Below are 57,671 nucleotides of genomic sequence, written 5' to 3'. Positions count from 1 at the left end.
TTTTATAACGCATGTTATTTTTTAATTATCTCATCATGGTAATATAATTTTTCACTGTGTTATCTGGGCATTGATTTACAAAGTTCTGATAGAATATTGGGCGTTATAAAATGAGTATTAGTGTTCAATGCTGGAAAATAAAACCGCTGATTTTTATATCTGAAGTCTGGTTTCCAACATAGGAACAATAAAGTTTCATGCCATTTGGGAGATTAATTCTGCTTACTCCAAAGTTATCTTTTACTTCCTGATAAAATGTGGTTTCATTGCTCATTACCCAGATGATCTTGGTAGTAGATGAGTTTAATTTTATATCTTCGACACTAGATTTGGAGATATTGTAGCTGTGATCTTTACCATGCCATACAGAAACATTACCATCGATTCCCGAGTTTTCATGGTCAAATAGATAATAAACTTCGTAGCCTGGAAGATAATACATTGCTTTTCTCCAGTTGAAACCTTCGTCTTCCCTGGTGATATCTCTAATAACAATTACAGTGCTCTCTGGATCTGAATTTGAGATGTTCAATATATTTTCAATGTGTAACTGGGTGTTTTCATCGTTTGCATTAATTTTAGCGTTGTTATAAATTAAACCTATGTCTATACCAAACCAGATTTCCTGATTTGTTTCCATTTTATCGGTAGGTGTTTCCCAGATTTGGTCATTGTGAAGATTATATGGATATACAAAGTAGATGGTATTTGATATAACATAAATTAGTAATATAAAACCTAAAGCATGCTTTTTGGATATTTTGGGGAAATTAAAGTGTATATCTGATGAAATACGAATAATGATGTAGCTTAATAGGATCATGACTGCAGGCAGGACTGTCAGTAAGTATCCGGGTTTTACTATGTAGATAAATAAGTAAAATAGGAAAGACGGAATGATCCATAGTAGAAAGAAGGTATTTAAAGGCTTTTTAAGATAATAAATGACTTTAGATTTTAAATTTCCTCTGTGATAAATTAAAAAGAGTGCGCTAATTAAAATTCCTATGAGTGTAAGTCCAACTAATGACCATATGATGCAGACTCCTGTATTTAGGATTTGCTGGCTGATACTGGCACCGAATATTAGAGAAGTATAGCTTGCAGCTTCAGAAGTGTATCTTAAAATATGGATATAACTTTCCAGGCCTCCAGTTAAAATAACTGAGGGTAATAGCCATAATAATAGAGCAATAACAAATATCAGCAGACCTTTAACAATTTTGGTATAATAAATTCTGGCACTCCATATGCAGAATATCCATAAAGGAAGCATAAATTCAAGTATGTCTGTTCTAAAACCTCCAGATAAGCCGAGTACAAATGCAGAAATGTATATAAATTTTTCATTACCTTTAAAAAGCTTATATGATGAATAAGCTATTAAAATACTGAAAAATGCCTCGAAAATGTATATACTTGCAATTTCTCCGTAAAACCATATAAATGGATTGAATATTAGTAATAATGAGCTTATGATGCCTGCTTTTCTGGAAAATATATCTTTAGCCATAAAATAGACTAAGATAACACTTAAAATACTGAAAAGTATTGATAAAAATATCATACTAATATTTGGATCATTGAATAGGTAGTTAACAGCTTTTCCTAGAGCTACATACAGCAAGTAACCTGGTGGATGCGGCTGCTGCTGCAGAATGTTGTAGTTTTCAAATGCCAGGGAGTAATTAACTGAATCCCATTCATAGAGAAATTTGCTTGTAAATGGGAGTCTGGTAATGATTACTAAAAGACCTAGAATCAACGGGATTAAAAAATCTAATCTGAATTTTTGCGCACGTGTAAATAAATTTGGCATTTAAAAACTCCTAAATTATTTCCTGCTGCAAGTATCCAGATAAAACAAATTTAAATGGCTAAAGAAAGTGAACAAACAAGTTACAAGAACTTGTTTAAACGCAGTCATTGTTAATTCCATTTAAAGACAGTATATGTTATTTTTGAGATTTGTAATAAGTATTTTCCCAAATTGTTACCAATTTTTACCTTATTTTAACCATATTTCATTAAAAGAGCCTTTTTGTAGTTTTTAGTAGAGATTCAAATTTTTTTAACATAAAAGGACAAGTAATGATTAAATAAATGAAAACTGAATTTTTAAAATGATTTTATTTATGTTAAATGGGAAAACGAATAAATGCTACAATATAATATTAAACTTATTAAAAATAGTCTTTTGGCATAATAATAATGTAATATAATTGAATAAAATATATAGTCAAATTAAGCTCGTATAAATCTTTTAGGAGCTATTTAAGAAGAGTTTATATTTTAGATATGTGCTGGCTGATGTACATTGTTTCTAATTTTTATAAAATTGTTGACTTAGGAAAACAAGTTTAGATTTTACTTAATAGAACTGCTTTAAACACATTCTATTTTTTGGTACATAATATCTCAATTTTGAGAGATTTTAGAACAAATAAAAAAATAATTTGGGCAATCATATCTTTATACAGCTAATGCCCTATATATGATGATTTTTAAACACGTTCATAGGTAGTGGTACGTTCTACTGGTATCCGCCCTATATCTTCTATAATTTCAATCATCCGTTCTCGAGGTAAATAATCTCCGTCTGATGCACCTGCAGCTATAGATATTTTATCTTCCATCATGGTGCCTCCTAAATCATTTGCCCCGCAGTGTAGAGCTATTTGTGATGCCCTAATACCCATTTTTATCCATGAAACTTGAATATTGGGCATGTCTCTACCAAAGAGAATCCTTGCAATTGCATGCACTTTCAGATCCTCCATTCCGCTGGCACCTTCTGATATTTGGCCCAGTTCATTGTTTTGATTTAAGAATGTCATTGGGACGAGTTCTGTAAAGCCCCCTGTTTCACGCTGTATATCTCTGAGTATCATCATGTGGTCAATACGGTCTTCCCATGTTTCTACGCTGCCGTACATGATGGTGGATGTGGTTGGAATGCCTAAACTATGGGCTTCTTTAATTATGTTCACCCATTCGTCTGTTGTGACCTTTTTAGGACATATTTGTTCTCTTACAGAATCTACAAGGATTTCTGCAGATGCACCTGTCATGGTGTCCATCCCTGCTTTTTTAAGGGCCTTTAAAGCATCATATGTGCTTATTTCCGATGATTTTGCGGTCTGATAAATTTCTACAGGGGACAATGCGTGAAGACAGATATCATATTCTGACTTGATCGTACTGATAAGATCACAGTAATAGTCCACTGTCATGTGGGGCATAATGCCGCCGAATAAGCAGATTTCAGTGGCCTTTATGTCTTTTGCTTCTTTAATACTTTCCAGTACTTCTTCGGTTGTCATTTCATATCCAATATGGTCTCTAAAAGAGCAAAAAGCACATCCAATCATGCAGTGATCTGTAATATCTATGGCTTTGTTGGCGACGAAGGTAACCTCATCACCTACAAGTTCCTGGCGCAACCTGTCAGCAGTATCAAATAACTGGAATGGATTTGAATCTACAAGCTTTAAAGCGTCTTCTTTTGTAATTTCTCCAGCAAGTGAGCGTTCATATATGTCTTCCATCATTAAATCCACCTATTTTCGCATTTTTCACTATCTTATTCCTGAAATTAATCTTTTTTAAACGGGTTTATATCATGTGATTATTGTTTATAAATATTGTCTGTCAAAAAAAATTATGCGAGTGTTATTCTTTATAAAATATATTTATTTTAAATAAGTAAAAAATTAGGTACATGGTTAAAATTTTAGGATTTAACCATGATTTTATCAGTTTTAAACTTAACCAAGGCCTACAGCAGTTTCTTCGTAAGGCTGAATAATTACAAAACCATTGCCTCTAAAGGCCATCTGGAATGTTTCGCCGCTGCTTCTACCTAGTAATGTACCTAAATTCACATCTGTTTTGTAGTCAATGGATAATCCGTCAGACCATGCTACTGTCGCATTTGGATCAGTATAAACTGGCCTGTCGGGGGTTACTGCAAGTGTTATGGGAGTATAATGAGTTGTTATGGCTATCATTCCATATCCCTGGAGTCTTATATTGAACATTCCTCCGGACATTGAACCAGCACCCGACATCATTTTAATATCCCAGTCGATGTTTTCTTCAAATGCAAGGATATCGTTTCCATTTACATATAACCTGCTGCCTTCAAGGTTTAGAATGGTTACTCTTTTACCGTCATCGGCGAGAAATACGTTTCCATATCCTGATGCGGACATAAGCTTACTGCTTTCACCGCTAACTTTTTTCATTATAAATTTATCAATTCCCCCTTCAAGGGAACTCTGCTTTTTAAATTTCACTTCACCAGTGTAGGCTACCATAGATCCCAGTTTTGCCCAAACTTTACCATTAAGATTAACATCAAGCAGGTAATCGTTTTCAAGTTCGAATATTTCATTACCTTCGAATTTTTCAGCAGTTCTGTCTAAAAACGCTTGAACTGAGTATTTACTTGCGTAATTGGTGTTTTTTTCAACTTTTGTTTCTAATTCTTCTTTTGGAGCGGGTTCTGTTTTTCCACCGCAATCTGGGCAAAAATTAGCTTCTTCAACTATTACATTGCATTCAGGACAGTATTTTTCAGATGAAACTTCTACAGGTGTTTCTTCAGCAACCAGGATTTCTTCTACCTTGCTACCGCACTGCGGGCAAAATTTAGCTTCCCCAATATCTTCTCCACAATTTGAACAATTCATATGACCACCTTTCCTTTTCAGTTAGTGCTAACTGGTGATTAATTGATTAAAGTACTATATAAATACGTCACTCAGAAAAATTATAGATTTTTTACTATTTTAATAAATTAAAAATAAATACTTCATTAATTAGATTATATTATTAATTCATTAATGGAATAAATGGCAATATCCACTTCTTTTGATAGAATATTTTCGATAGCTGTATTAAATGGTTTAAAGGCCCTGTTTGCATGTTTAAATTTAACATATCTTGGGTTTTCCATTTTTTAAGCATTAGCAGAGTATTATTGTCTTCAGTTCTATCATATAAATTATAACTAATACAATCTGGCTCTAAATGAGTAGATCGAATTAGATTTTTTTTGTGTTTGATACAATTTTTTCACAAAGTTTAGCTGTTTTGGCAGTTACCATAATCATACATTTCATCTCCTTTAAAATATTTCTTTAGATAATGATTGTTATATTCATATTTAGAACAGTCTCCAATGTACTTTTTTAACTAGATCGCCTGTATAAATGCCGTTGAAATTTTATATTTTTGAAAAAAAACCCAAACTTTATATACTATAATATATAAGATCTCGATATATCTAAAATTGATATATCAAAAAACAATATATCTGAAAATGATATAAGAGGAGACCATGAAAATAGTTGAAGGTTTAAAAAATTATTTCTCTGACAAGAAACAGAATAGTCCATGCCACAGTTGGAATTTCGGCAATCATTGGTATGTTGTTTAATGTCATAGGCCTCTGTGATCGCTTAGCTTTATTTGCGGCAGCCATAGGGTTCAATGTACTTAGAATGAGATATTTGCCTTAATTTTAATATTTTAACGCTCATACCCAGAATGTTATGTAAATAATATTGCTTCATTTTCATTTGATTACTGGTTAAGTAAATTGCATTTTTTTTAAGATAAATCCCATATAATCAATTAAAACTACAATTTAACATAAAGTATAACTCACGCACAGGATCATGGACATGTAAAAATCGCAGATTTTTACGGTCACAAAAACCGAAGTTTTTGTGAACATGAGCGTATTTTAAAATAGTATGCAGTATTATTAGTTAGAAGGATTCAAGTTGAATAATTTTTTCTAATTAAAAGAGTAAATGAATTCAAAAATAGTTAATTACATTTTTTGTGACATAAATTTAGTATTTAGTTTGTTTTTTGTGGAAATCTAATGCATTTAAAGCAAATCGCGAATAAGCAGCAGCAGGACCACCGCCCATTTCTATAGCTACATCTATAGTTTCAAATATTTCTTCATCGGATGCACCCGCCAAATAGGCTTGCTGTACATGCCATTCAATACATGGTTCGCATTTAATAACAATGGAAATGGATAATGCCATGAGTTCCTTATGTTTTTTTGAGATATTACCCTCTTCAAAAGCTTTTTTTTCTAATTCAGTAAAGGAGTCATAAACATTTGAATTTTTTGAAAATCTAATTTTTAACTGTTTTCTGTTGATTGTACTTTGAATAATTTTATCTTCATCAAATTTCATAGTTTTTCCTCTTATAAATCGTAAAAAAGAAGTGGAAAGTTTTATATTTTAAATCAAACCACTGAAAAACCGCCATCTACAAAAATTGTCTGTCCTGTTATATACGAAGACGCTTCTGATGACAGGAATATGATGGGTCCGTTTAATTCTCCTTTTTTAGCCGGACGATTGAGAGGCACGACATTGCTGTATCTTTCCAGGAATTCTTCGGATTTGAAAAGTGTGTTTGATGTCATTTCGGATTCAAAAAGAGCGGGAGCGACAGCATTTACAGTAATTCCATATTTTCCATATGAACATGCCATACCCATGGTTAAACCACGAACAGCTGCTTTTGATGCATTGTAAACGTGGCGTATGAACATTTCGCTTTTATCACCGGCAATAGAATTGATGGAACTTGTGTTTATGATTTTTCCATAGTTATTTTCCATCATGTGTGGAAGGACATATTTTGAAACCAGGAATATGCCCTTTACATTTACATCCATCCCTTTATCCCAGTCTTCAACACTTAAACTATGGACGCCACCGCGAACTGCAATACCTGCATTGTTTAAGAGGATGTCTATTTTTCCAAAATATTTAATTACTTCATCAATTGCATTTTTAACGCTTTCTTCATCGGCAACGTCACATTGAACCGCGAGAGCTTTCACTCCTGTTGATCCGATTTCTTCTGCTAAGGACTCTAATTTTTCTTTTCTCCTTGCTAAAAGGGCTACATCAGCACCTTCTTGTGCGTATGCCCTTGCTGCGTCTGCTCCAAGACCACCTGAAGCACCTGTAACAACTGCCACTTTTCCTTTTAAGTCGAAATAGTTTTTCATTTCATTTCCTCCGAATAGGTATGCTAAATTCATACACAGAAGTAATTATTTATTTGTTATAGTTATAATTAACTAATAGATTAGAAAAGAAATTAAAATTGCATTAATATATTAAAATTACATTATAGTATGGTGTAATTTTAAATAAAATTGAATATTTTATGTAATATTTTCATTATTTAATCATAAAAAGTTTAAAATTGTAAAATAAATTTTTCAAATAAGTAAACAGATGTGGATTGCTATAGTTATCCTGTTAATATTTTATCGCTGCTGAATAAACGCTGATATCCATTTCCTCTGCTAAAATATCTTCTGTGGCTGTACCAAATACTTTGAAATGTTCTGTTTGCATATGTGACTGTAAAAGTTCAAAATTTTCCCATTGTTCAAGCATTAATAAAACATTCTTATTTTCAGTGCTTGCATATAAATTGTAACTGATACATCCAGGGTCTAAACGACTTGATGTGATTAGATCTTGCGCTTTTGCAATAACATTGTCTCTTTCACCTGATTTGGCTGTTATTTTAGCAGTTACCATAATCATGTTCTCATCTCCTTTAAAGAATTTCTCTATTTGATGTTTCAAATATCTTTGTTAATTGTAATAGCACTATCACAATATATAAACATAGCGAATGCTCTCTTTGTAATTAAAGAAATATTTTTTAGATACTGTTCTCTTTGAAATTGAGTATTCCACTAAAAAGTCTTATAAATGAAATATACAAAAATTGACATTAAAAATAGAGTATGGGAGATGTTACTTACTGGTTATATATTTAAATTAATTCTATGTTTTATAGTAATTACGCAAATCATTTTTTATAGACATGAGCCATGTAAAAAGACAAAAATGAATAGAATCTAAACCTCTGAAAATATCAAAAATAGATGAGAGATTAGAATCACTTTGAAAAGTTCCTTTGAATGGATCCATGTGATTTTAGGGTGTTATAAAATTTTGTCATTGTTTTTTGGAATTTTTCACCCTCGGATGCAGAGATCCATTCAAATCTGAATCTATCTCCATCTATTCCGAATTCAGGGATCAATTCTTCCAGGAATTTGGCTCTTCTTCTCCATTTGTAGTTTCCAGCATCGTAATGACAGTCTCCAATGTGGCATCCGCCCACGAACACACCATCGGCTCCTTCTTTGAATGCTTTGAGTATCATGGATGGGGTAATTCTCCCTGAACACATGACACGGATAATCCTAACTCCTGGAGGGTACTGCATCCTGGCAGTTCCTGCAGTATCTGCTCCGCCGTAACAACACCAGTTACAACAAAATCCGATTATTTTAGGTTCATTTTCAGACATTTTATCACCTTAATTTTAGTAAAACAGTTGCTCCTTATCTATTCTTTTTCAGGGCTGTAAAGAGGCGGTAGTTCTTCACTCATACCTGCTATAAATCCCGTGTTATCCCTGTATTTTTTCTGCATTCTATGGAAAATACGGGCCACTGGGATTTCCATGGGGCACACATCTTCGCACTGACCACAGTTAATACAGCTGTAACATACATGTGACAGTCTAACTCCCTGGAAAGTAAGAGGGTCCGGCGGGGTGTTTTCTGAATCTTTATAGAACTCTTTTTCCAGTTCACATTCGCGGCAGTAACAAAGGGGGCATGCATCTCTACAGGCGTAACATTTGATGCACCTGTTCCAGTATTCATCCCATTTCTCAATGGATGGATAATTTTCTTCCAGATATTTATCCTGAAATTTCCTGGCCATTTTTATCATTACACTTTCTACTTTCTCCCGTATAGCTACAGCTTTTTCTGATGGAGATTTAACTTCTATGTATCCATTTTGTTTTGCATTTTCCACAAGTTCCTTTCCTTTGGGGGTTATTATTTCTACAAAGGTCCATCCAGGTTCGGTTCCCCAGTTTCCACAGGCAATATCTGCATTGCGGGGAATCATTTGTTCGCATCTTTGACAGTTCACCCGTCTTCCGTAGCCTTCGTCTTCAAGGTCATCAATTTTTAGGTCTTTATGACTACCATCCTTGAGTTCAATGATGAATTTACCCTTGTCAATCTCCTCCTTCACCACATCGGCAGGGTCGGTTTCGTAAAATAGTTCTATCATTTTACGTGCGGTAACTGGCAGCACAGTGCCCCCACAATTGAGACCTATCTTATAAATTTTGTCACCATCAATTTGGTGCCTATTCTCCAGTTCTTTGATAGCCATGGCATCACATGGTTTCACAGCCGCCGCTAGCCGTATATCCTGTAAATATTTACTTATTAAATCTCCAAACATGGTCGGTGCACAGTGTAAAGATCCACCTGTCTGTGCTAAATCATTTGAATCTTCAATTAAGTTGGGAATGCCATCGTAAATATCTTCTCCATGGCTCAAGTTTAAAACTCCATCAACTAGATTGCTATCAAGAACATATTTGAAAATTGAACTTACCGCACCTCCACATTCCCCTTTTTCCAGTAAATTTTCATCTTTTGCTCTGACCAGTAAGTATTTAGGGTCCATATTATCACCTTATAAATCTATACCCAATTTTTCTGCAATTTTTTGAATAATAGTTACATCATCTAGGGCTTTTCCTGCTACAGGAACTACCTGTGGGATTTTTTGAATATTGCCTGTGCAGTTGGTAAATGATCCGCTCTTTTCTGCCCAGAAAGCGCCGGGGAGAACTATATCCGATATTAGAGCTGTATCATTGAGGGTGGTAGTTTGTGTGATTAAAAAATCTAGGTTTTTGAAGGATTTTTCTGTGTAAGAGGCAGGATCATCCCCAACAACATATAATAATTTCACCCCTTCAATAAGGGTTTTCAAATCATCCTTATCTAAAACAGGCAGGGTATTCATAGCCCCTCGGGAGTTACAATCATCCATTACTAAAACTATTTTAGAATTTGAATTTGAGGCAATTTGATAAAACTCATCTAATTCTTGTTTATGGTCTAATTTGCCTACAATAATTATAGAATCCTCATTCAGTTTACTCTGAACTTCAAAGCTTAGATTATCCAGAAATTCTTTGATGGATTTAATCTGGATGTATTCATCTGCATTTATACCTGTGGTGGTTTTATCAGGATAATCTGCAGCGATTATTTCGGCGCCATTCTCTTTGGCCCGTATTATTCTCCGCCCCATCAGTGGATTCTCTTTTAATATATCGCCTATTATTAGGATAAACTGGGAATTCTCCACGTCATCAAAACTCCCAGTTTCAAAATCAAAATTGGAAAAATTATGGTTGTTGTAGCCAATGTTTTCCACGCCCAGAGCATCAGCAAATTTCTTTAAAATTTCACATTCTTCATTGGTGCAGTTTCCAGAGGCAATAATTCCAATTTCTTCTCCTTTAAGGGATTTTATTTCTTTAACAGCCATATTTAAAGCTTCTTCCCAATCAGAGTCTATTAAACTTCCCTTTTTTATGAGGGGGAATGTTAATCTGGTCTTTTCACTTAAAACTTCAAAACATTTTCGCCCTCGCGAGCAGTTTTTCCCTTCATTTATATGGTGTCTTTTGTAGGGGTAGGTTCCCACCACTTCCTGATTTTTGGTTATGAGGTTTATTCCACAACCTACACTGCAGGATGGACAGATAGTGTGTGTCATTTTCATCATTTTTTTCACCTTTACTCAATTTCAAGTATTACAGCTTAATTTGTCTTATACTGTCTTCTTTGAATCAAATTTTATTTAAAAGCATTTTAATCCAAATTCTCAAATAATAGCTATTGTTATTTAACACCATCCTTTGAGGACAATTTCCGAAATTTCAGTTGTATGCGCGTTATTTGTGGTGTTAATTAGTATTTTGATGTCTTTAGTTTCATTTAACATGTTATTCATTGTGTTTATACTCTTATCTATAATCAAAGCCGATAATTCCTCAGATATGCTCTCTAAATTTGTATTTTTGTCTTCAAATTTGATTAATCCATGAATTTCGAAATTAAGGGGCATTTTACCAACTGCAGACACTGTACAAACATATTTCAATGTTTTTTCATCTGTTTTTACATAATCAATATTCCAATCTAAGTTCAGATCAAAATTAGAATTCTTGGGATTTTTTTTCGGTCGGACCATTTTGATCTTACTCACGTAAACATTTATATTTGTACTACATGTCGTCATTTTTATATTACCTCCAAAAGGATTTAGTCCTTTTATGCTACCTCCGATGATCAAATCATCATTAATCCCTGATTAGAATTTCTGATAGCTGTTCATTTGCACAGTTTTGTAGGTATTGGTAAATCTTCGTGCTTGTATCAATGCTTCTTTAAACTCATTGGAATATGCTTGTATGTAATTATAAAAGGTGAATATCTGGTTTTTAAGTTATTCCGGTGGTTTTTATTTTTTTTTATACTACTATGTTGCCTTTGTGTAAAATCAGGGAGTATTTTTATCCCGATTTCATCTTCTTTCTAATTTAAGGCCATCTGAGGCCTTGCTATAAATATTTTTTTGAACTTTTATCATATATAAACATACCGAATGTTCTGTTTGCAATTATTAATAATTATAGATCAGAAAAGCATGTTAAATTTGATGTATTTAAATAATGAAAAGTATCAAACAGACTTTAATAAAATAGATGGGCAGTACCTTGAATGTAATTTTATATCCTATCTTCAAGTTACAGCTTAAATAAAAAATAGTTTACGTATTAAAAGAAGTGAATAATTTTTTTTAATGAGTAAATCTTATTTTGAAATATAATCCCATAAATGATCTATATTAGAATTCATTCTTACTTCTAGCGGCATTTCAGGTATTCCTATCCACATTAAAACTGTTCCTACCATGGTAGTTTGGATAACTGTTGCAATTTCTGTAGAGTCAACATCCTTTCTTATACAGCCTTTAGCTTTACCTTCATCTAGTACATCTGTAATGAGGTTTAACAGGTTATAGTAAAATTCTGTGTAGTGTTGACTTATTATTTCATATTTCTGAACACCTTCAAATAATAACAGGTGTAAAGTCCTGTAATCTATTCTTTCAGAGCCTTGGCATAATTGTGTACATGCGTTAATGGTTGCATCGTCCCCTACGATGGATAATATCATAGTTTTTAATTTTTCTTTAGGGGTGCCTGTACAATTTCTAATTTGATTTATGACTGAACTAAAATAATCAAATATGTATTTTTCAATTACTTTCACAAGTAGAGTATCTTTACTGTCGAAATGATAGTAAAATCCTCCAGTGGTAATATCTGCTGCTTTCATAATTTCGCTCAATGAAACATCAGCAAATCCTTTTTTTAGAAATAATTTAAAAGCTTCTTCCATAATCCTAGATTTCGTGTCCATGTATGCATCTCATATTAATTTGACTTATAAACTAATGTATATTTCATATGGGCATATAAACATACCGACTATTACCTTTGTGATTGTTAATAACTGAAAATGATGGAAATTTAAAAGAAGAATACTATTTTTAATGGGTTAAGCTTATTTTGAAATATAATCCCACAACTGTTCTATACTGGAATTTATCCTTTCTTCTAGGGGTATTTCAGGCATTGCTATTCCCATTAAAACTGTTCCTACCATGGTAGTTTGGATAACTGTTGCAATTTCTGTAGAGTCAACATCCTTTCTTATACAGCCTTTAGCTTTACCTTCATCTACTACATCTGTAATGAGGTTTAACAGGTTATAGTAAAATTCTGTGTAGTGTTGACTTATTATTTCATATTTCTGAACACCTTCCATCAATAACAAGTGTAAAGCCCTGTAGTCTATTTTTTCAGAGTTTTTAGATAAATGGGTTTCTCCTATAAGGGATAATATCATAGTTTTTAATTTTTCTTTAGGGGTGCCTGTACAATTTCTAATTTGATTTATGACTGAACTAAAATAATCAAATATGTATTTTTCAATTACTTTCACAAGTAGAGTATCTTTACTGTCGAAATGATAGTAAAATCCTCCAGTGGTAATATCTGCTGCTTTCATAATTTCGCTCAATGAAACATCAGCAAATCCTTTTTTTAGAAATAATTTAAAAGCTTCTTCCATAATCCTAGATTTCGTGTCCATATTTTCTCCCTTTTATAGTTTAATAATAAAAGTTATATATGTGTTACTGATCATCTAATGACAATCAAATTAAAATATTGATTAAATAATAATAGAACAATTTAATAAGTTTATTCTGCGGCATTTAAAACTCTAAATACATTTGGAATGTTTATGGAATGGATATGGTTTAAAATATGTAGATTTAGTATATAAAATAATCATTACATTTTACTTTAAAGCATATTTTATAATGATTTAATTGGATTAAAATATATTAATATAATCTGAAAAAATCTTAATTTAATTTCATAAGCTTAGTAGATGCATGATTCTTGAATAAAGAATGTGTTGATTGATAATTGTCGTTTATCCTGATTAATTTTGACAAAAAAAAATTTGAAACTTTTTCTTCACCCCAATTACCTAGAGAACGGTCTCTATGAATATTTATTATTAATCATTGCAAACAGAACATTCGGTATGTTTATATATCATAACTCACAATCCTTACTCAAGAGTTAAACGAGGTGAATTAAAATGAAAGGATTTGCTATGTTAAAAATAGGAGAGACTGGATGGATAGAAAAAGACAGACCAAAATGTGGTCCAAGGGATGCTATTGTTAGGCCAACATGTCTAGCACCATGTACTTCTGATGTTCACACTGTCTGGGAAGGAGCAATAGGTGACAGACACAACATGATTTTAGGACACGAAGCTGTAGGGATAGTAGACGAAGTGGGAACTGAAGTCAAAGACTTCAAACCTGGTGATAGAGTAATTGTACCAGCTATAACTCCTGACTGGGATTCGGAAGCCGTGCAGCGTGGTTTCCCTTCACAAACAGGGGGAGCATGTGGAGGTTGGAAATATTCTAACTTTAAAGATGGGGTATTCGGTGAATTTTTCCATGTTAATCTCGCAGATAACAACCTGGCACATTTACCAGAAGGAATGTCCCAGGAAGCAGCTGTCATGATCACAGATATGATGAGCACTGGTTTTATGGGGGCTGAAAATGCAGGAATTGAACTTGGAAGTACGGTAGCCGTTCTTGGTATCGGTGCAGTTGGGCTTTGCGGTATAGCTGGTGCAAAACTCAGGGGTGCTGGAAGAATATTTGCAGTCGGTACCAGACCTGTATCCGTTGAAGTAGCCAAAAAATACGGCGCTACAGATATAATCAGCTACAGAGATGGAGATACTGCAGAACAGATCCTTGATGCAACCGATGGAGAAGGTGTTGATGCAGTAATCATATCTGGTGGTGGTCCTGATATCCTAATAGATGCATGTAAAATGGCTAAAGCAGGATCGAAAATTTCCAACAACAACTACTTTGGTAAAGGGGAAGGAGAAAAAGATACTCTGCCACTATGCCGTGTAGGATGGGGATTTGGTATGGCAGACAAAGATATAATTACTGGTCTTTGCCCGGGTGGAAGAGTCAGGATGGAAAGACTGGCAGATCTTATAACATACGGACGTATGGACCCTGAGTTACTGGTAACCCATAAATTTAAAGGTTTTGATAAAATAGAAGAAGCTCTTTTGCTGATGAAAGAGAAACCTAGGGACTTAATTAAACCAGTCGTCCTTCTAGAATAGGTGCCAATTCAATTTTTTATTTTTAATTTTAAAATTAAAGGGTGATAATATGAAAATAGCAATAATTGGTGGAACAGGTGGGCAAGGATTGGGAATCGCCATACGTTTTGTGCAAGCTGGAGAAGATGTTATAATAGGTTCAAGAACAGCTGAAAAAGCTGAAGCTGCTGTAGGTAAGGTAAAAGACCTTTTGGGCGGTGTAGATAATATTAAAGCTGCTGAGAATGCTGATGCTGCAGTAGAAGCTGAATTATTGGTTTTAACCGTACCATTAGCTGCTCAAAAATCAACTTTACGTTCTATTAAAGAAGGAGCAAGCGGTAAAATATTATTAGATGCTACAGGACCTCTAGAATCAGCCATAGGTGGATCTCCTATTGAATATGTTGACCTATGGGACGGTGCAGCAGCAGAAAGATCTGCTAAAATCTTAAAAGATAGCAATGTGATATGTGCTTTTAATAATATCAGTTCTGCGGCTTTAATGGACTTTAAAGAACCAATTGACTGCGACTGCCTTATTTCTGGTGATGATGCAAATTCTAAGGCAGTTGCTTCTGAATTAATTGAGAAAATTCCAGGTGTCAATGTAATTGACTGTGGACCCTTAGAAAGAGCTAAAATAATAGAAAAGATTACTCCTCTCTTGATTGGTTTAAATATACGAAATAAAACTCAATTTGGGGGAATCAGGATCACTGGTTTAGCTAAATAAAGTACAAATTACCACTTCACTAAAAGGGGATAAAAATAATGAAATTGGAGAATAAGGTAGTACTTGTTAATGGTGCGAGCTCAGGAATACGAAATGAAGTTGCCAGACTTTTTGCAAAGGAAGGTGCATCAGTTGTTGTAGTTTTAGGAGCAGATGAAAAACTGGGAGATGATATCAATCAGATTAGCGACAGCAAAAAAATTATATTTGTTTCTGCAGGCGATGATAATGAAAATATCCAAAGTGCAATCAATGCTGCTGTAAATGAATTTGGAAAATTGGATATAATACTTAATTGTGCAGGGATAGCAGACATCATAACTCCAGTTTTGGATATCGGGGAGGGAATTTGGGAGATAGATTTTAGTGTTGATGTGACAGGTGCTATTTAAATGGATTTGGCCATAATTAACCTTTAAACAGTGCATAGGGCATCTAAATTAATTTCGCTCAATACCGCCTCCGATGCCCTATTTTTTTTTAATCGAATGAAAAATTAAGATCTGGAATAGGGGATATAAACTTAAAGAAATAAGAGGTTACATGCTTTAATTAGCATAATTACTGGGAAAACTAATTTTATTGATATAATTTAAAGTGATTTTATGTTAAGTGATCTGCAGGAAATCGAGCGGCTTAAAAAGGAAAAAAATGCAATAATATTAGCTCACAATTATCAAACTGGTGATATACAGGAAATTGCAGATTTTGTAGGAGATTCACTTGAACTCTGTATAAAAGCATCAGAAATAGATGAATCCGATATTGTAGTTTTCTGCGGGGTCGATTTCATGGCAGAGACAGCAGCAATATTAAACCCCAACAAAAAAATATTGATTCCAGATACTCAAGCAAAATGTCCAATGGCATGCATGCTTAATGCAAAAGATGTTAAAAAGTTTAAAAAAATGTATCCGGATACAGCTGCAGTTCTTTATGTTAATACGCTGGCTGAAGCTAAGGCGGAAGCTGAAATTTTATGTACTTCTTCAAATGCAGTTAAAGTAGTGGAAAGCATTCCTCAAGAAAAAATACTCTTTGGTCCAGATAGAAACCTGGCATGGTACGTCTCTAAAAAGGTGAATAAAGAGATTATACCTATGCCTTCACAGGGATACTGTTACGTCCATAAATTGTTCGATTTAGGAGATTTACATTTTTTAAGAAGTAAATATCATGATGCAGAGATACTGGTCCATCCAGAATGCGATCCTGAGGTGCAAAATTTTGCAGATAATGTTTTAAGCACAGGAGGTATGATTCACCACGTAGCTAGATCACCTAAAAAAACATTTATTATATGCACTGAAGTGGATATGGTCACGCGCTTAAAACGGGAAAATCCTGATAAAACATTCATTCCGGCTCTAAATGATGCAATTTGTGAGAATATGAAGTTGTATACAATTGGGAATGTTAAAAATTGTCTTTTAACTGGAGAATATGTGGTTGAAGTTGATAAAAACATAGCAGAAAAGGCAAAAGTGGCAATTAAGAGGATGATTGAAGTTTCTAAAAATTAATGATTAAATTAGAAGGTGTATAAAATGAATGAAACCACGCTCCATGAATTCTTAGAAATGGAAGAAAGTGAAGATTTGTATTTGGAGTCTAATTCTGAAAATTTAACTAAGGAATACCCGCGCAGTGTTATGGTTGCAGGGATCCTGGGATGTGGTGCCATAGCAAGTATAATAACTAATTCTGCTGCAAAAGGGGAGCTGAATGCGGATCTAAAATTTTTTCATGACATGGATATGGAAAGGGCTGAAAACTTAGCATCTCAAGTGGATGGAATCGCAGTTGAAGATGTAAATGATATGGTAAACAATGTGGATCTTGTAATTGAAGCTGCATCTCAGGATGCAGTTGTAAAAGTTGTCCCCCAAATCCTTAAAATGGGAAAAGATGTCATTATAATGAGCATGGGAGCTTTAATAGATCTAGATTTTAGAAATTATTTGGGGAAGATAGCTGAGGAAAACAATTCCCGAATATATGCACCTTCTGGGGCTGTTGTTGGGTTAGATGGTATTAAAGCAGCTTCTATTGGGGAGATAAATGAAGTGAGTTTAGTTACCCGCAAATCTCCGGAATCACTTGGGATCTCAGTAGATACTGAAACAGTGTTATATGAAGGTAAAGCGGGGGATGCAGTACGTAAATTTCCTGCAAACATTAATGTGGCCGCTGCATTGAGCATTGCGTATGGTAAAGAAGTGGATGTGAAAATCATAGCTGACCCTAATGTGAGCCGGAACTGCCATGAAGTCTGTGTGGCAGGTGATTTTGGCAAGTTCCGGACCATTACTGAAAATGAGACCTGTGCTACAAACCCAAAAACAAGTCTTTTAGCCGCATATTCTGTGGTTAAACTAATTAAAAGTCTAAATAAAAACCTGAATGTTGGGATATAAATTAATTCATAGTTTTAAATACTTATTTTGGGATATTAACTCTTATTATTTGAATATTAGGTTTTTAAGCCGGCATATATTGGATATAAGACTTTTTTTAATTTTTTTATTTTTATTAGATTGAATCCTATTTCATGTATCATTTAAAGAATCTCATGGGATTCCATAAGTTTAAATAATTGATTGGATGATTTTCATGTAATATTATAATAAATTAAAAAAAAATAGTTGATTTGGAGCATCAATTGACAATATTATTACATTATAAGTAATTTGATGTGAAAAAATGTTGTTATATTACATGGATGTATCAGAACTTGACTTTAACAGAATAAAGAGTTCTGTATCAAAGACAAGAATAAAAAAATCCAGCAGATATTTTCACAAAAAAGATAGAAATTTGTCTGTTGGGGTGGAAGTCCTGTTAAACCATGTTTTAGATAAAATTGGCATCAGTAACCCCATATTTGATATAGATAAATATGGTAAGCCCTATTTGAAAAACTATTCTGATATACATTTTAATCTTTCACATTCTGAAAAATATGTGGCATGTGCAGTTTCTGATTCTCCAGTTGGTGTTGACATTGAATACGTTCAGGATATTGATTTGAGTTTAGCGAAGTATTTTTTTTACGGCACTGAGTATGAGTATATTTTAAATAATAACAACCAAAAGAAAGCTTTTTTTGAATTATGGGTATTAAAAGAGAGTTATATGAAAATGACAGGCTTAGGATTTAGGCTTGCTCTTGACGAATTTTGCATACAAATTAATGATCAAATAGAACTGATACACAGAGAAAATACTGGCAGTTTTGGGCTTTGGAACATTTGTGGAGGTGATTATATGCTTGGTGTATGCTCACAAAGTAGAATCACTGAACCTGCTCTAATAAATCTGCAGGATATTGAAAATGTAATAGGAGATTAAAAGACTGATGGAGTGGATATTTATGGACTGCTTTGATTTGTCAAATGCACAAAAAAGGACTATTATAACGGAAATTAGTAAACCCGGTAATGAAGCGTATATTCTTTCATTTAAATCTAGATTTTCACTGGAAGATGAAGACCATGTTAAAAAAGCTTTAAGCATTTTAATAAGTGGAAATCTTCATTTACGTATGAAAAAGGATGAAAATATGAATTTCAGGCAGTACTATGCTCCTGAAGAAGATGGTTTATTTTCATATGAGGATATGTCAGATAAAAGTGAAGATGAAATTAATGCGTTTATCGATGAATTTGCGCAAGAACCATTTAAAGGAATCTTTGACACACCACTCTATCAGTTTACACTCCTGAAAACGAAAAAAGAATCTGTTGTACTGGGCCGTACTCACCATATCATCATGGATGGAAGTTCTGTAGGTATTTTTACCAAAAACCTGGAAAATTGTGTCCTGGCTTTGAAAAAAGGAGAAGAATATCAACCATCTAATGTTTCATACGAGGAGTACGTCAAAAAGGAAAATGAGTATCTCTCAAGCAAACAGGCGAAAGAAGATGAAGAATTCTGGCTCTCTAACCTGGAAGGATATTCAAAAGATTGGTATTCCTCAGATGATCTCGGCATCCGCAGGAATTATTTTTACTTAGATCCACAATTGACAGAAAAATTAAAAGAGTTATCTGTAGTTGACGGTGTAAGGATATCTCCATTTGTACTTGCATTATCTGCTGTATCATTATACTTTGCAAAAAGCACATGCAGCAGCGAAATGGTCTGGAACAGCGTATATCATGGCCGGGATTTTGGAGAAGAAATACATGATATGATGGGCATGTTTGTAAACATGATGCCCCTTAAACTCGATTATAACAAAAAAAGGACGTTTAAAGAGGTTTTACTGTACACAAAATCTGTCCTTAAAAACGGATTGGCCCATGGAAAGTTATCTTTCAATATGTACGGTCCAAAACTGCAGCAAAAGGGCATAGACCCTGCAATGTTATCCATGTATTCTATGGTGTCAAATTCAACGGATTCAAATGTAGAATATTTATTTAATAATTCTAAAAGTGAATTTCCGTTCCATATCCGTGTGAACCCCTCATTAAATGATAAAGACGGTTTGCAGCTTTTTGAAATCGAATATAATAAAGACTGCTTTTTGGATGCACAAATTGAGCATATGGTAGAAAATATAAAAGCTCTGCTTTATGATATCTCAGATAATCCAGATAAGACTTGTGATGAATTTGAAATAGAAACAAGTGAATTTTATGAAGCTGAAAGATATTTCAAAGATATGGTGCAAACCAGCGAGGGTGCAACTGCTATATCGCCGGATATTAATGGTAAAGAAGAAGATGGATCTTTAAAAGAAAGCTTCATTTTACTAAATAAGTCAGATATTGAAGAATTTTGTATAGTTAATGGAATTAGTTCTAACGGCCTGTTTTTAGCAGCTACCCTATTTGCTTTGGGTAAATTTGTATTCAGTAAAGACATTCTAATTTCTATTGTTTCTAATTACATTAATATAGGTCAGGAACTGCCTCTTGCTGTAAATATTGATACAGACAAAACTGTAAATGATTATTTAAAAGATGTACAAAATTCCCTTCTTGAAGTTGTAAATTATGATTATTATCCCTTTACAAGGATTTCCAGCAATAATTATGTTCTCCCTGAATTTTTATATGTATTTGGGTTGGCAGGCAGTATAAATGAAGGAAATTTAGAACTTCCTAAGTTGACAGTTTCTATTGAAGACAGTTCTGATGAATTTAAAATAATTTCTCACTACAATGACGCTCTCTACAGTGAAAATGTAATTAAAACGTTCATAGAAAGTGTTAAAATCCTTATAACTAAGCTAACACAAAATCCACACACGCTGCTTAGAGATATTTCTATTTTGCCTGAAGATGAAAAAGAAGCAGACTTCAGAATAAACATGGTGGAAGAACCATTACTAAATAAACTCTTTGAAAAACAGGTAGAGCAAAGTAGGGATGAAATTGCTTTAATTGCTGAAGACGGTGAATTTACTTATGATGAATTAAACAGAAAAGCCAATCGTATAGCAAACGCATTGATTAAGCGAGGGGTAGAAGTTGAAGATAGAATAATGTTCATGCTAAAACGTGACAGTCGCCTCATTGCTACTATGCTTGGTATTATGAAAGCAGGCTGTGCCTTTATTCCTGTTGACCCTGAATATCCCGAAGAAAGAATAAATCAGGTTCTTGAGGATAGTGATGCAAAATACATTATAACTAAAGCAGATTTACCTAATGCATTAGATGTGGATGAATTACTTTTAGAAGAAAATGAAAAAAACCCCAATCCCGAATTAACCCCTGAAAATCTATGTTACCTGATTTATACTTCTGGTTCGACAGGAAAACCTAAAGGGGTAATGTTAACTCATGGAGGTATCACTAATTACGTTTCTCCAGACCCTCAGAATATTCCTATCCATGCTCTTGTGACCAAAGCAAGTAAAATGATATCTATATCAACTGTATCATTTATTGTGTTCCTGCGTGAGACTTTCGCAACTATTATGAATGGTATGCCTGTTATACTTGCAAATGAAGAGCAGGCAATAAACCCTATAGCGCTTTCAAAATTATTTGAAGAAACAGGGGCGGACGCGTTCGGTGGAACACCTACCAGGCTCTTACAATACTTAGAAATTGAAGAAATTCAGAAAACATTGCCTAAATGTAATGTGATAATTGTAGGGGGTGAAACATTCCCTCCACAGCTTTACAACGTACTTTCAAAATACACCTGCGCTGAAATTTATAATTCCTACGGCCCGACTGAGATTACAATTGCATCGCACGGAAAACTCATAACAAGCGACGATATATCTGCTGGTGAAACTCTTTTGAATGTCACGGATAAGATTATGGACATGGATGCGAATCCTTTGCCTTATAATGTTGTGGGTGAACTATATGTGGCCGGTGCAGGAGTTGCCAGAGGTTACTGGAATAATGAGGAACTCACTAAAGAGAGATTTATCATGCACAACGGCCTCCGCTATTACAACACGGGGGATCTGGCAAAAAGGGACAGTACTGGGGAATTATACGTTTTAGGCAGAATGGATAACCAGATTAAGCTTAGAGGTTTAAGGATTGAGCTTGGTGAGATTGAAAATGCAATTAGGGAATGTAATGGAATTAAAACTGCATTTGCGCTGGTCAAGACAGTGCATGACAATGAACATTTATGTGCATACTTTACCGAGGATCATGAAGTTAATGTCAGTAATTTAAGAAATACACTTGTGAACAAACTGCCAGCTTACATGGTTCCATCTTATTTTGTTCGAATGGACAGCTTCCCTATGACTCCGAATGGGAAAACTGATTTAAAGAACTTCCCTGATCCTGAAGAAGATCATTCGGGGCTTGATGAGGTCATAGCCCCTGGCACTGATTTAGAAAAAGATATTTTTGATATGTGTTCAGAAATTCTAGATACAACGGATTTTGGTGTGATAACTGATTTATTCAGGTTAGGTCTTACTTCATTATCTGTTCTTAAGCTGGTAGCTAAAATTTCACAGAAATTTGGAGTTACAGTTAACGTAACCAATATAATGAGGGCTAAAACCATACGCGAGATAGCAAAGGAAGTTTCATCTTCATCTGCTGTGGAAGAGAAACACTACCAGAAACAGGAATTTTATCCGCTAACCCACAATCAGTTAGGTGTATACTTCGACTGCGCTAAAAATCCTGAGAAATTAACCTACAACCTGCCTAAATGCATAGGTTTTGGGAATGATATTGACCCTGAAAAACTTAAAGTTGCTTTATTAGACATTATTGAGAAACACCCCTACCTCAAAACAAGGTTTGTTATGAGGGACGGTGAAATTTATCAGGAGCGGCGTGATGACATTGATGTGGATATAAAAATTCATGAAGGAACAGTTGATGATAAAATTAAAAATGAATTTATAAAACCGTTCTCTTTATATGATGGGCCTTTATTCAGGTTTGAAATTTATAAGAATCCCGATGAAATTTGCCTGCTGGCCGATTTCCACCATATCATTGTGGATGGTACTGCTTTAAATATTCTATTTAATGAGATTGGAACAATATACGGCGGCGGTATCGTGGACACGGAGAAATATGATGGGTTTGACCTGTGTTTGGAGGAACTTGAAGTAGAAAAAAGCCAGTTATACTTTGATGCAGAATCTTATTTTGAAAATAAGATAGTTGAGTTTGACAGTGCAACAGTTATTTCTCCAGACTGCAGTGGAAAAGAGGAAGAAGGCCAGATGGGAGAAATCAGTGTTCCTGTGAATAAATCTGAGATTGAAAAATTCTGTAAAGACAATGCAATTACTCCTAACAACCTATTTTTAGCAGCAACTGTGTTTACGCTCAGTAAATTTGTTTATAACAAAGATATTTTAATTTCTACCATTTCAAACGGCAGGAGCAACCCTCAGTTCCAAAATTGTATTGCAATGATGGTAAAAACATTACCTATTGCATTAAATATAAACAGTGATCTATCCGTGATAGATTATTTTGATTACGTGGAAAATGTATGGCTGGACGTACTGAAATACGACTGCTATCCATTTACAAAGATTTCTGATAAATATGATATGTTTCCTGAGTTCTTTTACGCATATCACGGAAAAATTATCGAAGATATAAATATAAACAACCGCACCATAGGACGTGAAAGTCTGGAATACGAAGCACTGAAATTTAAGTTAAGTGTCAATGTTATAGACACTGATGATAACTTTAACATGCTTTCACAGTACAATGACGCGCTTTACAGTGAAGATCTTATTGAAACATTTATGCACAGCATTAGCATCGTTTTAGATAAATTAATAGAAAATCCACAGGCTTTACTCAAGAATATCTCAATTGTAGCTGAAGAAGATCATGAAGACTTCAAGATAAAACCTGTGGAAGAAAAATTACTCAATAAGCTCTTTGAAAAACAGGTAGAGCAAAGCAGGGATGAAATTGCTTTAATTGCTGAAGACGGTGAATTTACTTATGATGAATTAAACAGAAAATCCAATCGTATAGCAAATGCATTGATTAAGAGGGGAGTTCAGGTTGAAGACAGAATAATGTTCATGCTAAAACGTGACAGCTGTTTAACTGCTTCGATGCTAGGTATTGTGAAAGCAGGTTGTGCTTTTATCCCTGTTGACCCTGAATATCCTGAAGAAAGAATAAATCACGTTCTGGAAGACAGCAGTGCAAAATATATTATAACTAAAGAAAACTTGCCTAATGCATTAGATGTGGATGAATTACTTTTAGAAGAGAACGAAGAAAATCCAGATCCTGAATTAACTCCTGAAAATCTGTGTTATCTAATTTATACTTCAGGTTCTACAGGAAAACCTAAAGGTGTAATGTTAAAACACGAAAATATAACCAATCTCATTTCAGATCATCCAGATAACCAGTTTATTCAGGATATAGTCAGTAGAGTAAATATTTCATTATCAATAATAACAGTAGCTTTCGACCCGTTTGTACAGGAAACATTTATTCCACTTGTGCATGGAATGACTTTTGTACTGGCCAATGATGAGCAGACAAAGAACCCCTTAGAGCTTGCCAAGTTATTTGAAAAAACTAAAGCAGAATTATTTGGTACAACTCCTTCTAGACTGCTGCAGTATTTAGAGCTTGAAGATATACAAAAAGCAATGGGCTATTGTAGGGCAATAATTATAGGGGGAGAAGCATTTCCTTTACAGCTCTGGAATGCCCTGTCAGAATATGATAAGTTAACCATATTAAATCAATACGGCCCAACTGAAACTACAGTTGGATGCAACGTAAAAATCATTTCAGATGGGGATATCAATGTAGGTAAACCTCTCTTCAACGTGGTTGAAAAGATCATGGATATGGACGGCAACCCTTTACCTCAAGGTGTTGTAGGTGAGTTATACATTGGAGGTGCCGGAGTTGGTAGGGGTTACTGGAATAGAGATGAGCTGAACGGTGAAAGGTTCATTGAAATTAATGGTGTGCATTATTATAAATCTGGAGATTTTGCTAAACTGGAGAAAAATGGTGAAGTATCTATCTTAGGTCGTTTAGATAACCAGATTAAACTTCGAGGCCTCAGGATTGAAATTGGCGAAATTGAAAATTCAATTTCGGAATATGAAGGGATCAAATCTGCAGCGGTAGTAGTTAAAAAAGTGCATTCTAACGACCATTTATGCGCTTACTTCTCAGCGGACTGTGAAATTGACAGTGATGATTTAAAAACGGAATTAAAGAAGAAATTAACCAAGTATATGGTTCCAACAGTGTTTATGCAGCTTGATGAACTACCTCAAACTCTTAACGGAAAAACGGACCTAAAATCACTTCCAGAACCAGTCCTGGCGGAAAGAAAATATGCTGCACCTGAAAATGATGTTGAAAAATTCTTTGCAGAAACATTTGCAGATATACTGGGCATGCCTCAAATAGGTGCAACTGATGATTTCTTTGAATTGGGAGGCACATCTCTTCTGGTGACTAAAATCACCATTGAAGCCATGAACCAGGGATATGAAATAAAATATGGTGATGTATTTGCACACCCAACTCCTCGTGAACTGGCGGATTTCATAACTGGGGCAGAAGGATCTGTAAGTGAATCTGTAAAAGAGATAACTGAATATTCGTATGATGCTATTAATAGGGTTTTAAGTGAAAATACAATTGATAATTTTGTAAATGGGGAAAAAGAAGAGTTAGGAAATGTTTTACTTACAGGTGCCACTGGATTTTTAGGAATACACGTTCTGCGTGATTTTTTAGAAAATGAAGAAGGATCTATCTACTGCATGCTCAGGAAAGGGAGACGTACAAGTGCTGAAGAACGTTTAAAAGCTCTTTTATTCTATTATTTCAGTGAAAGTTATGAGGATCTATTTGGTTCAAGGATTCATATAATTGAGGGAGATATTACAAATAAACATGACTTTGAAAAATCTTTAGAACTTCCAGTAGATACGGTGGTTAATTGTGCAGCAAACGTGAAGCATTTTGCTTCCGGAACTCAAATTGAAGACATCAACATAGGTGGAGTTGTTAATGGAGTTGAATTCTGCCTTGAAAAAGGCTGTAAATATGTACAGGTTTCAACAACCAGTGTCGCAGGAGAAAGTGTAAATAATGTCCCTCCGTTAAATACCATATTTGACGAACAAACGTTGTATATCGGCCAATCTCTGGATAATAAGTATCTCAGCAGTAAATTCATAGCTGAGCGTGTTGTACTGGAAGCAGTTACAAAAGGGCTTAAAGGTAAGATTATGCGTGTTGGTAACTTGATGGCAAGGCACTCTGACAGTGAATTCCAGATTAACTTCGAGACCAACGGGTTCATAAACCGTTTAAAAGCGTATGGTGCAATTGAAAAAATACCTTACTCTGTTTTAGGGGGAGAAACTGAGCTCACACCGATAGATAGTGTTGCAAGGGCAATTTTAGTCCTGTCAAGAGCCCCTAAAGAGTGTGTCGTGTTCCATGCTTATAATAATCACAAAATCTACATTGCAGACATTATAGAAATCATGAATTCGCTTGGGTTAAACATTTTCGGTGCAGAAGAAGATGAATTTAAAGCTGCTTTTGCACAGGCTATGGACGATGAATCAAGAGAAGAAGCAATTTCCGGGCTTGTCACTGCTATGGGTATGGGTAAAGGCAAAGGCCGTGCACTTGTACCGGTTATAAATAATTACACAATACAGATAATGTACCGTTTAGGGTACAAATGGCCTTTAATAAGTGATGAATACATCGCGATGTTTATAGAATACCTTAAAGAGATGGATTTCTTTGATTATGAACCAAGAGGGGTTAAACTTAAAGCTTAATAACCTATTCACTGAGGACCTGCAATGTACGAAAGAAATTACAATTTAATATCGGATAAGTTTAAAGAATTTTTCTTACCTACTCTGTTGATGTCTATGGCCATTAACACAAGCACGTTCATAGACACTTTAATTGTAGGTAACACTCTGGGACCTATTAATATTTCAGCTATGGCGCTTATTGCTCCTATAATCACGTTTATCAACCTGATATACTGGATGATTGGATTGGGTGGCTCTCTACTTGTATCAGTTTCAAAGGCAGAGCGGAATGAAGAAAAGGCAGATATGTATTTCACAATTTCAATGGCCCTTTTGGCAGTTATTGGAGTGTCATTCTCTGCATTTGGGATAATCTTTCTGGATAATATTGTTGCCACACTCACCACTAATCCCGCACTTGCAGTACTGGTTAAGAAATTTTTAGGAGTATATTTCCTGGGGTCGCCTTTCCTGTTTGTTTTAATGGGAATTGCCTATTTTATAAGGGCAGATGGTAAGCCAAGGCTGTCCTTTTATGCTCTTCTGATTTCAAATGCGGTGAACCTTATACTAGATCTGGTTTTTATCTTAGGTTTTGGTATGGATATAGGTGGGGCAGCTCTTGCTACAATATCTGGATATGCAGCTGGAACTGTATTCATAATGCAGTATTTCTTTGCTAAAGATAGGACAATGCACTTCATATCCCTGGCAAAATGTAAGCTCTCCTTAGTTTATGACATCATAACATCGGGGTTCCCATCAGCATCGGGGCAGCTGTTTTTGACTATAAAGCTGTTCTTAATCAATACATTTATAGCATTAGTTGCAGGTAAACAGGGATTAACAGCTTTTTCAGTTTATTACAACAGCATGTTCATGGTATACATCTTTTTAATAGGAACTGCCCAATCGATGTCCCCTATAGCTTCTATATATTACCAGGAAAAGGATTATTCTGGAGTAAAATTCACCATTGAAAGGTCTTTAAAGATAGTGCTGGCATCAGGGACTGCATTTACAGTATTATTTCTGGCGTTCCCCTCTCTACTCTTAAACCTGTTTGGTGTAAATGATCCGGCGGATATGACTGTGGGAATCAATGCTCTTCGGATACTTTCATTTAGTATTATAGGTACGGGTATAACATTTTTAATGATGTTTTACACGCAGGCAATACAGCGCAAAAAACTGTCATTTGCTATTTCAATAACAGAAGGACTTTTAATTCCTGTAGTATGCGCATATGTCCTCTCAAGATTTATGGGGGTTAATGGAATATGGATATCATTAGTGATAGCAGAAATAGGTACAATCCTGATGATATATGTTGTAACTAAGATAACATCGCAACGTTCAGAGGGAAAATTCTCAGGGTTCTTCTTATTGGGGAACTATAAGGATACTCCTGTACTTGATGTAACTATACACAGTTCAGTTGAAGATGTAGTTGGGATATCTCAAAAATTAATTGATTTTACAAAAGAAAATGGAGTAGATGCGAAAGTAGCGCTGCGTATAGGTATGGCAGTTGAGGAAATGGCAGTAAACACAATAAAATTCAACAGCAATGAAATAGAATGCATTGATATTCTATCAAAAATAGAAGAGGATGAGATAACAATTGCTTTTAAAGACCCTGGAAAAGAATTTAACCCCTCAACTTATACCTGCGAAGAAAAAGACTCATTTGAAAATATTGAGGTGCTGCAAAAGATTGCAGATGATATAAGTTATGCAAGACTTATAGGTTTAAACAGTACAGTTATTACAATAAAGAGATAAGATTGATTAATTAAATTACAGGTGGAATAAATCATGGACATAGATAAAATATTAGAAGAAGATAAGTTGACAATTAAATTAAACGGTAGGTTAGACACCAACACAGCACCAGAATTGGAGGAAGAATTAAAAAAAGATCTTCCAGATGTAACAGATCTGGTCTTGGATTTTGAAGACTTAAAATATATCTCAAGTGCAGGGCTTCGTGTGGTCCTTTCAACGCAGAAAATAATGAATAAACAGGGAACTATGGTAATTGAAAACGTAAACGATTTAATTATGGAAATATTTGAAGCTACTGGATTTTCAAGTATTTTAACCATTAATGAATGAATTAAATAAGCTGGAAGTTTATATAATATTGTATTTGGTGTAATTACAAAAAAGATGGGTATTTATGAATAAATTAACAGTACCTGCAAAAATAGAAAACCTGCAGAAAGTGATGGATTTCTTAGGTGACCAGCTGGACTCTGTAGATTATGTTATGAAAGCAAGACTGCAGCTGGAACTTTCAATTGAAGAAGCATATGTAAATATCGTAAACTATGCTTATGGATTGGAAGAAGGAGAGGTTATAATTTGCTGTAATGTGGGTGAAAGCCCCCTAAAAGTTACAATGCAGTTTATAGACTATGGTAAGCAGTATAATCCATTAGAAAATGAAGATCCAGATATTTCATTAAGTGCCGAGGAAAAGGAAATTGGTGGGCTTGGAATTTTCCTTATAAAAAAGAATGTAGATGATATTTCGTACAAATACCGTGATGGAAAGAATATTTTAACCATCCAAAAGAAATTAAATGATTTTTAAATAAGGATTAAAAAGTGCAATTTAATTTTTTCAGTATGACTTCTCTATAAATCAGTAGGCACATTAGAGAGATTAAAATGAAGAATTTAGAGAATATTAAATCAAAAGTCATATTACTTGCCCTCTGCAGTGCTGTTATATTTATTATGAAGTTTATTTTTCATTATTTCTTTCCAGGGATCCCAATATCTGAATTAGGCCCTGCAAGTGCACTACCTCCTGTATTGGGCCTGATGTTTGGAGTATGGGGGGCAGCAGGTGCAGCGATTGGATATTCTGTATCTGAATTGCTGGCAGGTTCATCCCCTGAGATTTATGGCATAAGTTTTTTTATACAATTTTTATACGCATATATTCCTTACAAGTTGTGGTACACGTTGAACTGGGACGAAACAACCACTTTACCTAGATTAGATACGGTTAAACATCTGGTAAAGTTTGTAGTAATTATGTTTATAAATGCTGCCGTTATGGCGGGACTGCTTGGATTTTTAATGGATGGATTGGGCTTGTATGATCTGGTTTCGTTAACCACGTTGATATTTGCAGTTAACAACTTCGATTTTTCCATAATGTTCGGGACCCTGATCCTTATTGGGGCTAATTTTTATGGTATTTCGATGTATAAACCAAAAAAGGTAAAGAAAACAAGAGTACCGCATAAAATATTTGATTTAATAGCAGTGCTGGTTGTTGTAATTAGTATTGGGAACGGTATTTATTCTGCATTTACTGATCCGAATATATGGGGATGGATTGCAGGAGTTATAACTTATTCATTGGTTCTGATCTATGTTTTCAGGCCAATTACCAGCGAAATAAGGGAAAGGGCAACTGAAATAAAAATGTCTTTAACAGAAAACTTAATTGTAATTTTTATTATTATGGGAGCAATTATTGCAATATTAACTGGAATCAGGTCCCTTTTCATAGTTTCAGCAGGAAATACGCTGCATTTTTGGGATGCTGTATATTTGAATATTACATTAATCCTTTCTGTTTTTTATATTGCATCAATTGCATTTTTATGGTATATCGAAAGGAATATTTCCACGCCAATAGAATCTATATCTGATATCGTAAAAAATTATGTCAGTGATTTGGGCGGAATAAGAAACAACGATGCTATCATCTCAAAATGTGAACAGTATGCAGCTCAAAATAGCGAAGTAGGAATTTTAGCGGCTTCTTTTCAAAAAATGGCCATGGAACTTGAAATTTACGTGAAAAACCTTAAAAATGTCACCGCTGAAAAAGAAAGGATCAACACGGAGCTTAACGTTGCAAAAAAAATACAGGAAGATATGCTGCCTCGTAAATTCCCAGCTTTTCCTGAAAGAGATGAATTTGATGTTTATGCAGCGAATATACCTGCAAAAGAAGTTGGCGGGGACTTTTATGATTTCTTTTTAATAGATGAAAGCCGTCTGGCCATTGTAATTGCAGATGTCTCTGGAAAGGGAGTACCTGCGGCACTCTTCATGGTGGTTGCAAAGACGTTGATTAAAAACCATGCACAGCTTGGAAAAAGCCCTGCAGAGATATTTACAGCAGTTAATAATCAGCTGTGTGAAGGAAACGATGAAAACATGTTTGTAACCGCATGGATGGGTATTTTAGAAATTGAAACTGGTAAATTTACCTATGTTAATGCAGGTCATAATCCTCCATTGATTAAACATTCATGTAATGATTATAATTGGCTCAAATCAAAGCCAGGATTTGTTCTGGCAGGTATGGAAGATATCCAGTACCATCAAAATTCAATCGCATTGGAACCTGGAGATAGGGTCTATTTATATACTGACGGCGTAACTGAAGCCAGCAACATTAATGATGAATTATTTGGGGATTCCCGTTTACTGCAAATTATGAATGATAAATCAAATTTAAGCCTTAAAGAGTTAGTGGTATATGTTAAAGAAAAAGTTGACAATTTTGCAGGGGAAAGAGAGCAGTTTGATGATATAACGATGCTTGTTATGGAATATAAAAAATAATTTTTGAGTTATATCTTATTTGAAGTAAAATAAAATCTTTAAACTAATTTTTAGAATTTAAAATTTATATAAAAATAAAATTCGTCCTGGATCGTGAGATTTAAATGCCGGGGGCGGGATTCGAACCCGCGGCCTCACGGTATCCCAGGAAAAAGTCAGAGCACTGCTTAAATACCCTATGAGCCGTGCGCTCTAACCAACTGAGCCACCCCGGCGTGGCTTATCCTACATTATTTTTCATCTAATTTAAAGTTTTCTATATAATAAAAAAGGATTAAGATTTATTTAACTATTGAATTTAATTTTAGATTAATTTAACTGTTTATTGAAAATATTTTAATTTATAATTATATTTGGACTTTATTTTTAAATCCACGTATATTTGTATTTTAGAATATAAACTTCCATAAATTTGTTTTATAATTAAATAAGCGATTTAAATGATTAAAAAATTTGAATATAGATGTAAGGAATAATATGTCCAAATTAGTTACTTTAACATGTATATTCAGATAGTGCATCAATGTGGCCTGATAAAATGCAGGTAGCATGTGGAAATAACCCTGATTTATTTGAGGATATAAAAGCAGATTTTAAATGGTTGTTATAGATATGTCCATGAAATTTGTTCTTTGCGCACCGTTCAGGTAGTTCATGTGTTTGGGCTTAATTATCAGTAATTGGGGACCTACAATAACTGATATTTGAAGAGCTGAGGATTAACCTTTAAGTGGTATAAATTTAAATATTTATCTTTTCAAATACATTTTAACTGTGATTTAAACTCAAATGAATTAAAAAAAACGTTATAATTTATTGCACTGGTTTGGTGGACTGTATGTTTCATGTTGCTGAAGAAAAGGAAATTAGGGATGGTAAGGTCACTGATGTATATTTTAACAGGACTCTGGAAATTCTTAAACAGAAAGACGTTAACTGCAGGGTCAAAGCAGAATTCGCTGCTAAAAGTTTACCTGAAGGGTATGAATGGGCAGTTTTAGCAGGTTTGGAAGAAGTTATTAACCTTTTAAAAGATCTCCCTGTAACTGTAAGGGCCATGAAGGAAGGAACAATTTTTTATCCTGACCAACCCGTGCTGGAAATAGAGGGCAACTATCAGGATTTCTGTGTTTACGAAACTGCCATACTGGGACTTTTATGTCAGGCCACGGGCATTGCAACTAAAGCTTCGAGGTATAAAAAACTGGCAGGGGAACGCTTGGTAATGAGTTTTGGGGCTCGGAGGATGCATCCTGTAATTGCACCTATGATAGAAAGGAGCGCTTATATTGGGGGATGCGACGGGGTTTCAGTCATCAAAAGTGGAGAAATTATAGGGGAAGACCCTTTAGGGACCATTCCTCATGCTATGATAATCTGCATTGGTTCTACGGTAGAATCTATAAAAGCTTTTGATGAGGTTATAGATCCCGGTGTCAATCGAGTGGCACTTATTGATACATTCAACGATGAAAAATTCGAGTGTTTGAACGTTGCAGAAGCAATGGGAGAAAAACTTTACGCAGTACGTTTTGACACCCCTTCTTCAAGGCGGGGGGACTTTTACCGTATTCTTGAAGAAGCGAGATGGGAACTGGACTTAAGAGGTTTCGATAACGTTAAATTTTTCGTTAGTGGGGGAATTCAGGAAAATGACCTGCAAAGTCTGAATAAACTGGTAGACGGCTACGGAATTGGTACATCTATCAGTAATGCGCCGGTTGTTGACTTTTCCATGGACATAGTTGAGTTAAACGGAGAACCCGTGGCTAAAAGGGGTAAATTTTCTGGAGTAAAAAGGGTCATTAAGTGTTTAAAGTGTGGTAAAGACTTAATTTTACCCTTCGAAAAAGAATTTGAAATATGTGAATGTGGTGGAAGATATGAAGACCTCATTTATCCATTCATAGAAAGCCGTAAAGTTGTTCAAGAACTGCCAGATCCTGGAAAAATCAGGGAATATGTTCTGGAGCAATTGAAAAACGTTGAAGATTTGTAGATTTTTTGGAGTGAATATTGCATATTTTTCAGCTTTACGACCAACAGCAGTAAAACTTGAGGAGCAAGTTATAAATATCTAAATATTCCTTTTTGATGCGATAAAGTTCTTTAGTTTTTCTATATTGACATCTTTTTCATATAATTTAAAGTTCAGGGGGCATAGATTGTTGAAATTTTATTATAATGAATATGCTCTTATTTTCCTACAAAATGAATTAGTCATTAGCCGGAGTAACTAATTTAGTTATATTCTATTTATTAAACCGTTTATCATATTTTAAAACGTCTACTGCCTTTAAAGCGCTTGCTTCTTTATCTTTTATCTCAAGCATTATATCAAAATCAAAATTCCTTGTTTCTTTTAAAAAATTTTTAAAATGATCTATATCTATTGATTTTATATGGGTCCCTTTAGCTTTCTCAGGATTTTGGGAGCTGTAGTCAACTAAAGGTAATCCATCTTTAGTTTTCCATGTTTTTGTAAAGTTCTCAAAACATCCTTCAAGGTCTTCGCCAGTGTTATTAAGTTCATGATGAAAATAATCAAATAAAACCGGAATTTTAGTTTGATGACTTATTTCCAGACATTCTGAAAGGTTATAACTTTTTTCGTCATTTTCAATGACAAGTCTTCTTTTTATATTTTTATCTAGGCTTTTGTATCGTTCTATAAACCTTTCCATGCTCTTTTCTTTATTGCCATAAACTCCCCCCCAACATGTACCTGCATTTTGGTGGTACTGTCAAGATTTAAGATGTCAAAAACTTCACTGTGGTATTTAAGTTCATTTAATCCTCTTTCAAAAACATCAGTGTCATTAGAATTAACTACAACGAATTGTCCAGGGTGCATTGAAATTCTTATATCATTCTCATGGATAAATTCGCTTATTTCATTAAAATTATCTTTAAAATATTCTTTCCAATCAAAATCCATTATTGGATGGGATGCAAAGGGAATTAGTCGCGAGATAATCCTGAAAAAGAGTAAATCATTCTCAACGTTGAACTTTAACATCTTGAGAAGACATTCTAGATTATTTTGGGTTGTTTCAATGAGTTTTTCATGTGAATATGATTTTAAACGAAATGCTTTAGCCCCATTGCACCTATTGTCCAGTTTAGGGCAGTATAACCTATTTTCATTGGATTAATCCCAAGATAAACTAATGGTTAAATCTTTCGTTTTGACTCAATAAGAGCCTTTAATTTATCCATATCAACTTCTCTTTCATATAATGGAGTTTTTTCTTCCCAGTAAACTGATAATATGTCTTCATAAGGTGTTTTATTGGGATTGATATATAAAATTCCGAGCGGGAATTTAAGGAACTCTATTGCCTTTTTGAAAGCTTCACTTCTGTCATGGGGGTCATATTAGTCGTCAAGATAGTACACATTTTCTTTAAACCATTTGAATGTGTTTATTTTGTTATAAGTAACACAGGGTTGGAATACATCGACAAGTGCATATCCTCTTTTTGACAACCAATCTCACGTTTTTGACAGTACGGTTTATGTAATAACCAACAGTTTAAATAGATCTAAGTTTTTAAGTCTGTAATAAGATAATAAAAAAAATGGAGAGGCGAATATAAATGTTTAAAAAAAATGCTTTGATAGTGTTAATGATTGTTGTACTATTGTGCTCAGTAAATGCGGTCGCTGCGGCTCACTACTCAACGATCTATACTCATAATTGTCAAGGTAATTTAAAACTATTTAATGGGAATGGACAGCAGACTATGAATTGGGACTTCGGTACCAACCATCACCAGAGAATTATAACAGATGGTTGGAGGAGAATGTATATAAACCCGTTGGGATGGTTTAACCCAAATACAGATATAGCTTGGAATTATGTGCCTTCTGTGTTGGGTTTTTATATGAGAAGTGATGGGGGAATAGGTGTTTCTTGGTAGTGTTAATTAATATATTAACACTCTATTTTTAAGATCCTATTTTTTCAGCATTATAACAGATTTAATATATTGTTATCAGAATTGGGCAGCGGATCTCAAATTTTCAAATGAGGAAGTATATCATGTCATTTAAAAAGTTTATTTTAAAAAGTTCATTTAGAAAAAAATCAAGAACTCTATATCAATTATTAGGCATATCCATACCAATATTAATAATTCTTTTTTTTGCAATTAATATACAAACAAGCCAGGGATTGAATGAAAAATTCATACCTAATGAGGATATATTGATAGTAGGATCTGAGAATAATATTACTCAAGCTTCACTACCCATACGTGAAAGTTTAATAGATGAGCTAAAAAAAGATAATCGTATTGAAAATGTAGTTGGGTTAATTAGTGGTAGGTGCGATATTGAGGGTATTAATGGTACTGTGATGGGTGTTAATTCATCGGATACAGATTTCATGAAAATGATGCTTGCTAATGGCAGAAAATTTAATGATAATGAAAAAGAAGTAGTGTTATCTAACGATATTGCTGCGAAGTTAAATAAAACGGTTGGAGAATATGTTTTTATTAATAAAAATAAATATAAAATCGTTGGAGTAACTATTAAAATAAGTAAGAATGATGATAAATTTTACACTTCGTTAAAAAATGTTCAAGAATTTGAAACATTATATAATTTACCTATAGATTATAAAAACGGGTCTGTTGAAGAAATTCTTATTCAAACTAAAGAAGGTGTAAATAATATAGAAATTACCAAAGATTTAAAAAATCAATATATTAATGAAAATATTAGTATTATGGGTCCTACTGAAGAAGGAGAAAAAGATTACAACTATCAAGAGTTGGTAAATAAAATAATATTTATATTTGTTCCAACGATAATAGGGATTTTATTGACTTTAATTATTATGATGAAGTCCGTTGGTGATAGAACACGAGAAATTGGTGTTTTAAAGGCGATAGGTTGGAAATCGAGGAGAATTTTTGCAATGGTAATGAGTGAAACGTTCATAATATCCATAGTTTCATTTATATTTGCTTCGATAATTGCAATTTTAATAACTTTTGCTATATATCTGATGCATCCTTTTTATAGGATTGATTTCTTTAACTTCTTGGGAACCTTGTCATTTAAAACGTTTTTAAATACGTTTATGATTGTTGTTGTCATGGCTTTGTCAGGTGCATTATTACCTGCTATTAGGGCAAGTAGATTATCTCCAGCTGAAGCTGTAAAGGAGGAATAATAATAGCGGGTTGTGATTTACATGGTTAATGTCGTCGAGATTGAAAATTTATCAAAATATTATGAGAATGGGAATGTTAAAGCGTTAGATGGTATCAATTTAACAATTGAAGAAGGTGAATTTGTAGCCATTATGGGTCCATCGGGTTCTGGTAAATCAACACTGTTGAATATGATTGGTTCGTTGGATAGATCAGACAACGGGAAGATTGTTGTGGATGGTCATGATCTTTTATTAGAGAAAGATTTAAGTAATTTCCGTAGTGAAACCATTGGTTTTGTTTTTCAACTACACAACCTTCTTCCTATGTTGTCTTCACTTGAGAACATTGAACTTCCAACCTATGAATTAAAAATTTCATCAGATGAAAGAGAAAAAAGAGCTTCCAAATTATTGAAAAAAGTAGGTTTGGAAGATAAAGCTAAATTTTCTCCTAAAAAGTTGTCTGGTGGTGAAAGACAAAGAATTGCTGTTGCACGAGCACTTGTTAACAATCCATCCATCATTCTTGCTGATGAACCAACAGGTTCTTTAGATTCTGATAATTCTCAGAAAATTCTACAATTACTGAAGGATTTACACAAAGAAGAAAATATTACCTTAATAATCATAACCCATGATCCAAACATAGCACAACAGGCTGGAAGAATCGTTAATATTTTAGATGGAAAAATAGCAAATGGATAATTGATAAAAATTGATAGCCCATTTTATTGTAGTACATGCAAAATTTTAAAACTTATTGTCATGAACGAAGAGAATTAAGTCACTCCATTGTGTGTTCCTGATAAGGAGAAGTGTCTCACCTACAAAATCAAACTAGAAGCCACACCTTAGAGTTGAGTAATATTATATACATTCGGAGCAAAAGGCATTATAACAGCTTGTGCTATTAAAAAATCAATACGATTCTTAATAGACCTCGAATCATGAACGCCATACCTATTCATGATAAAATGACTAATATCCCGTCGACTCACTTGCACATGATCACCATACTCTGCTCTAAACTATTTTTTAAACTCAGCCAGACTACCCGTCTTAGTATCACTACCATTAACCTTTTTTCACTTTCCTTTTTGTTGTTGTAGGTATTGGTTATGGCTTGTCTTATGTGGTAGCTGATGGGGTTTTCTCCGGTTTGTTCTGCGTAGTTTCGCAGTTCTTTTAATTGTCTTTCTGACAACTTTAATGATATTTGCTTTTCGCCTTCGGTCGTTATACGACTATATTACAAAGCAGTAAAATTTCAATTATATGCATAAATGTAAACATCTTGCGTATTTAAACTCAAGTTTCGTTCCGAAAACCAGTTAAACAATAGATTCTCATCTTTATAATTCCATTCCAAGTTTTGCAACATTCCTAATTTCATTTTTTTGAGATCTAAAATTAGGTGTGAATTCCTGTCCATATAAAAATGTATGGTAGTTTGAAATCCTACGAGAAGCGTGTTATCTATTATCCACTAAAAGTTCTGCTTGTAAGTAGGACTAATAGTTGATAAGTCATTTCTGTATGGGGGCTATGTTCTTTTGGTGGACTTTAAGTGTTATGCATATCATCTTATAAGGAATAACTTTTAACATACTCCATTTAATTGGGTGTTAAATCTGTTAATTCCTCGCAAAAACAAAATTTGTGCCAGCTACACGGCCACTCTTGAAATGGGCGTCATACGTTAATTTTTATCTAATTTAAAGTTTTCGTTGCATAGAAATTGTTTAAATTTTATTATAAGTTATTTTGCTTTGTTTTTCATAAGATATTTAATGTTGTAATTTGGTTTCTTTTTCCGCAGCGAAAACTGTCAAAATCTCTCAAACCCGAAGGGTTTGGAGCGCGAAACAAAGTTTCGCAAGCTTCGATTTTGACGTTGAGGGAAACGAAGTTTCCCGAATCGCAAAACTTTCGAAAATCGTAGATTTTCGATGTTTACGAAACTGCGTTTCGTAACCGCGAAAAACTCCGTTTTTTGCATGTTGCAAATCAAAGCATGCGAATCTTTGATTCGCTGCCCCAAAATTCTTCGAATTTTGAGGGATTTGCAAACTTTCAGTTTTGCAGGCAGCAAAAACGTAGTTTTTGCTTGACTTGCTTTTTCGCGAGGCCGTCGAAAAATCTGTCAAAATTTTCAATTTTGACGCCGTAGGAAATTACATTTCCTCGGCCCCGAACATTTCATGTTCGTGGGCGACAAAAACTTTGTTTTTGTCAGCTTCGATTTTTCGGGCCGCAGAACTATCATTCTGCCGGATTTTTTTGATCAATCCCGGCAAAAATCTTCGATTTTTGAGCGGTTGATCAGAACTTTTCTGTTAAATATTCTTTATTTATTCATAAAAATATAATTTTTAGATTTTCCTTTTTGATCTAATGAGATTCTTTAATTTCTCCATATCAACATCTCTTTCATATAAGGGTGTATCTTCTTCATTGTAAACTGTTAAAATATCTTCATAAGGTGTTTTATTTGGATTAATGTATAAAACTCCAAGTGGGAATTTAAGATATTCTATGGCTTTTTTGAAGGCTTCACTCCTATTGTGGGGGTCATATGAGTCATCAAGATAGTACACATTTTCTTTAAACCATTTGAATGTATTTATTTTGTTATATGTAACACAGGGTTGGAATACATCGACAAGGGAATATCCTTTGTGTTCAATTGCTTTTTTAAAGATTTCTTTCATATGATTCATATCTCCTGCAAATGTCCTGGCAACAAAAGATGCATCAAGGCCAATTGCAATAGATAGTGGATTAAAAGGTTCTAAAGATACGCCTTCAACCTGCAGCGGTGTTTTAAAATCTTTTTGAGTGGTTGGTGACGCTTGGCCTTTGGTCAGACCGTAAACCATGTTGTTGTGCACTATAGTAGTTATATCTGGATTTCGACGGATTGTGTGCATGAAATGGTTTCCACCTTCCCCATACATATCCCCATCACCGGTTGTAATTATCACTTTAAGGCCTTTATTTACAGCCTTTATTGCAGTTGCAGGAGAAGCTGCCCTGCCGTGAAGGCTGTTATATGTGTGGGATTTAAGATAATGGGGAAGTTTTCCCGCTTGACCAATTCCAGATACAAGTACAAGCTCACTGGAATCGATTTCAAGCTCAGCAAGGGCCATTTTTAATGTCCTGAGAATTGAAAAGTCCCCACAACCCGGACACCATGCCACATCTGCATTTTCGATATCAAAGACTTTTGGATCCATTATAACAGCTCCATTATGTCTTTTAAGGTTTCTATAACTTCTTCAACTGAAAAAGGCATTCCATTATATTTCAGTGATTTTTCACCAATTTCAAAGCCAGTTTCCATTTTTATGAGATTTGCAAACTGCCCCTGGGCATTATTTTCAAAAATAATTGTTTTTTTGGCTTTTTCAAGATAGTTCTTAGTTTCCCTGTGTAGTGGATAAACCTGTTTGAAATATAAAAAGGCAGTTTTATCATTTTTCAGGTTATCTAATGCCTCTTTTATAGCACCATATGTAGAGCCCCAACCTATGGCCAGAATATCATAATCTGAAGGCCCTATAAGTTCTGGAGGAATTACATCTTCTTCAATTCCTTTAAGCTTTTTATAAAGGCGTTTTTCTACCATTATATTTCTGAGATTGAGGTCTTCGGTTATGTGCCCTTCTTCATCGTGTTCATCTGAATCAACGACTACAAGTCCATCTCCATATCCTGGAACTCCTCTTGGAGATATTCCATTTTCAGTTATTTCATATCTTTTGTAGTTTTCATCTGTTTTAACGATATATTTCTGGAATTTTACTTCATCCAGGTTAAGGTCAGGTAAATTGTAGTATATGTCTGCAAAATACTGGTCGGAGAGTATAAAAACAGGGATTTGGTGTTTGTCTGCAAGGTTAAATGCATGGTGTGTTAAATAAAATGCATCTTCGAATTTTCCGGGGGCAAAAATTGCCCTTGGAGTTTCACCTGGGGCGGAATAAAGGGCAAGTTTAAGATCTTCCTGTGCAGTTCGTGTAGGCAGTCCAACTGCAGGGCCTGGGCGCTGGGCAAGGTATATAACTATAGGAGTTTCTATCATCCCTGATAACCCCACAGCTTCGCTCATGAGTGCAAACCCACTTCCAGAAGTCGCTACAACTGATCTTGCACCGGCATAAGATGCCCCTAATCCCATGTTTATTGCAGCTATTTCATCTTCAGCCTGTTCAAAAATCATGCCAAATTCTGTGGAATTTCCTGCAATGAAAGTTTGAAGAGGAGTAGAAGGGGTCATAGGATATGATGACATGAATTTACAGCCCCCTGCAATACAACCAAAACCTACTACTTCTGTGCCGTTTAATAAAAGCTCATCTCGTATCTGGGGGTCTTTTTTGATGTTAATATTGAACTTTCCAGATTGTATAAGGTCTTCCCCAACTTTATAACCCTCTTCTCCAGCTTTAAGGTCGCCTTCAAGTATTTTTTCGCCTTTTCTTCCAAACATGGCAGTTATGCACTCATTAAATATCTGGGAATCAATATTTAAAATTCTTGAAAGCGCACCTGCAGCAATGATGTTTGCAAATATGGGCCCTCCAATAGCCTTAGCAGTTTTTAAAAATGGAATTTTTATCAGGGAGGGCATTTTTATATCTTTTAAAGTGTCCTCATCTCCCATTATGATTGTGTCATTAGATATTCTATCTTTAAGGTGATTTATGGCTCCTCTACTTATTGCAATCAATATATCTATCCTGTTAACGTAAGTCATTACTCTATTTGAGGATACCCTTATTTCAGTGGAGTTTTCTCCTCCTCTTATTCTTGACATGTATTCTTTTGAGGAAAAAACGTTATATCCTCCAAGTTTAACGGCCTGCACTAGTATTTCTTCAACAGTTTGGATACCCTGTCCTGCTTCACCACATAGGACTATGGAAACATCTTCAAATTTAGTCATGTTTTATCACCTGATAATAAAAATTTCAAGATTTATAATATAATTTATTGGCGAGATTTTACTTAGATTTTACGGAAAAGTCAATACTTTTAACATAAAATTATAATTTATTAAAAAAGAATTAGTATTATAAATTTAATTTAGCAAAATTTATGTTTAATTTTAAATTATAAACTTAATTATAGCTTAATAACTATTTTATGCTTTTAGGTTTATGGTTTTTAATCTTTCTTCTGGAAATAAGCCCTTCAAGATTAAAACTTACAAGTAAATAATATTTAGAACTAAAATTAGCAAAATATGTATTGAACAGGTTTATTCATATAGTCCGGGAGTAGGATAAGAAAAAAATCCTTGAAATGAATGTTTAAATAATTACATGGCTGATGATTATTTATTTATAGTGGGGGATAATGGGGTTTCTTTCATTTTACTTAAAAAAAGATAAACTTATAAACATTAATATTTAAGGAGATTTTATGAAAGTATATTTATATGTATTAAACACATTAGCCGACTGGGAAATCAGTTATTTGATCGCTGAACTGAATAGTGGCAGATATTTGGACAAAACAAAACCTCTAGTCGAGCTTATAAAAATAGGTAATACTACAGAACCCATAAAAACAATGGGAGGCATTACAATTGTCCCTGACAAGAGTGTTGACAATATCAGGTTTAAGGAAGATGATTTACTTATTTTACCTGGAGCAGATACATGGATGGAAGAGGAAAATAAAAAAATAATAGATATTGTTTCTGGTATTATAGATAAAAAAGTAATTATTGCAGCAATTTGCGGAGCTACAGTCGCCCTGGCAAATAAAGGAATATTAAACAATAGAAAACATACCAGTAATGACATAGAATTTTTAAAAATGTTTTGTCCTGAATACGCCGGAGAGAATTTCTATTTAAATCAACCAGCAGTTACAGACGACAATTTAATAACAGCTAGTAGTATTGCCCCATTAGAGTTTTCATATGAAATATTAAAAAGAATAAATATAATGAAAACTGAAACTCTGGAAGCATGGTATCAATTATATAAAACTAAGGAAGCAAAGTTTTTCTATGCCTTAATGGAATCCATTGAAAAATGAAATTCATCCTAGCCACTCATTTTTTATTGGAATTTAACTTAAATTTTGGCATCTAAACTGCTTTTAAATTTGAGGATTTAAAAGTAAGCATCAAAAAAAAGGATTTGAGGATAAAAAGAAAAAATATTAAAAGTTCAGCTTAAGTTTTCCCTGGCCCATTTTGCCCCAGCTTCAAGTATTTCAAGGTTAACTGGGATTAATTTAGGCTTTTTAGAGAAGGTATGTTTTATGGCGTCTTTAAACACTTCTTCCGGAAGTTCAGTATGTCCAAGAGCCATTAAAACCCCGAGTAAGACAGTATTGCCTGCTCTTTTAACGCCATGTTCTTTTGCAATCTTAAATGCAGGAACAGAAATTGATTCAATACCTCCTGGAGCTTTAAAGTACCCTATTGAGGAATCATAGATAATTAAACCACCATCTTTTACTTCATCTACGAATTCTTCCAGTGAAGGTTTATTTAGAGCTACAAGAACATCGACTTCATTAACTACAGGAGAACCTATTACTTCACCTGAGATAATTACCGCACAGTTGGATGATCCTCCCCTCTGTTCAGGTCCGTAGGCAGGGTAATATGATACATAGTGCTGTGCTTTCATCCCGGCTTCTGCAAGGGTTAAACCCATACTTAAAACACCTTGACCACCAAATCCTGCAATTTTAATTCGTTTTTCTCCAAAATCAGGGTTATTTATGGCAGCTCCTGTGCTTTCGCTTCCAATATTAAAGATTTTGTCGAGTGATCCTTTTGAAAAGTCACTTTTACCCCTGCAAAGAGGTTCTACTTCTTTTGTTTTATCCCTAAATCTTTTAAGCGGGAACTCTTTTTCCATCTCTTCATTTATGAATTTTTCCGCGCCGAGAGCATCTTGCCTGAGGTTTGTTGGACATGGTGAGAGGAATTCAACAAATGCGTATCCTTTGTTCTCTTTCTGTATTCTAAGCGCTTTCTTCACGGCGATTTTTGCCTTTCTTATGTGCTTAACATCTGAAAGTGAAACCCTTTCAATAAATACTGGTGCCTGGAGGTTATCCAGTAATTCGCACATATGGAGAGGGTAACCTGCAAATCTTGGATCTCTTCCAGTAGGGCAGGTTACAGTAACTTCTCCAATAAGCGTGGTAGGTGCCATCTGCCCTCCCGTCATTCCATAAACTGTGTTGTTAACGAAAAAGACTGCAATTTTTTCCCCACGGTTTGCAGCTTGAATTGTTTCGTTAAGCCCAATTGAAGCTAAATCTCCATCTCCTTGATACAGCATTGCAATTGCATTATCTTCTGCCCTTGTAATTCCTGTTGCAACAGCAGGAGCTCTTCCGTGAGCTACCTGGACATTTCCGCAGTCAAAATAATAATAAGCAAATACAGCACAGCCAACTGGACTTATAAGTACAGCTCTATCTTCTATTTCCAGCTCATCTATGGCTTCTCCAATGAGCTTGTGTAAAATTCCATGGCCGCAGCCTGGACAGTAATGTGTTGCTGTGGGTGCACTGCCCCCTTTTCTCTCAAATGTGTCGAGGATGGACTCCGGCTTTTTAATGATTTTTTCTTCCATTTTATTCCCCTCCAAAAATATTTTCAATATTTTTGTCGTTCAGGAAATTCTTGGAATTTCCTTCAATCCCTGCAACTTCTCTTATTTTATTTAAAACATCACGAGGTTCTATTATATTCCCACCCATCCTGTTTACAAGTTCCACATCTTTGCATTCGATTGCCATTTTAATATCTTCACGCATCTGCCCGTTGCTCATTTCGACAGATATGAACTTAGGATTCTTGGAATCGGCGATTTTTTTAAGTTCTTTTTCAGGGAATGGGAACAGAGTCTTTGGCCTGAAGAGCCCTGCTTTTATACCTTCCTTCCTTGCAGCTTCCACGGCAGATCTTGATATTCTGCTGCTTATTCCATAGGATATGAGGACTATTTCAGCATCGTCCATCATGTATTCCTCGTATTTAACCTCTGTTTCCTTTATTTTTTGGTATTTTTCCTGAATTTTGTAGTTAAATTCTTCTAACTGGTCAAAATCAAGGAATATTGAGGTAACCAGATTACTTTTTGTTTCAGCATTTCCACATACTGCCCATGATGTGTCAATTTTGGGTTCAACTGATTCTTCTGGGAATTGAAGCGGTTCTACCATCTGGCCGAGAACTGCATCGGCGATAATAATAACTGGATTTCTCCATTTTTCTGCAATTTCAAAGGCTTTAATGGTAAAATCGCACATTTCCTGGACAGAATTTGGTGCTAATACTATGTTTTTGTAGTTACCGTGGCCTCCACCTTTTACAAGCTGATTGTAATCTCCCTGTTCCGGTCCGATATTTCCAAGTCCAGGACCTGCTCTCATAACATCTACAATAACACATGGCAGTTCTGCACCTGCTAAAAATGATATTCCTTCCTGTTTTAAGCTCATACCTGGGCCTGAAGAGGCTCCTAGAACTCTATGGCCTGCTGCAGCCCCACCATAAACCATGTTTATGGCGGCTTCTTCTGATTCTGCCTGTACAAACTTTCTTCCTACCATTGGGAAATATTTAGAAGCTTCATGAAGAATTTCACTTGCAGGCGTGATTGGGTACCCAAAATAACAGTCACAGCCTGCATACATGGCTCCTATTATAATTGCAGTGTTTCCTTTTATAAGTTGAGTTGCCATGTTTAATCCTCCTTCTTTTCAGTTTTCTTTGGAATATGAATTTCAATAGCTAATGGCTCGGGGCATGTATAATAACAATCTCCACATCCTGTACATCCTTCGCCTTCATAAACTGCGTATCTGTATCCTCTTTTATTTACCTCATCACTCATCTTTAGAGCACTTGTTCTGCATGCTAAAATACATCTCTCGCATGCTTTGCATTCTAAAGTGTTGATTACAGGGTAAGGTTCTTTTCTTGATTTAGACATGATATATCCTTCTAAATTAATTAGATTATTTAAATAAACACTCTCAAACTCTTTTTGAGAGATTTAAAATTTAAAATTAAAAAAAAATAATTAGCAATATTATATACTCTAATTATTCATGATCTTTGTTTCGTATTTCAACCCTTCTTATCTTCCCGCTTATTGTTTTGGGGAGTTCATCCACAAATTCAATAACACGAGGATATTTATAAGGTGCTGTTACCTTTTTAACATGATTTTGAATCTCTTTTTTTAATTCTTCTGAAGGTTCATAATCTTTTGTAAGAACGATCGTTGCTTTTACTACCTGTCCTCTTACTGGGTCAGGGAATCCAGTTATGGCACATTCTAACACTGAAGGGTGTGATATAACTGCACTTTCCACTTCAAATGGGCCAATTCGGTAACCTGAACTTTTAATTATATCATCTGTTCTTCCAACAAACCACAAATAGCCGTCTTCATCCATCCATGCAGTATCGCCTGTGTGGTAACATCCATCATACCAAGTTTCCTTTGTTTTTTGCAGGTTGCGGTAGTAGCCTCCAAACAGTCCTATTGGCTTTTTACCACCCGTTCGAATGACAATTTCTCCCTCTTCACCAATATCTGCGGGTTTATTTTCTTTATCCACAATCATTATATCATAAATTGGCGATGGTTTTCCCATTGAACCTGGTTTTGGTTTAATCCAGGGGAAGTTAGCGATAGACACAACGGTTTCTGTTTGACCAAAACCTTCTTTTAAGGTTAAACCTGTAAATTCATAGAATTTATTGTAAACTTCAGGATTTAAAGGTTCTCCTGCTGTTACTGCATATTCAAGGGTTGAAAAATCATATTTTGACATATCTTCCTTTATCATGAACCTGTAAATGGTTGGTGGAGCACAGTAGGTTGTAACGCCATATTTTGATGCTTTTTCCAGCATATGTGCAGCATCGAACCGTTCATAATCATATACAAATACAGCACTGCCTGATATCCACTGCCCATATAACTGGCCCCAAACTGCCTTTCCCCAGCCAGTATCAGCAACTGTGTAATGAAGTCCATCTTCCACTACATTTTGCCAGTATTTTGCAGTGACTATATGGGCTAAAGGGTAAGTAAAATCATGTTTTACCATTTTGGGGAGGCCTACAGTTCCTGATGAGAAATAAATTAGAGATATATCCTCATTTGTTGTATTCTCATCACCTGTAGGGCGGTTAAATTCAAGAGGGCTTTTTTCAAGTTCTTTCCTGAAGTTTAACCATCCTTCTCTATCTTCATCTCCGACTATAACTTTTATAACCTTGGTATCCTCTAATTCAGTATCTGCTTCATCGAAATATTCTGGAACGCCGTCTTCAGCAATACAGACTACCATCTTAAGTCCCGCACTTTCTATTCTGTATACTATATCTTCAGCTCTTAGCATGTGGGTTGCAGGAATTACTACTGCACCTATTTTGTGAAGGCCAATGATACAGAACCAGAATTCATAGCGCGCTTTAAGTGTAAGCATTACAGTATCGCCTTTTTTAATTCCACATTTTTTAAAGAAGTTAGCGGCTTTATCACTGTAATATTTCATATCTGCAAAGGTGAAAACCTGTTCATCACCTTCATCATTGCACCATACCATTGCAATTTTATCTGGAATGTTTTCTGCATATTCATCGACAACATCATAAGCGAAATTAAAATTATCTGGAACATCTATCTTAAAATTCTCTTTAAAATCTTCGTAAGATTCAAATTCTCTCTTTGGAACAAATTTGTTTAATAAGGAAGACATAATTTTACCTCTTTTCACTGGTTTTACATCACTATAGCAAGGAATTTAGCTGATTTATCGTTTAAAGCTTCCATAGCGTGTTCATATGATGAATCAAAGAATATTGAATCTCCTTCCTCAAGAATAAGTTCATTATTATGGATATAAAACTTAAGAGTTCCCTCAAGAACGTAATCCAGTTCCTGCCCTGGATGTGAATTTTTGGAAGGTTCTTTATCCTTTGGATTAACAGTAACTATAAATGGTTCGGCTTTTTTATGGATAAATTTTTCAGCAAGGTTCTCATATTTGTACTGTTCACGTCTTTCTACTGCGGCTCCTTTACCTTTCCTTGTAACAGTGAAAATGTGCATTCTGGTTTCTTCACCAGTAAGCAGCAGACCCATATCAACACTTAATTTATGTGCTATTTCATACAGAATACTTGCAGGAATATCTAAAGCCCCACTTTCGTATTCCATGTATTTTTCAACATCAATTTTCAGGTATTCCGCCATTTCTTCGGCACTTATTTCTGATAAATCCCTAAGTTCAAATATGCGTGATCCTATTTCTTTTGTTTTTTCGTTCATGCTGACACCATCTCTTCGAAATCTGAATATTTTAAGTGTGTAATATTTTCAAAGTAACTTAAAATTGAGAATGATAAAAATTTAAGTGTAACTCTTATATTATATAATGATTATTAATGACAATTTATGTTTACTGATATTTATAAATGATCGTCTCACAGATGATTTACTTTTTTTATTTAACTTGTAAATTATGCTAAGTCCAAAGTTCAACAAGCTAAATCATTTGTTAAAAAATACGTTCCAAAAGCAGTGAATTATTCAAAAATAATAAAAAAGAAAAAAATGCATATGCTTTGCCTAGAAAGGAAGTGTAGCATATGTGCCTTTGTATGTAGCTGTCGAAGCATTCCAGTTTTTAATAACACCGAAAGTGTTACTGTAGCTGGTTGCATCTACATTGTACCATTTGCCGTTAACCCAAACTTGTGCAATAACGTGCCCATACCAGTTACCACTTGAGAACTTAGCATAAACATGCTCGTATCTTGCGGGTATCCCTGCAGCCCTTTCAAGAGCGATTAAAAGGTGGGCTGTATCAACGCAATTTCCAGTCATTGCATTTAAAGTGCCGACAGCACCATATTTGGTGTTGTAATAGAACGAATAACCTAATTTGTCCCTTACCCAGTTGAATATTGCCACTGCTTTGTCATATGCAGAAATTTTACCGCTTGTCAATGATTTTGCCAGTGTTTGAATTTGTGAATTGGTTACCTGGCAGTTTGTTGTTGCTTGAAGGTACTGCTGTAATTCAGATGGTATTGCTGTATTTGTAACTGATGAATCTACTAAAACATAATTTGGTAAGTTACCATTTGTTTTGTAATAGTTGAGTATCTTGGAGTATATGTAAACCAATGACTCATACTGAATATTTCCTAGTGAACTTGTCATGTAATTAGGTGCACAGTTATTTGAATTTATATAATTCCGGATATTCTGTGCAATGCTTAAATATTCGGTTAAAACTATATTTCCATACATATAACTTCCAGTTGGGCTTTCAGGAGCATTTATACTTCCAGGTATCATGAATGTATTTGTTTTGTTGTTGATCTGCAGTAAACTTGTAACTAAAAGTTGTAAGAACTGGGGCATTTTAACCTGGCTTGTACCAATTGTTACATAATTTGGCAGCCTGTTGTTGGATTCAACGTATGATTTGACGCTTGCTGCTGCAGCATTGATCTGTGTTATAGTAAATATTGTTCCATTGGTGGTGAATTGGGTAGTATATGCTTTTAATGCGTTTCCTGCTAGGTCAGTTACACTACTTGCGTTCAATACTATATAATACAGTGTTCCATTGGTTAAATTACTTTTTGGAGTTATTGTTAGAACATTGCCACTAATTGAGGTAGTTATGGGTATATATTTCCCTGTCCGGTCTTTAACCCCTACTCCAAGTGTCCCTGCTTTTATTGATTCACTGAATGTAACATTAATCACTTTGCCAAGGGGCACGTTTACACTGTTATTTGATGGGTCTATGCTTTTAACGGTTGGTGCTGTAGAATCAGTAGTAAATTTGGTTGTATATGATCTTATTGCATTTCCTGCCAGGTCGGTTATACTTCCTGCGTTCAATACCACTGCATATTGTGTTGCTTTAGTTAGGGTGCTAGTTGGTTTTATTGTTAGGGTGTTCCCGCTGATCGTTTTGGTTATTGACACGTAGGTTCCTGTTTTTAGATTTTTGAGTTTTATGGATAGTGTTCCGGTTTTTACTGGCTCGTTGAATGTAACTTTAATTACTTTGTTAATTGCTATGTTTGCAGAGTTGTTTGATGGGTCTATGCTTTTAATAGTTGGTGCTGTTTTGTCGGTTGTGAATTTAGTGGTATATGACTTCAATGAATTTCCTGCCAGGTCGGTTATACTTCCTGCATTCAATACCACTGCATATTGTGTAGCTTTAATTAGATTACTGGTTGGAGTTATTGTTAGGGTGTTTCCACTGATTTTTTTAGCTATTGAAATATATGATCCTGTTTTTAGATTTTTAACCCTTATTGATAGTGTCCCTGCTTTTACTGGTTCGCTGAAGGTGACCTTAATTACTTTGTTAATTGCTATGTTTGCAGAGTTGTTTGATGGGTCTATGCTTTTAATAGTTGGTGCTGTTTTGTCGGTTGTGAATTTAGTGGTATATGACTTCAATGAATTTCCTGCCAGGTCGGTTATACTTCCTGCATTCAGTATTACATAGTATAATGTCGCTTTGGTTAAACTGATGGCTGGTGTTATTGTTAGGATATTACTGCTGATTTTTTTAGTTACTGTCACATATTTTCCTGTTTTTAAGTTTTTAAGGTATATTGATAGTGTTCCTGCTTTTACTGGTTCGCTGAATGTAATTTTGATTGTTTTGTTGATTGGTATGTTTGCAGAGTTGTTTGATGGGTCTATACTTTTGACAGTCGGCGCTGTTGCATCAGTTGTGAATTTAGTTGTGTATGCTTTTAGCGCGTTTCCTGCCAGGTCAGTTATACTACCTGCATTTAAGATTATGTTGTATGTCGTTCCTTTAGTTAAATTGCTGTTTAGGGTTATTGTTAAAACATTACCGCTGATTGAAGTAGTTATGGGTACGTACTTTCCAGTAGATGAATTTTTAACATATATTGATAGTGTTCCTCTTTTTATTGATTCGCTGAAAGTTACCTTAATTACTTTGTTGATTGGCACGTTTACTGAGTTGTTTGCTGGATCGATGCTTTTGACTGTAGGTATGGTACTGTCCATGCCAAAACTACTGTTAATCAGCCCATATCTGAATAATGCGTATCCTGATGATCCATTGTTTATTGCTGCATCTATGTCATTTTGTAATTCACTTGCAGGTATTGCTGTTACATTCTTGTCTGAACGGTAAGTCTGTAAACCCGCTATAACTGGAGTTCCATTAGCCTGGCTAACTATATATGCCACTGTTGAGGCTATCCATGATGTACCATTTTTTCCGCTGCTGCTGGTACCTGTTGAACTGTTGTATCCGTAGTTACCTTTGTAGATCATTGGAACTAGAAAATCGAGATACTGTGCAAGTTGAGTGTAATTTTGGCCATAATAATATGCATTAGCCGAGCCTTCAGGCATCAGGTCTGCTGAAACTGCGACTGATGAATTGATGGATTTAACTGTATTGTAAACTCGTTGCACGAATGCAGTTATTGCTGCTGTTCCACTTTCACCAGCTGTATTGCTCCCTGATCCAGAATATCTTATATAATCCAGGTTAATTCCGCTTACGTTGTAATTTTTTACAATACTTGTGATGCTGTTAATTAAAAAATCTTGTTGAGTTTTATTTGCAGGATCAATCCAGTCACCGTTTGCATCCTTGAAACACGTGATCCATGCGTGAACTCTTATATTGGTACCTTTTAATTTTTGTAAAATAGAGGTTAAGACACTTGAATATGATGGAGTAGAGATTAAGTTAGATTTAACGAATACATCTGTAATTCCTAAGTTTTGCAGTGCCGTAACGTTTAAACTGCTCACATAGTCACTTGGTATCCATACTGCTTTCACCTTAGAGTATGAGGTTCCACCAGCAGCTTCCATAGATTTTTGAATTGTTGTATTGCTGGAATTTGTTGTATTGGCAGTATCCATAGATTTTTGAATTGTTGTGTTGCTTGAGTTTATCACATTTGAAGTTATATTCTGTTCACTGGTATTAGTTGTATTTCCAGTTTCTGTAGCGGCAGATATGCAGTTTATGCTGAGCATTGCTAAACTTAAAATAAGTAAAATTGTTAATAATGATTTTTTCGTAATTTTACCGCCTCCATATCCAAAAAATACGTCTAAACTAGTTCATAATTTAAGAACTTGTTTTATTAAAGTTTAGAAACCTTTTAGATTTTATGGACACTGTAATTTTCGTTTTCACAGATTATATAAACCTTTTGGTTTGAAACTGTGAGAATAAACTTTTAAAACCGTATTTTTTAATTTTGAACATAATTAAAATGTATATAAATAGTAAATAACTGCTAATATTTACAAATGAAATTTTAAAAAAGTTAAGTGATGATTAAAAATGTTTTAAAAACATAAAAAGTTTAAATATTAATTGAATTTTTATTTTAAGTTTATAGGGGTTTCATTATTAGATACAGAATTAAATTTAAGATCTTTCCAAATAGATTTTCAATAGACATAAAAAAAGAAAAAAAGAAATAAAAATTGTACTTTGCCTAAAATAGCAGTGTGGCGTATGTACCTTTTATTGTCGCAGTTGTGATGTCCCAATTTTTGATAACGCCGAATGTATTGATGTTGTTGCTGGCATCTGCGCTATACCATTTACCATTTACATATACTTGGGCGAGGACGTGCCCGTACCATGTACCGCTTGAAAACTTAGCATTGACATGCTCATATCTTGCAGGTATTCCTGCGGCCCTTTCGAGAGCTATCAGTAAGTGAGTAAGATCGCAACAGTTTCCTGATTTTTTGCTTAATGTTGTTACAGCTCCCTGCTGACTGTTACTATAGAAAACATAATCTGTATTGTCCCTTACCCAGTTGAATATTGCCACTGCTTTTTCGTATGTGGAAGTTTTGCCGCTTGTTATTGATTTTGCCAGTGCCTGAATTTGTGAATTGGTCACCTGACAGTTTGTAGTTGCTTGAAGGTACTGCTGTAGCTCTGAAGGTACTGATGTGTTGGTAACTGATGAATCTACTAAAACATAAGCGGGTAATGCACCATTAGTTTTGTAGTAATTAAGTATCTTTGAATAACTGTAAATCAATGACTCATACTGAATGTTCCCTAGTGAGCTTGACGCGTAGTTTGGAGCTATTCCATTTGAATTTATGTACGATTTAATTGATTGAGCAATGCTTAGATATTCTGTTTTGTATACGTTTCCATACATGTAGCTTCCAGTTGGGCTTGTAGGAGCTTTTATGTTCCCAGGTACCATCGCGGTATTTGTTCCACTATTGATTTGTAGCAAACCTGTAACTAACAGTTGTAGGAACTGCGGCATTGTAATTTGACTTGAACCAATTGTTACATAATTAGGTAACTTGTTGTTGGTTTCAATGTATGACTTTACACTCGCTGCTGCAGTATTGACCTGTGCTGTGGTAAATGTTGTACCATCAGTTGTGAATGTGCTTCCGCAGAGTTTTATTTGGTTGCCTGAGAGGTCTTTTAGGCTTCCTGTGTGGATGGCTGTGCTGTATGTTGTTCCTGCGGTTAATTTGTTTTTGGGTGTTATTGTTAGTGTGTTTCCGCTAATGGTGGTTGTTATTGGTATTAGGTTTCCTTTACTATCATAAAGGTCAATCCAACCGCTACTCATTACTATCTGTTCATTGAAGGTTACTGTAATTGTTTTGTTGGTTGCTATGTTGGTGGCTTTGTTTGTGGGATTTGTGCTTGTTATGGTTGGTGCTGTGGTGTCTGCTGGTGCTGTTGTGAATGTGCTTCCGCAGAGTTTTATTTGGTTGCCTGAGAGGTCTTTTAGGCTTCCTGTGTGGATGGCTGTGCTGTATGTTGTTCCTGCGGTTAATTTGTTTTTGGGTGTTATTGTTAGTGTGTTTCCGCTAATGGTGGTTGTTATTGGTATTAGGTTTCCTTTACTATCATAAAGGTCAATCCAACCGCTACTCATTACTATCTGTTCATTGAAGGTTACTGTAATTGTTTTGTTGGTTGCTATGTTGGTGGCTTTGTTTGTGGGATTTGTGCTTGTTATGGTTGGTGCTGTGGTGTCAACACTAAAAGAACTGTTAATTAATCCATATCTAAATAGTGCATATCCTGATGATCCATTGTTTATTGCTGCATCTATGTCATTTTGTAATTCACTTGCAGGTATTGCTGTTACATTCTTGTCTGAACGGTAAGTCTGTAAACCCGCTATAACTGGAGTTCCATTAGCCTGGCTAACTATATATGCCACTGTTGAAGCTATCCATGATGTACCATTTTTTCCATTACTGTTTGTACCTGTTGAACTGTCATATCCATAATTTCCTTTGTAAATCATTGGAACTAGAAAATCGAGGTATTGTGCAAGTTGAGCGTAATCTTGACCATAGTAGTATGCGTTAACTGATCCTTCTGGCATTAAATCTGCTGAAACTGCGACTGATGAATTGATGGATTTCACTGTATCATGAACAAGTTGTACGAATGATGTTATGGTCCATGTTGCATTAGTATACTTATAAGCTGTTCCAGGATATCTAACATAATCTAGATTAATTCCGTCTATACCATAATTTTTTACGATATCTGCGATGCTGTTAATTAAAAAAACTCTTTGAGTTTCATTTGCTGGATTAACCCAGTTACCATTGGCATCCATAAAACATGTAATCCATGCATGGACTCTTATATTGGTTCCCTTTAATTTCTGTAGAACCTCGGTTAAGACACTTTGATAGGTCGGGGATGAAATTAAATTGGTTTTAACAAATACATCAGTAATTCCTAAATTTTGAAGTGTTTTAACATTTAACGTACTTACATCTTCAGCTTTTAACCAAACTGCCTTCATTTTTGAGTATGAACTTCCACCAGCGGCTTCTGTAGACTTTTGAACATTTGTCGTGTTGCTGGAATTTGTTATATTTGAATTATTGGTAATCTTAGTAGAGTTTTGAACATTTGTCGTGTTGCTGGAATTTGTTATGTTGGTAATATTTTGTCCGTTGATATTGGTTATATTCTCGGTTTGATTCTCTGCAGCGGCAGCTATGCTATTTATACTGAGCAATGCTAAACTCAAAACAATTAGCATTGTTAATAATATTCGCTTCGTAATTTTACCGCCTCCATATCCAAAAAATACACCTATGGGGCCTCATAATATAAGAACATATTTTCTTAAAATTTAGAAACCTTTTAAAGTTTTTGGACAGTATAATGTTCAATTTCACAGATTATATAAATCTTTTGATTTGAAAATGTGAAATGAGCATTATTAAATCGTATTTTTTCATTTAAAACTAGCTTATACCGTATTAAATAATTGTGTGTGGATTTATATGTTTGTGTTTTTATTTTAACTAAATAATCTATAATTAAAGCTATTTTTGGAAAATAAGCAACTAAATATATGTTAATGTTTTATTATAGTGTCTTTAAATATAAGTTAATACAATTTTTGTACTTAAATTATAAAAAAATAAAGGGATACATACACTTATGATAATAAATGGCATATGTATCGTATATTTTCACTTTTGTAGTACTTAAATCCGTTACAATTCCAATACGTTTTCAGAACTGGCAGTATATGCATTGTACAATTTAAATCTAATTATAACTTTAAATATCTATAAGTCATCGTCTATTAATCCGTATCGGAATAATGCATATCCTGATGCACCATTGCTTATCGCCGCATTTATGTCGTTTTGTAATTCACTTGCAGATATTGCTGTCACGTCATTATCTGAACGATATGTTTGAAGACCAGCTATAACTGGCTTTCCATTAGCCTGGCTAACTATATATGATACTTTTGAAGCTATCCAATTTGTACCACTTGACCCTTTACTGTTAGTCCCTGTTGAACTGTCGTATCCATAATTTCCTTTGTAGATCATCGGTACTAAGAAATCGAGGTAATTTGAGAGTTGAGTGTAATTTTGACCATAATAATAAGCATTTACTGAGCCTTCGGGCATTAGTGCTGCTGAAACTGCGACTGATGAATCGATTGCTTTCACTGTGTTATAGACTTTTTGAACAAATGAGGTTATTGTGGCTGTTGCACCCGTATATTTGTAAGCAGTACCCGGATATCTTACATAATCTAGATGTATTCCATCTACATTTTTCCCGTTTACACTGTATTTTGTAACACTTGAAATGAAACTGATTAAACTGTTAACGTATGTCGTATTTTTTTGAGGGTTGATCCAGGATCCATTATAATAAAAGCATGTGATCCATGCATGTATATTTATTCCTGTTCCTGAGACTTTGCTGAAAATAGATGTAAGCACGCTTTTATAATTGGTTTGGCTGACTTTTACGAATACATCGGTGATGCCCATTTTTGTTAATTTGGTCACATTTAAAGTATTATAAGTCACATATGACGATGGTAACCAAACTGCCTGCATATTTTCCGATTTAGTCTTGAAGGTTTTGCTTCCGGCATACACGTATTTATTCCCTGATAAATCTGTTACAGTTCCAGAGTGTATGAGTAATGTGTACTTAGTTCCGGGGGTTAGGTTGCTTTTGGGTGTTATTGTTAATGTGTTGCCGCTGATGCTTGTTGTAACTGCTACTGATTTTCCACTGCTAGTTTTTAATTCTATCCATCCTGTTCCTTTTTTGATGGATTCGCTGAATGTTACTTTGATTGCTTTGTTGACTGCTACGTTTGTTGCTTTATTTGTAGGGCTGGTACTTTTTATGGTGGGTGCTGTGCCGTCTGTTTTGAAGGTTTTGCTTCCTGAGTATACGTATTTGTTTCCTGATAAGTCTGTGATGCTTTTTGAATGTACGTATAATACGTATGTTGTTCCTTTAGTTAGGCTGCTTTTGGGTGTTATTGTTAATGTGTTGCCGCTGATGCTTGTTGTAACTGCTACTGATTTTCCACTGCTAGTTTTTAATTCTATCCATCCTGTTCCTTTTTTGATGGATTCGCTGAATGTTACTTTGATTGCTTTGTTGACTGCTACGTTTGTTGCTTTATTTGTGGGGTCTGTGCTTTTAACGGTTGGTGCAGTTAAATCCGCAGTTGTTTTATAACTTGTTGAGTTTACTGTTGCGTTGGTGGCAGATATATTATTTATACTAATCAGCACTATACAAGAAACTATTATAATTGCTAAAAGTAATTTTTTCTTAATTTTACCGCCTCCGAACCCAAAAACTATGCATAAAAAATTTAATAATTTGGATATAATGATTCTTAAATTTAAGAAACTTTTTTAAGTTTTTGGGCACTATAATATTAAATTTTATAGATTATATAAACATTTTGGTTTAAAAATCATTAATAAACGCTATTAAATACTTATTTAACTCTAAAAGGTAATTTATACGGAATATGTGCGTAATATTAGGCATAATATTTGTATAATAATTTATTTAATGACTTAATTATATTTAAATAAGTTTTTAGAAAAATAAACGATTATAAATTGGTTAATAACTATTAATTTAACTTTTAAATACTTTTAAATCTTAAAATAAATTTAAATGCGAAAAAGAAATAAAAAAACATATACTTTGCCTAAAAAGGCAGTGAAGCATATGTGCCGTATACTTTTGCAGTTGCAGTGTTCCAATTTTTTATAACACCAAAAGAGTTACTGTAACTGGTTCCATCTGCGTTGTACCATTTACCGTTCACGTATACTTGGGCAATAACGTGCCCGTACCAGCTACCGCTTGAGAATTTAGCATAAACATGCTCGTATCGCGCAGGAATTCCTGCAGCTCTCTCAAGAGCAACTAACAGGTGGGCTGTATCGCAACAATTCCCTGTCATTTTAGAAAGAGTACCTGTAGCTCCATATTTGGTGTTGTAATAAAATGAATAACCTAAGTTGTTCCTTACCCAGTTATAAATTGCCACTGCTTTAGCATATGTTGTAGTTTTACCCTTTGTTATCGCTGCAGCTTTTGCTTTAATTGCTGAGTTAGTTACCTGGCAGTTTGATGTGGCCACCAGGTATTGCTGCAGTGCAGAACTTGTTGTGCTGGACGCTGATACTGTTGCAGAAACAGTTTTGAAGGTTTTGCTTCCTGAGTATACGTATTTGTTTCCTGATAAGTCTGTGATGCTTTTTGAATGTACGTATAATACGTATGTTGTTCCTTTAGTTAGGCTGCTTTTGGGTGTTATTGTTAGTACATTACCGCTTATGCTTGTTGTAACTGCTAC

Annotated in this window: 44 protein-coding genes, 1 tRNA gene and 1 pseudogene; 15 read left to right on the top strand and 31 right to left on the bottom strand. The window is 34.6% G+C overall.

The window, feature by feature from the left end; genetic code table 11:
- Positions 1–124: 124 nt before the first annotated feature.
- The 14 genes from ASJ80_RS14455 to ASJ80_RS14395 form a co-directional block, all read right to left on the bottom strand.
- Positions 125–1,819 carry an ArnT family glycosyltransferase gene (locus ASJ80_RS14455; RefSeq protein WP_069585791.1) on the bottom strand — a complete coding sequence of 565 codons (1,695 nt, stop codon included), beginning with the start codon at positions 1,817–1,819 and terminating at the stop codon, positions 125–127.
- Positions 1,820–2,504: 685 nt separating this feature from the next.
- Entirely contained in the window at positions 2,505–3,551 is a 1,047-nt protein-coding gene (gene cofH, locus ASJ80_RS14450; RefSeq protein WP_069585790.1) for a 5-amino-6-(D-ribitylamino)uracil--L-tyrosine 4-hydroxyphenyl transferase CofH, read from the bottom strand.
- Between the two features lie 216 nt (positions 3,552–3,767).
- Positions 3,768–4,694: an AIM24 family protein gene (locus ASJ80_RS14445; RefSeq protein WP_083241081.1), complete on the bottom strand. Its 927-nt coding sequence runs from the start codon at positions 4,692–4,694 to the stop codon at positions 3,768–3,770.
- A 134-nt stretch (positions 4,695–4,828) separates the two neighbouring features.
- On the bottom strand, positions 4,829–4,960 hold the full coding sequence (locus tag ASJ80_RS17735) for a hypothetical protein (RefSeq protein WP_255360729.1): 132 nt from the start codon (positions 4,958–4,960) through the stop codon (positions 4,829–4,831).
- Between the two features lie 402 nt (positions 4,961–5,362).
- Positions 5,363–5,488, bottom strand: coding sequence for a hypothetical protein (locus tag ASJ80_RS17730; protein WP_255360728.1), 126 nt, complete (start codon positions 5,486–5,488; stop codon positions 5,363–5,365).
- Positions 5,489–5,864: 376 nt separating this feature from the next.
- Entirely contained in the window at positions 5,865–6,224 is a 360-nt protein-coding gene (locus ASJ80_RS14435) for a carboxymuconolactone decarboxylase family protein (RefSeq protein WP_069585789.1), read from the bottom strand.
- A gap of 53 nt (positions 6,225–6,277) precedes the next feature.
- A complete protein-coding gene (locus tag ASJ80_RS14430) occupies positions 6,278–7,054 on the bottom strand; it encodes an SDR family NAD(P)-dependent oxidoreductase (protein WP_069585788.1) in 777 nt (258 codons plus the stop codon).
- Positions 7,055–7,310: 256 nt separating this feature from the next.
- Positions 7,311–7,604, bottom strand: coding sequence for a putative quinol monooxygenase (locus ASJ80_RS14425; RefSeq protein ID WP_069585787.1), 294 nt, complete (start codon positions 7,602–7,604; stop codon positions 7,311–7,313).
- Between the two features lie 361 nt (positions 7,605–7,965).
- The gene (locus tag ASJ80_RS14420; protein ID WP_069585786.1) at positions 7,966–8,382 is read right to left on the bottom strand and encodes a hydrogenase iron-sulfur subunit; all 417 of its coding nucleotides are present in this window, start codon (positions 8,380–8,382) and stop codon (positions 7,966–7,968) included.
- A gap of 38 nt (positions 8,383–8,420) precedes the next feature.
- Positions 8,421–9,569 carry a Coenzyme F420 hydrogenase/dehydrogenase, beta subunit C-terminal domain gene (locus ASJ80_RS14415; protein WP_069585785.1) on the bottom strand — a complete coding sequence of 383 codons (1,149 nt, stop codon included), beginning with the start codon at positions 9,567–9,569 and terminating at the stop codon, positions 8,421–8,423.
- A 9-nt stretch (positions 9,570–9,578) separates the two neighbouring features.
- Complete coding sequence (locus tag ASJ80_RS14410) at positions 9,579–10,685, bottom strand: molybdopterin oxidoreductase family protein (protein ID WP_069585784.1); 1,107 nt, start codon at positions 10,683–10,685, stop codon at positions 9,579–9,581.
- A gap of 120 nt (positions 10,686–10,805) precedes the next feature.
- The gene (locus ASJ80_RS14405; protein WP_069585783.1) at positions 10,806–11,201 is read right to left on the bottom strand and encodes a pilus assembly protein; all 396 of its coding nucleotides are present in this window, start codon (positions 11,199–11,201) and stop codon (positions 10,806–10,808) included.
- Between the two features lie 575 nt (positions 11,202–11,776).
- Complete coding sequence (locus ASJ80_RS14400) at positions 11,777–12,388, bottom strand: TetR/AcrR family transcriptional regulator (protein ID WP_095652112.1); 612 nt, start codon at positions 12,386–12,388, stop codon at positions 11,777–11,779.
- A 144-nt stretch (positions 12,389–12,532) separates the two neighbouring features.
- On the bottom strand, positions 12,533–13,123 hold the full coding sequence (locus ASJ80_RS14395; protein WP_095652111.1) for a TetR/AcrR family transcriptional regulator: 591 nt from the start codon (positions 13,121–13,123) through the stop codon (positions 12,533–12,535).
- 519 nt (positions 13,124–13,642) lie between these two features.
- Here ASJ80_RS14395 and ASJ80_RS14390 point away from each other — a divergent pair.
- From ASJ80_RS14390 to ASJ80_RS14340, 11 genes are all read left to right on the top strand, one after another.
- A complete protein-coding gene (locus ASJ80_RS14390) occupies positions 13,643–14,713 on the top strand; it encodes an NAD(P)-dependent alcohol dehydrogenase (protein WP_069584004.1) in 1,071 nt (356 codons plus the stop codon).
- Positions 14,714–14,762: 49 nt separating this feature from the next.
- Complete coding sequence (gene npdG, locus ASJ80_RS14385; protein ID WP_069584003.1) at positions 14,763–15,428, top strand: NADPH-dependent F420 reductase; 666 nt, start codon at positions 14,763–14,765, stop codon at positions 15,426–15,428.
- Positions 15,429–15,466: 38 nt separating this feature from the next.
- A complete protein-coding gene (locus ASJ80_RS14380) occupies positions 15,467–15,820 on the top strand; it encodes an SDR family NAD(P)-dependent oxidoreductase (RefSeq protein ID WP_069584002.1) in 354 nt (117 codons plus the stop codon).
- Between the two features lie 213 nt (positions 15,821–16,033).
- A complete protein-coding gene (gene nadA / locus ASJ80_RS14375; protein WP_069584001.1) occupies positions 16,034–16,951 on the top strand; it encodes a quinolinate synthase NadA in 918 nt (305 codons plus the stop codon).
- 129 nt (positions 16,952–17,080) lie between these two features.
- Positions 17,081–17,845 (top strand): aspartate dehydrogenase, encoded by a 765-nt coding sequence (locus ASJ80_RS14370; protein ID WP_069584005.1) that lies wholly within the window; start codon positions 17,081–17,083, stop codon positions 17,843–17,845.
- 286 nt (positions 17,846–18,131) lie between these two features.
- Positions 18,132–18,779: a 4'-phosphopantetheinyl transferase family protein gene (locus tag ASJ80_RS14365; protein ID WP_069584000.1), complete on the top strand. Its 648-nt coding sequence runs from the start codon at positions 18,132–18,134 to the stop codon at positions 18,777–18,779.
- A 22-nt stretch (positions 18,780–18,801) separates the two neighbouring features.
- Positions 18,802–26,697, top strand: coding sequence for a non-ribosomal peptide synthetase (locus ASJ80_RS14360; RefSeq protein ID WP_069583999.1), 7,896 nt, complete (start codon positions 18,802–18,804; stop codon positions 26,695–26,697).
- A 24-nt stretch (positions 26,698–26,721) separates the two neighbouring features.
- Positions 26,722–28,464, top strand: coding sequence for an MATE family efflux transporter (locus tag ASJ80_RS14355; RefSeq protein WP_069583998.1), 1,743 nt, complete (start codon positions 26,722–26,724; stop codon positions 28,462–28,464).
- 33 nt (positions 28,465–28,497) lie between these two features.
- Positions 28,498–28,797, top strand: a complete 300-nt coding sequence (locus ASJ80_RS14350) for an STAS domain-containing protein (RefSeq protein WP_069583997.1) — start codon at positions 28,498–28,500, stop codon at positions 28,795–28,797.
- 64 nt (positions 28,798–28,861) lie between these two features.
- Positions 28,862–29,278: an ATP-binding protein gene (locus ASJ80_RS14345; protein ID WP_069583996.1), complete on the top strand. Its 417-nt coding sequence runs from the start codon at positions 28,862–28,864 to the stop codon at positions 29,276–29,278.
- A gap of 77 nt (positions 29,279–29,355) precedes the next feature.
- Positions 29,356–31,278: a PP2C family protein-serine/threonine phosphatase gene (locus ASJ80_RS14340; protein WP_069583995.1), complete on the top strand. Its 1,923-nt coding sequence runs from the start codon at positions 29,356–29,358 to the stop codon at positions 31,276–31,278.
- A 105-nt stretch (positions 31,279–31,383) separates the two neighbouring features.
- Here the strand turns inward: ASJ80_RS14340 and ASJ80_RS14335 are convergent.
- Positions 31,384–31,493 (bottom strand) — tRNA-Met (locus tag ASJ80_RS14335).
- Between the two features lie 623 nt (positions 31,494–32,116).
- On the opposite strand from ASJ80_RS14335, the gene ASJ80_RS14330 reads away from it, so the two are divergent.
- Complete coding sequence (locus tag ASJ80_RS14330; protein ID WP_069583994.1) at positions 32,117–33,277, top strand: nicotinate phosphoribosyltransferase; 1,161 nt, start codon at positions 32,117–32,119, stop codon at positions 33,275–33,277.
- A gap of 253 nt (positions 33,278–33,530) precedes the next feature.
- Here ASJ80_RS14330 and ASJ80_RS17725 read toward each other — a convergent pair whose 3' ends face one another.
- The 3 genes and pseudogenes from ASJ80_RS17725 to ASJ80_RS14320 all read right to left on the bottom strand — a co-directional run bounded on the left by ASJ80_RS17725 (position 33,531) and on the right by ASJ80_RS14320 (position 34,767).
- Positions 33,531–33,962, bottom strand: a complete 432-nt coding sequence (locus tag ASJ80_RS17725; RefSeq protein ID WP_218105061.1) for an apurinic/apyrimidinic endonuclease family protein — start codon at positions 33,960–33,962, stop codon at positions 33,531–33,533.
- A complete protein-coding gene (locus tag ASJ80_RS17720; RefSeq protein ID WP_218105062.1) occupies positions 33,947–34,399 on the bottom strand; it encodes an apurinic/apyrimidinic endonuclease family protein in 453 nt (150 codons plus the stop codon). The genes ASJ80_RS17725 and ASJ80_RS17720 overlap by 16 nt, the downstream gene beginning before the upstream one ends.
- A gap of 53 nt (positions 34,400–34,452) precedes the next feature.
- Positions 34,453–34,767 (bottom strand): annotated as a pseudogene (locus ASJ80_RS14320) (hypothetical protein).
- 556 nt (positions 34,768–35,323) lie between these two features.
- Between ASJ80_RS14320 and ASJ80_RS14305 the strand changes: the two are divergent.
- Both ASJ80_RS14305 and ASJ80_RS14300 read left to right on the top strand, forming a co-directional pair.
- Positions 35,324–36,463: an ABC transporter permease gene (locus tag ASJ80_RS14305; RefSeq protein WP_048082308.1), complete on the top strand. Its 1,140-nt coding sequence runs from the start codon at positions 35,324–35,326 to the stop codon at positions 36,461–36,463.
- Between the two features lie 21 nt (positions 36,464–36,484).
- The gene (locus ASJ80_RS14300; protein ID WP_048082309.1) at positions 36,485–37,150 is read left to right on the top strand and encodes an ABC transporter ATP-binding protein; all 666 of its coding nucleotides are present in this window, start codon (positions 36,485–36,487) and stop codon (positions 37,148–37,150) included.
- 289 nt (positions 37,151–37,439) lie between these two features.
- On the opposite strand, the gene ASJ80_RS16680 is transcribed toward ASJ80_RS14300, so the two are convergent.
- The 4 genes from ASJ80_RS16680 to ASJ80_RS14290 form a co-directional block, all read right to left on the bottom strand.
- Positions 37,440–37,649 carry a hypothetical protein gene (locus ASJ80_RS16680; RefSeq protein ID WP_169740437.1) on the bottom strand — a complete coding sequence of 70 codons (210 nt, stop codon included), beginning with the start codon at positions 37,647–37,649 and terminating at the stop codon, positions 37,440–37,442.
- Positions 37,650–38,619: 970 nt separating this feature from the next.
- Complete coding sequence (locus ASJ80_RS17715) at positions 38,620–38,742, bottom strand: hypothetical protein (protein ID WP_275542146.1); 123 nt, start codon at positions 38,740–38,742, stop codon at positions 38,620–38,622.
- Positions 38,743–38,817: 75 nt separating this feature from the next.
- On the bottom strand, positions 38,818–39,684 hold the full coding sequence (locus tag ASJ80_RS14295) for a thiamine pyrophosphate-dependent enzyme (protein WP_069583993.1): 867 nt from the start codon (positions 39,682–39,684) through the stop codon (positions 38,818–38,820).
- Positions 39,684–41,396, bottom strand: coding sequence for a 2-oxoacid:acceptor oxidoreductase subunit alpha (locus ASJ80_RS14290; RefSeq protein ID WP_069583992.1), 1,713 nt, complete (start codon positions 41,394–41,396; stop codon positions 39,684–39,686). The genes ASJ80_RS14295 and ASJ80_RS14290 overlap by 1 nt, the downstream gene beginning before the upstream one ends.
- A gap of 479 nt (positions 41,397–41,875) precedes the next feature.
- Between ASJ80_RS14290 and ASJ80_RS14285 the strand changes: the two genes are divergently transcribed.
- Positions 41,876–42,499 (top strand): type 1 glutamine amidotransferase family protein, encoded by a 624-nt coding sequence (locus tag ASJ80_RS14285; RefSeq protein ID WP_069583991.1) that lies wholly within the window; start codon positions 41,876–41,878, stop codon positions 42,497–42,499.
- 134 nt (positions 42,500–42,633) lie between these two features.
- Here ASJ80_RS14285 and ASJ80_RS14280 read toward each other — a convergent pair whose 3' ends face one another.
- The 9 genes from ASJ80_RS14280 to ASJ80_RS14240 form a co-directional block, all read right to left on the bottom strand.
- Complete coding sequence (locus tag ASJ80_RS14280; RefSeq protein WP_069583990.1) at positions 42,634–44,061, bottom strand: 2-oxoacid:acceptor oxidoreductase family protein; 1,428 nt, start codon at positions 44,059–44,061, stop codon at positions 42,634–42,636.
- A gap of 1 nt (position 44,062) precedes the next feature.
- A complete protein-coding gene (locus ASJ80_RS14275; RefSeq protein WP_069583989.1) occupies positions 44,063–45,175 on the bottom strand; it encodes a 3-methyl-2-oxobutanoate dehydrogenase subunit VorB in 1,113 nt (370 codons plus the stop codon).
- Between the two features lie 2 nt (positions 45,176–45,177).
- On the bottom strand, positions 45,178–45,426 hold the full coding sequence (locus ASJ80_RS14270; RefSeq protein ID WP_069583988.1) for a 4Fe-4S dicluster domain-containing protein: 249 nt from the start codon (positions 45,424–45,426) through the stop codon (positions 45,178–45,180).
- Positions 45,427–45,538: 112 nt separating this feature from the next.
- Complete coding sequence (locus tag ASJ80_RS14265) at positions 45,539–47,209, bottom strand: AMP-binding protein (RefSeq protein WP_069583987.1); 1,671 nt, start codon at positions 47,207–47,209, stop codon at positions 45,539–45,541.
- Positions 47,210–47,232: 23 nt separating this feature from the next.
- A complete protein-coding gene (locus ASJ80_RS14260; RefSeq protein WP_069583986.1) occupies positions 47,233–47,781 on the bottom strand; it encodes a helix-turn-helix domain-containing protein in 549 nt (182 codons plus the stop codon).
- A 300-nt stretch (positions 47,782–48,081) separates the two neighbouring features.
- Positions 48,082–51,522 carry an Ig-like domain-containing protein gene (locus ASJ80_RS14255; protein WP_095652110.1) on the bottom strand — a complete coding sequence of 1,147 codons (3,441 nt, stop codon included), beginning with the start codon at positions 51,520–51,522 and terminating at the stop codon, positions 48,082–48,084.
- A gap of 470 nt (positions 51,523–51,992) precedes the next feature.
- A complete protein-coding gene (locus ASJ80_RS14250) occupies positions 51,993–54,557 on the bottom strand; it encodes an Ig-like domain-containing protein (RefSeq protein WP_095652109.1) in 2,565 nt (854 codons plus the stop codon).
- 538 nt (positions 54,558–55,095) lie between these two features.
- A complete protein-coding gene (locus tag ASJ80_RS14245) occupies positions 55,096–56,586 on the bottom strand; it encodes an Ig-like domain-containing protein (RefSeq protein WP_095652108.1) in 1,491 nt (496 codons plus the stop codon).
- Between the two features lie 431 nt (positions 56,587–57,017).
- Positions 57,018–57,671, bottom strand: a 654-nt coding sequence (locus tag ASJ80_RS14240) for a transglutaminase domain-containing protein (RefSeq protein ID WP_179288753.1), incomplete at its 5' end; no start/stop codon positions are given.

This window comes from Methanobacterium bryantii, assembly GCF_002287175.1.
Taxonomy (GTDB): domain Archaea; phylum Methanobacteriota; class Methanobacteria; order Methanobacteriales; family Methanobacteriaceae; genus Methanobacterium_D; species Methanobacterium_D bryantii.
Note: the sequence above shows the minus strand (reverse complement) of the source record. Positions and strands in the feature narration are given on the sequence as shown.

Bases quoted from the DNA above. Each gene is read 5' to 3' on its own strand.
- ASJ80_RS14395 (WP_095652111.1), bottom strand. From the start codon at position 13,123: ATGGACACGAAATCTAGGATTATGGAAGAAGCTTTTAAATTATTTCTA.
- ASJ80_RS14260 (WP_069583986.1), bottom strand. From the start codon at position 47,781: ATGAACGAAAAAACAAAAGAAATAGGATCACGCATATTTGAACTTAGG.
- ASJ80_RS14355 (WP_069583998.1), top strand. From the start codon at position 26,722: ATGTACGAAAGAAATTACAATTTAATATCGGATAAGTTTAAAGAATTT.
- ASJ80_RS14420 (WP_069585786.1), bottom strand. From the start codon at position 8,382: ATGTCTGAAAATGAACCTAAAATAATCGGATTTTGTTGTAACTGGTGT.
- ASJ80_RS14330 (WP_069583994.1), top strand. From the start codon at position 32,117: ATGTTTCATGTTGCTGAAGAAAAGGAAATTAGGGATGGTAAGGTCACT.
- ASJ80_RS14270 (WP_069583988.1), bottom strand. From the start codon at position 45,426: ATGTCTAAATCAAGAAAAGAACCTTACCCTGTAATCAACACTTTAGAA.
- ASJ80_RS14430 (WP_069585788.1), bottom strand. From the start codon at position 7,054: ATGAAAAACTATTTCGACTTAAAAGGAAAAGTGGCAGTTGTTACAGGT.
- ASJ80_RS14380 (WP_069584002.1), top strand. From the start codon at position 15,467: ATGAAATTGGAGAATAAGGTAGTACTTGTTAATGGTGCGAGCTCAGGA.
- ASJ80_RS14280 (WP_069583990.1), bottom strand. From the start codon at position 44,061: ATGGAAGAAAAAATCATTAAAAAGCCGGAGTCCATCCTCGACACATTT.
- ASJ80_RS14360 (WP_069583999.1), top strand. From the start codon at position 18,802: ATGGACTGCTTTGATTTGTCAAATGCACAAAAAAGGACTATTATAACG.
- ASJ80_RS14405 (WP_069585783.1), bottom strand. From the start codon at position 11,201: ATGACGACATGTAGTACAAATATAAATGTTTACGTGAGTAAGATCAAA.
- ASJ80_RS14445 (WP_083241081.1), bottom strand. From the start codon at position 4,694: ATGAATTGTTCAAATTGTGGAGAAGATATTGGGGAAGCTAAATTTTGC.
- cofH (WP_069585790.1), bottom strand. From the start codon at position 3,551: ATGATGGAAGACATATATGAACGCTCACTTGCTGGAGAAATTACAAAA.
- ASJ80_RS14285 (WP_069583991.1), top strand. From the start codon at position 41,876: ATGAAAGTATATTTATATGTATTAAACACATTAGCCGACTGGGAAATC.
- ASJ80_RS14345 (WP_069583996.1), top strand. From the start codon at position 28,862: ATGAATAAATTAACAGTACCTGCAAAAATAGAAAACCTGCAGAAAGTG.
- ASJ80_RS14370 (WP_069584005.1), top strand. From the start codon at position 17,081: ATGGTTGCAGGGATCCTGGGATGTGGTGCCATAGCAAGTATAATAACT.
- ASJ80_RS14300 (WP_048082309.1), top strand. From the start codon at position 36,485: ATGGTTAATGTCGTCGAGATTGAAAATTTATCAAAATATTATGAGAAT.
- ASJ80_RS14350 (WP_069583997.1), top strand. From the start codon at position 28,498: ATGGACATAGATAAAATATTAGAAGAAGATAAGTTGACAATTAAATTA.
- ASJ80_RS14400 (WP_095652112.1), bottom strand. From the start codon at position 12,388: ATGGACACGAAATCTAGGATTATGGAAGAAGCTTTTAAATTATTTCTA.
- ASJ80_RS14255 (WP_095652110.1), bottom strand. From the start codon at position 51,522: ATGCTCAGCATAAACTGCATATCTGCCGCTACAGAAACTGGAAATACA.
- ASJ80_RS14265 (WP_069583987.1), bottom strand. From the start codon at position 47,209: ATGTCTTCCTTATTAAACAAATTTGTTCCAAAGAGAGAATTTGAATCT.
- nadA (WP_069584001.1), top strand. From the start codon at position 16,034: ATGTTAAGTGATCTGCAGGAAATCGAGCGGCTTAAAAAGGAAAAAAAT.
- ASJ80_RS14415 (WP_069585785.1), bottom strand. From the start codon at position 9,569: ATGGACCCTAAATACTTACTGGTCAGAGCAAAAGATGAAAATTTACTG.
- ASJ80_RS17735 (WP_255360729.1), bottom strand. From the start codon at position 4,960: ATGGAAAACCCAAGATATGTTAAATTTAAACATGCAAACAGGGCCTTT.
- ASJ80_RS14435 (WP_069585789.1), bottom strand. From the start codon at position 6,224: ATGAAATTTGATGAAGATAAAATTATTCAAAGTACAATCAACAGAAAA.
- ASJ80_RS14275 (WP_069583989.1), bottom strand. From the start codon at position 45,175: ATGGCAACTCAACTTATAAAAGGAAACACTGCAATTATAATAGGAGCC.
- ASJ80_RS14290 (WP_069583992.1), bottom strand. From the start codon at position 41,396: ATGACTAAATTTGAAGATGTTTCCATAGTCCTATGTGGTGAAGCAGGA.
- ASJ80_RS14250 (WP_095652109.1), bottom strand. From the start codon at position 54,557: ATGCTAATTGTTTTGAGTTTAGCATTGCTCAGTATAAATAGCATAGCT.
- ASJ80_RS17725 (WP_218105061.1), bottom strand. From the start codon at position 33,962: ATGGAAAGGTTTATAGAACGATACAAAAGCCTAGATAAAAATATAAAA.
- ASJ80_RS14365 (WP_069584000.1), top strand. From the start codon at position 18,132: ATGTTGTTATATTACATGGATGTATCAGAACTTGACTTTAACAGAATA.
- ASJ80_RS17730 (WP_255360728.1), bottom strand. From the start codon at position 5,488: ATGGCTGCCGCAAATAAAGCTAAGCGATCACAGAGGCCTATGACATTA.
- ASJ80_RS14390 (WP_069584004.1), top strand. From the start codon at position 13,643: ATGAAAGGATTTGCTATGTTAAAAATAGGAGAGACTGGATGGATAGAA.
- ASJ80_RS14425 (WP_069585787.1), bottom strand. From the start codon at position 7,604: ATGATTATGGTAACTGCTAAAATAACAGCCAAATCAGGTGAAAGAGAC.
- ASJ80_RS14455 (WP_069585791.1), bottom strand. From the start codon at position 1,819: ATGCCAAATTTATTTACACGTGCGCAAAAATTCAGATTAGATTTTTTA.
- ASJ80_RS14295 (WP_069583993.1), bottom strand. From the start codon at position 39,684: ATGGATCCAAAAGTCTTTGATATCGAAAATGCAGATGTGGCATGGTGT.
- ASJ80_RS14340 (WP_069583995.1), top strand. From the start codon at position 29,356: ATGAAGAATTTAGAGAATATTAAATCAAAAGTCATATTACTTGCCCTC.
- npdG (WP_069584003.1), top strand. From the start codon at position 14,763: ATGAAAATAGCAATAATTGGTGGAACAGGTGGGCAAGGATTGGGAATC.
- ASJ80_RS14410 (WP_069585784.1), bottom strand. From the start codon at position 10,685: ATGATGAAAATGACACACACTATCTGTCCATCCTGCAGTGTAGGTTGT.
- ASJ80_RS14305 (WP_048082308.1), top strand. From the start codon at position 35,324: ATGTCATTTAAAAAGTTTATTTTAAAAAGTTCATTTAGAAAAAAATCA.